Below are 55,394 nucleotides of genomic sequence, written 5' to 3'. Positions count from 1 at the left end.
AGCTGTGGCCCACCAGCACCACGCGCTCGAGCTCCTCGAACTGCAGCAGGTTGACGACGTCTTCCACGTGCGTGTCGAGGTTGACCTGCGGCGAGATCAGGTGGCGCCGCTCGCCGAGGCCGGTGAGCGTGGGCGTGTACACCGCGTGGCCGCGTTCGCGCAGCCGTGCCGCCACGCGCGACCAGCACCAGCCGCCATGCCAGGCGCCGTGCACGAGCACGAAGGTCGAGGGCTGCGCCGCGCGCGCCGGCTGCGCGAGGGCGGCCGATGCGAGCCCGGCGCCGGCGATGCCGGCCGCGCCCGAGAGGAGGTGTCGGCGTTTCATGCGCGGCCCCTCATTCGCTGCGCACGCCGGTGCGCTGGATCACGCCGCCCCACATCGCCGTGTCCTGGGCGATGGTGCGCGTCAGCGCCTCGGGCGCGGTGCCCAGCGCCTGCCAGCCCTGGTCGAACAGGCGCTGCCGCACCTCGGGCGCCTTCAGGATGCGCGCGATCTCTTCCGACAGCCGCTGCACCACCGGCGCCGGCAGGCTCGCGGGGCCGAAGATCGCGTTCCACGAGGCCACGTCGAAGGACTGGCCGGCCGCCAGCGCCGACCGCAGCGGCGGCAGGTCCGCGAAGGCCGGGAACGGCGCCGCGGTGCTGACGCCATAGAGCCGCAGCCGCCCGTTGCGCGCCTGCGGCACGGCGATCGACGGGATCATGAACGACAGGTCGATCTGCTGCCCCATCAACGCGGTCGCCACCTGCGGGAAGCCCGGAAACGGCACGTGCACCGCCTGGATGCCGCTCAGCGTCTTGAGCAGTTCCATCGCCAGGTGCGAGCCCGAGCCCGGCCCGACCGAGCCGTAGCTGAGCCGGTCGCCACGCGAGCGGGCATGGGCCAGAAGGCCGCGCAGGTCGGTGGCGGGGATGTCGGTGCTGCCGGCCAGCACGAAGGGGCTGCTGCCCACCAGCGAGATCGGCCGCAGGTCGCGCGCCACGTCGTAGGGCACGGCGGGGTTCAGCAGCTTGGCGGTGGTCAGCGGGCCGTTGCCGGTCAGGCCGATGGTGTGGCCATCGGTAGCCCGGGCCACCGCCGTCACGCCGATGGTGCCCGCGGCGCCGACCTTGTTCTCGACGATCACCGCCTGGCCCAGCGCCTGCGCCAGCGGATCGGCGACGGTGCGCGCCAGGGCGTCGGGCGAGGAGCCCGGCGGAAAGCCGACGACCAGGCGCACGGGCTTCTGCGGCCAGGGCGCCGCGGCCCGCGCCGGCCGCACCCAGGCGGGCACGACCGAGGCCGCGAGCGCGCCCTGCAGCAGGCGCCGCCGCGGCGGCGAGAAAGACGGGGGGTGATGCATGGATGCGGTCTCCTGTTCGGGCTCATGAGGTCCCGTGAGGCCTCATTCTTGACCCGCGATTCAACTCGGAACGTGATGTTTGATGATCGCTTTCATCACGTTCCGTGATTGAATCGAGGCCCCATGCCGACCCCGAACACCCCCGCCCCGCGCAGCCACACGGCCGACATCGACCTGCTGCGCGTGTTCGACACGCTGGTGCGCATCGGCAGCTTCACCACCGCGGCCAAGGCGCTGTCGCGCACGCAGTCGGCGGTCAGCATGCAGATGCGCCGGCTCGAGGAGCAGCTCGGCGTGCAGCTGGTGGAGCGCGGCAGCCGCAAGCTGGTACCCACCGCCGAGGGCCTGCAGCTGCTGCCGCTGGCGCGCCAGATGCTGCGGCTCAACGACCAGCTGTTTCGCGACGTCGATGCGCAGGAGGTCTCGGGCAGCGTGCGCCTGGGATCGATCGAGCACTACGCCACGCGCGTGCTGCCGGCGCTGATCGCCGAGTTCTGCCGGCTGCATCCGCGCATCCACGTCGAGCTGCAGCATGGCGTGTCGTCGCTGATGCATGCCGAGCTGGGCGCGCGCTACGACATGGTCATCGGCATCGGCCCGGTCGGCTCGGGCGAGGGGCTGCCGCTGTCGAAGTCGCGCATCGTCTGGGCCGCCGCGCCGGGCTCGTCGACGCACCTGCAGCGGCCGTTGCCGCTGGCGCTCAATCCCGAGGGCGCGATGCTGCGCGACTGGGCCACCCACGCGCTCGACCGCGCCGGCATCCCCTGGCGCATCGCCTACACCAGCACCACGGTCACCGGCCTCGAGGCCGCGGTGCGCGCCGGCATCGCGGTGGGCGTGTTCCGCGAGGCCACGATCTCCAAGCGGCTGCGCATCCTCGGCGCCAAGGAAGGCCTGCCCGCGCTGCCCGAGTCCGAGGCCTGGCTGGCCACCGCGCCGCTGCCGGGGCGCAAGGCGGCCGAATTGCTCGAGGCGTTCCTGATCCACCGATTGCGCAAGTCGCAGCGCTGAACGGCGCGCGTGGCGGACAGGCTCCCGTCCTGTCAGCGTCCGCCCTCGGCCGGGCCTGAAACCCGCTGACTTCCCGCCGGCACCGCGCCCCTCTATATTTGCCGGCAATTCCGCCCGGCGAGGCGGCGGCGACGGCGAGGCTGCGGCTCGCCCACGAAAGGCGCAGGCAATGGTGGACGGTTCCGGCAACACGCAGCGAACGGGCGACGAAGGAGAACGCACGCACCTGGCCTTCCTCGAGGGCGGCGGCGAGCTGGGCCGCCTGGTGCGCGACTTCCCCTGGGAGCGCACCTCGCTCGGGCCGATCGCCACCTGGCCGCAGAGCCTGCGGACCGCGACCAGCCTGCTGCTGCGCTCGCCGGTGCCGATCGTGATGCTGTGGGGCGAGCCCGGCTTCATGATCTACAACGACGCCTACTCGGTGTTCGCGGGCGGCCGCCATCCGCAGCTGCTGGGCTCCGAGGTGCGCCAGGGCTGGCCCGAGGTGGCGGACTTCAACGACCACGTGATGAAGGTCGGCCTGGCGGGCGGCACCCTGGCCTTCAAGGACCAAGAGCTGGTGCTGCACCGTCACGGCAAGCCCGAGCCGGTGTGGATGAACCTCGACTACTCGCCGGTGCTCGACGAGAGCGGCCGCCCCGCCGGCGTGCTGGCGATCGTCATCGAGACCACCGAGCGCATCCGCGCCGAAGCCGCGCTGCGCGAGAGCGAAGCGCGCGCCAGCGGCGTGCTCGAGGGCATGGCCGAGGGCTTCGTGCTGGTCGATGCCGGCTACCGCGTGCTGGCCATCAACGCCGAGGGCATGCGGCTGGAGACGCGCTCGCGCGAGGAGATCATCGGTCGCACCCTGTGGGAGGCCTGGCCCGGCACCTTCGAGAGCGCCTTCGGCCGGCTCTATCGCCAGGCGATGGGCGAGCGCCGGCGCGTCGAGATCGAGCACTTCTACACCTGGCCCAGCGGCCGCAGCGCCTGGATCGAGATGCGCGCCTACCCCTCGGGCGACGGGCTCGCGATCTTCTACCGCGACATCTCGGAGCGCAAATCGGTGGAGGAGCGCGAGCGCTTCCTGCTCAAGCTCAGCGACACGGTGCGCGACCTCGCCGACCCGGTGGCGGTGACAAGCGCCGCCGCCGAGCTGCTGGGCCGCCACCTCGCGGTGGGGCGCGCGGGTTATGGCGTGGTCGATGCCACGCAGAAGAACGTGACCGTGGCGCGCGACTGGAGCGCCGGCGCCCTGCCCAGCCTCGCGGGCGAATCGCGCGTGCTCGACGGCTTCGGCCCCGAGGTGGTGGCCGAGCTCAAGGCCGGGCGCACCCTCGTCATCGCGGACTTCCGCGCCGATGCGCGCGCGGGCGGCGCGTATGCCGACACCTGGGAGAGCATCGGCACGCGCGCGCTGGTCGTGGTGCCGCTGCTGCGCGCGGGCGCGCTGCGGGCTGTCTTCTACCTGCACGAAGCCGCGCCCAGGCCGTGGATGCCCAACGAGATCGAACTGGCCGAGTTGACCGCCGAGCGCACCTGGGACGCGGCCGAGCGCGCGCGCGTCGAGGCGCGGCTGCGCGACAGCCGCGACCGGCTCGCGATGGAGACCCAGACGCTGGAGATCATCAACGCCACCGGCGCGCAGATCGCGGCCGAGCTCGACCTGCAGAAGCTGGTGCAGCACGTGGTCGATGCGGGCGTGGAGCTCACGGGCGCGAGCTTCGGCGCCTTCTTCTACAACGTGCTCGACGAGGCCGGCGAGCGCTACATGCTCTATTCGCTCTCGGGCGCCGACCGCGCTGCCTTCGAGAACTTCGGCATGCCGCGCGCCACGCCCGTCTTCGCGCCCACCTTCCGCGGCGAGGGCGTGATCCGCTCGGACGACATCCTCGCGGACCCGCGCTATGCGCAGAACCCGCCCAACAAGGGCATGCCCCGCGGCCACCTGCCAGTGCGCAGCTACCTCGCGGTGCCGGTGGTCTCGCGCTCGGGCGAGGTCATCGGCGGGCTGTTCTTCGGCCATGTGCAGACCGGCATGTTCAGCGAGCGCTCGGAGCGCGTGATGGTCGGCCTGGCCGCGCAGGCCGCGATCGCGATCGACAACGCGCGGCTGTTCGATGCCGTGCAGCATGCCAACACCCAGCTCGAGGAGCGCGTGAAGGCGCGCACCGCCGAGCTCGAGCTCGCGCACGAGCGGCTGCACCAGTCGCAGAAGATGGAGGCCGTGGGCCAGCTCACCGGCGGCATCGCGCACGACTTCAACAACATGCTGGCCGTGGTCATGGGCTCGCTCGAGCTGCTCAAGCGCCGCATGGGCGACAGCGACCCGCGCGCCCAGCGCTACACCGAATCGGCCATGGACGGCGCGCGCCGCGCCGCCGTGCTGACGCAGCGGCTGCTCGCCTTCTCGCGCCAGCAGCCGCTGCGGCCCGAGGCCATCGACGCCAACAAGCTGGTGGCCGGCATGTCCGACCTGCTGCGCCGCGCGCTCGGCGCCGAGGTTCAGCTCGAGACCGTGCTGGCCGGCGGCCTGTGGCGCGCGCACGCCGACCCGAACCAGCTCGAGAACGTCATCCTCAACCTCGCGGTGAACGCGCGCGACGCCATGCCCGAGGGCGGCCGCCTCACCATCGAGACCCAGAACGCCCACCTCGACGGCCACTATGCGACCACCCACCTGGGCGTGCCCTCGGGGCAGTACGTGATGATCGCCGTGACCGACACCGGCATGGGCATGAGCGAGGAGGTCATCGCCAAGGCCTTCGACCCCTTCTTCACCACCAAGGGCGTCGGCAAGGGCACCGGCCTCGGCCTGAGCCAGGTCTACGGCTTCGTCAAGCAGACCGGCGGCCACGTCAAGATCTATTCGGAGGTGGGCCACGGCACCACCGTCAAGGTCTACCTGCCGCGCTTCGCCGGCGCCGGCGCGGACGATCCCGATGCCGAGCGCGCCGACGAGGTGCCGCTCGGCGAGATGCAGGAGGTGGTGCTGGTGGTGGAGGACGAGCCGGCCGTGCGGCAGTTCAGCGTCGACGCGCTGACCGAGCTCGGCTACCGCGTGCTCGAGGCCGACGGTGCCGCCGCCGCCCTGCGCCAGCTCGAGGCCCATCCCGAGATCGCGCTGCTGTTCACCGACGTCGTCATGCCCGAGGTCAACGGCGCCAGGCTCGCCGAGGAAGTGCGCCGCCGCTGGCCCGCGGTGAAGATCCTGTTCACCACCGGCTACACGCGCAACGCGGTGGTGCACAACGGGGTGCTCGACGCGGGGGTGGAGCTGATCGGCAAGCCGTTCACGCTGGAGGCGCTGGCGGTGAAGGTGCGGCAGGTGCTGGAGGGCTGAACCCGCCAGCACCCCGCTCGCGCTAGCGAGCGGCCGACAGCTGCTGGTCGCCCGGCGGCAGGAAGCAGAACGCCATCGGCGTGTCGTGCTCGTAGTCCAGCGGCACCCCGTAGCAGTCCTCGGTGTGGTCGATCTCGACGCCGATGCAGATGGGCACGTACGAGTCCGGATTCACGCTCGGCACGTCGGCGGGCGCGGCCTTGTTCTGGATGAAGAAGTAGCCGAGCTCCTCGGTCGACACCAGGCTCCAGAGCTGGCGGTCCCGTGCGGCGTCCTGGCGCGCCTGGACGATCAGCTTCGGCGCGACGCCGGTATCGCCGCCCGACAACGTCATGACGAAGCCCGTTCCCATCGCCGTCTCCAGGTACCACCAGTCCTTTTCGGTGGAGGGCACGAACTTCCAGAGCTGGTTCTTCACGCTCGGGTCCGTCATGGGTTTCCGGCTGTAGGCGATGACCTGCGCCCCGGACGCACTCGATGCGTCCTTGATGTCGAGCACGCGAACGATGTTGCCCTTGTGGCGGATGAAGAACTCCGTCTTCAGCGGATCGATGTGGCTGGCCTTCTGCGCCGCCGTCTTCGCGGGCGCCGACGAAGAGCGGCCCACGGCCGGGCCTGACGCCACCACGTCCCGCTTCCAGTAGGCATCGATCAGCGCCAGCGCGCCCGTGATGTCCACGCTGTTGCCATGGCGCTGCAGCAGCGAGAGCGCCTGGTCGTTGGTCGAGTTCTCGGGAATGAAGCACGGCAGCCTCGGATTGAGGTTCACGTAGCGGTCGCCCAGCAGCATCTTGGCGATGTTCGGCATGAGCTCCGTGGAAGTCCCGTTGAGGCTCATGTCCAGCACCGGCGACGCGCCCTTCTGGTTCATGAGGAAGGGCGTGATGTTGTCGAAGGGGTTGCCGTCGCCATTCATCCACTGCGAGGCGCCCCAGTCGTGGGTATCGCTCTGCAGCCAGTAGGGCATGTAGCCGGTTCCGATCGTGATCGCGGCGATCTGGTCGAGCGTATAGCCGTTGCGCACCGCGAGGGCGATCGCGGCGACCGTGGGGTCGTGGTTGAAGAAGGCGCCATCGACATTGCCGTTCATCGAGCCGAGCTGCCCCGGCATGGCGCCGCTCGAGGTCGCCGCATGCGCGATCAGGGTCTCGGCATTGCCCTCGAGGCCGTCGAGCCTGTCCCGCTCCGTGCCGAGCATGTTGGTGAACATCATCGGCTTCCACGGGGTGGGCATCATCTTGCCGTCATGCTGGTCCGGCTCGACGCCGCCGACATTGAACGAGACGAGCAGCACGTCGTGCCGCGCATTGGCGATCGGTGTCGTGCCATGGAGCTCCTCCTGGCTGGCCAGCACCTCGTCGATCGAGTAGGCGGGCTTTCTCGGATCGGGATTCATGGCGTTGTAGAAACTCAATTCCTTGCCGGTGAACAGCTTGATCAGATGCTCGGGCTTCTTGCCCGCCAGCAATTCGCTGCTGATGATCGCGCCGGTCGAGCAGCCCGCGAACATCTTGGTCTGGTCCAGCAGCGCCGTGTCGGCGTTGTACAGGCGCTGCAGGATGGTGGCCGAGAGCAGACCACGGATACCGCCACCGACAAACGAGATGATTGTGTAGAAGCCAGGTTTAGTCGACATCACGAATCTCCTTTGAGTTGACCCCAATTGGGGAATCGCAGTGTCGATTTCCGATATTGGATTTGCACCTTACTTTTTCTTGCAACGGCCCTTCGAATACCGCTGGCTCGCGCCTTCGATGAGGACAAACGTATAGCTACGGATTCCGGTGAAATTGCGTGCAATTGCCTCTGGCATTCGCACGCGAAATCTATTTCAGCGAGCTATCGGGTGTAAGAATTTTCTAATAGCCGCTCTTTCGGAAAGGGCCATCTCGTTCCCGATCTCCGTCACTCATCCGGGCGTCGCGGCGAGCAGAAATTCCGTGACCTCTTCCGAGAATGCCTTGCGCGTCCCGTCGATCAGCACCGTATCGGCACTGGCCGGATCGGGTTGCGCGGTCGGCATGCCATGCGCGACCAGGGCCTCGGCGCAACCCAGCCAATCGCCGCCCTCGACGGGCTGGTTGTACGAGGCCCATGACAGCGAGCCGATGGCGTTGTCGCCATAGCCGTGCTTCTCGGTCCAGCTCGCGCCGTGCTCGAGCAGAAAGCGCGCGAGCGCGGCATCGCCACGGAACACGGCCTGGTTCAGCGCCGAGGCATCCCAGTCGCCGCCGCGCGCGGCGATCGGCCAGCCGCAGCGCACCATGGTCCGCACCGCATCGCCGCAGCCTTCCTGCGCCGCGAGTTCGGACAGGAGGCGAAGCTGCGATTCCGACAGCGTGTCGACGAGGCCGGGATGCGCGGCCTGCAGCGCGCGGGCGGCCGGTTCGTCGGCGCGCGCGCAGGCCGCGATGAAAGCTTCCTGCGGCGCGTCCTGTGCCTCGCCACCGGTGCCTTCGAGCAGGCGCGCCACCTCCACCAGCCCGAAGCGCAACGCCAGCGTGCGCGCATCGATGCCCTCGCGCGTGCGCGCCGAGGTATCGGCACCCGCGGCCAGCAGGGCCTCGATGTGGGCCGGCGAACGGCGACGGCGAATCGCCCACAGCAACGGCGTGCCCCACTCATTGGTAGGCGCGCTGCCGGCGCTCTCATTGGGATCGCCGCCATGCGCGAGCAACAGCTTCAGCGCCTCGACATCGTCGAGGTCGAGCACGCGGTAGAGCGCGTTGGTGCCGGTCACGCGCGCGCCCGCCGCGAGCAGCAGCGCGGTGCAGGCGCGGTTCTCGAGCGAGTGGTAGAGCGACTCGTTGTCGTCGGGATCGGCGCCGGCATCGAGCAGCAGCCGCGTGGTTTGCGGATCGCGTTGCTGGCCGGCCGCGCCGTACAGCGCCGTGAGACGCTCGTCCTCGTTCGGCGCGGCCAGCGAGGCGGGCGGCCAGCGGTTGCCGATGGACTGGTCGGCATCCGCGCCGGCCTCGAGCAGCAGGCGCACGCAGGCGCGCATGCGTTCGCGGTAGGCCGGCAATTGCAGGAAGGCCGAGTGCGTGACGGCCACCAGCGGCGGCAGCTTCAGCGGCCCGCCCGCGCGATGCACCCACGAGGGATCGCGCGCGATCGCGGCGCGCAACGCGGCCTCGTCGCCGACGGCGCAGGCCAGCCAGGGATCGTCGCCGAGCAACCGCGGCGTCTCGGCGAGCAATCGCTCGGCCACCGCGGGCCGCGCTGCGTTGTTGCCGCCGGCCACGTCGCCCGCATAGACCAGGGCCAGCCAGTGCCGCAGCGCCCTCGCGGGATCGGCCACGGCGGCCTGGCGCGCGAGCACGAAGCCCTGCAGGTCGGTCCAGGAGACGAAGCCGTATTCGCGCGCGATGCACGACTGCGCGTCGTGCAATCGCAGGTCCATCGCGGCAATGGCCGCGTCGCTCCTCGCGGCCGCGGCCGGCAGGTGCGCGCGAAACCGCGCGATGGCCGCCGCGTCGCCCTGGCGGTAGGACGACAGCAGCGTCTTGGCTTGCTTCTTGAGATGGCCCAGGTCGGGCCGGGGGGGGATGCGCTTCACAGGAACCTCCGTGCATCGACGCCGAAGACCCGCAAATTCGGCTGCACAAAGGACTGCTGGTTGCTCAGCGTGCGAAGGCAAGTGGGTTCAACCCTTCCCGCGGGCCCGGGCGCGGCTTGCAACCGCGGGCCGCATGTTAGCGCATCGCTCAGGGCTCGATGCGAAGCCAAGGCCAGCGTGCGAGGTACGAGGCCGCCTTGCGCTCGAACAGTTCGCGGTGCGGCACCAGCGGATTGATCGTGAGCACGCCCTCGTACAGCAGTTCCAGGCCGTTCGGCGCATAGAGCTCGCCGGGCCGCACGCCGACGCAGGTGGCGGGCACGAGGAAGCGGTCGATGCCGTCGCGCGCGCTGTGCAATGCGTCGTAGCGCTCGCCGAAGTGCGACTCGTACCAGAGATGCACGCGCGCCTGGTTCGCCACCTCGACCTCGATGCCGAGGTCGCCGAGCAGCGCATCGGCACGCGCCTGCACGCGCGCCTCGCCGGCCTGGCTCAGGTCCTCGGCATCGAAGTAGAACAGGTCGTAGTCCTTGATCCGCGCTTCCGGCGCGTCGCCCGAGCGCAGGTTCCAGACGGTCTGGAACAGGCAACCCGCGACCAGCCAGCCGTCGGGCAAGGCCAACGCATCCCAGCGCTCGAGGATGGCGCGGTTGTTCGGGTTGCGGCGGATGTCGTCGAGGAAGCGGTCGTGCATGGAAAAGCAGGGAATCGGCTGAGATCGGAAGCCCGGCATTCTGCGCCGTCCTCGCGCCCCGTATCCGCGCGCGACCTCAATAGCTCGCGCGCAAGGTCAGCCGCACATTGCGTGGATCGCCATACACGCTGTAGAAGCGCGACGGCAGCCGCGCGTAGTAGACGCGATCGAACAGGTTGTGCACGTCGAGCGTCAGCGACAGGTTCCTGTTGAAGCGGTAGCCGACCTGCGCATCGGCCACGGCATAGCCGCCCTGCACGGCCGCCCCGCGGTCGGTCTTGCTGACGGCGCGCACGCCCAGGCCCACATGCAGGCCCGCGACCGAAGGCTGCTGGAACTCGTAGCGCGTCCAGAGCTTGACGGTGTGCTTGGGCTCCTCGCTCGAGAAGGGCTTGCCGGCGTTGCTCGGGTCGTCGGCATAGCGCGTGTCGAGCCGGGTGTAGCCCGCGTAGAGGTCCCAGCCGCGCGCGAGGCTGCCCGAGACCTCGGCCTCCCAGCCCTTGCTGCGGACTTTGCCCTCGGCGACGAAGAAGCCGGGGTTGTCGGGATCGGTGACGGCGCGGTTGCGGTCCTCGATGCGGAAGGCGGCCAGCGAGGCGTTGAGGCGGCCGTCCATGAAGCTGCCCTTGGTGCCGATCTCGAACTGCCGGCCCACGCGCGGCAGCAAGGCGGCATTGCCGACCGCGAGCTGGGTCTGCGGAATGAAGATGTCGCTGTAGCTGCCGTAGACCGAGATGTCGGGCCGCAGTTCGTAGACCAGGCCGCCATAGGGCGAGAACTTGTGATTCACGCCGCCGGCATCGCGTTTCCACGTGCCGGGCGTGGGCAGCAGCGTCTGGCTCTCGCTCTGGTAATGGCTCACGCGGCCGCCGAGCACCAGCGTGAGCGGGTCGGCGAGCCGCAGCCGCGTCTGGCCGTAGAGGCCGCTCTGCTCGCTGCGCGTGTTGCTGCCGAAGCGGAACGGGATCGGGCGGTCGGGGACGTAGAGGTTGTAGATGTCGACCTGCGGGATGCCGACCGAGCCCGAGAGCGAGGTCTCGTCGCGCTTCGAGTGGTTGGCGCCGATCAGCAGGTCGTGCTTGCGGCCCCACAGCCTGAAGCTGCCCGCGAGGTTCAGGTCCAGCCCCTGCCAGGTGGTCTCGCCGCTCTGGGCCTGCAGCGTGTAGGCCGCGCGGTTGTCGAGGCGCACCAGGCCGTTGATGTAGCCGTAGCGCGAGTCGCCGTCGATGCTGCGCCGGATGTAGGCGGCCTTCGCGACCCAGTCGTCGTCGAAGCGGTGCACGAACTCGGCATAGACCTCCTTGGCTGTGCCCGAGCTGCCGCTCCAGTCGGTGCCGAAGAAGGTCTTGCGCGGCGCATTGAGGAAGCTGCCGTTGGTGTAGGTGCCCGGGCCGTAGTCGATGCCGCGGTCGTGCTGCGGCTGCACGCTGCCCGACAGGCTCAGCGTCGAGCGCGGACCGAGGTCTGCCTCGACGATCGCATAGCCCAGCGTGTGGCGGCTCGTGCCCTGGGTGCGGAAGCTGTCGCCGCCCTCGGAGGACAGCAGCGCGCGGCCGCGCACCGTGCCGGCCTCGTTGAGCGGACGGCTGATGTCGATCTCGCCGCGGTGCTGGTTCCACGAGCCGGCCGACAGCAGGCCCGAGATCGCGGGCTCGGCCAGCGGCCGCTTGCGCACCAGGTTCACGGTGCCGGCCGGCGTGCCCGATCCCTGCAGCACGCCGGCAGGGCCGCGGAACACCTCGACGCGGTCGTACATCGAGAGGTCGAACTGGCGCAGGTACTGGATGCCGTTGTTGAACGGCAGGCCGTCGTACTGCACCTCGGAGGCATAGCCGCGCGACTGGAAATAGGCGGTGCCGTCGCCGTAGGGAATGGCGGTGACGCCGACGGTCTGGCGCAGCGCGTCCTCGACCGTGGTCATGTTCTGGTCGTCCATCTGCTGGCGCGTGATGACCGAGACCGAGTTCGGCACGTCCTTCCACGGCGTGGGCGTCTTGCCGGCCACGGTCACGGCGCGGGCGGCATAGGAGCCGCTGCCTTCGGTGAGCGCGCTGCGCTCGCCGCGCGCGGTCACCACCACGGGGGCGAGGCCGCCGTCGCCCGATGCCGCGGCGCCATCGGTGGCCGCCTTGCGCAGGCGGTAGTTGCCGGGCGCGACCGGCACCGCCTCGAGGCCGCTGCCGGCCAGCAGGCGCCGCAGGCCCTGCTCGATGCCCTGGCCGCCTTCGAGGCCGGGCGAGCGCAGGCCCTCGGTCAGCGCGGGATCGAAGGACAGCGTGATGCCGTTCGCGCTCGCGAAGCCGTAGAGCGCCTGGCTCAATGGCCCGGGCGCGATGGCCTGGGTGGATGGCGCGTCGGCGGCCCGGGCGATGGCGGGCGGCAGCGCGGCGGCGAGCGCCGCGGCGAAGGCGATGGCGGTGAAGCGATGGCGCGAAGCGAAGGAGGAAGGCATGGCAGGTCCGGTCGACAAGTCGGTGAAAAGGTGTTGCTTTCTGACTTGTCGAACGAGCGCAGAAAAAGGGACACGCAGCGCCGCGATGCGCGCGCGCCGCCCTTACCCCGGTGCGCGCGCCCCGACCGTGACCCAGTAGCGCGTGCGCGTTCGGACCTGCACCGGCAGCGTCTGCGCCAGGGTGGCGAGCACTTGGTCGGTGTCGGCGACCTGGAACACGCCCGAGATGCGCAGGTTCGCGACCTCGGGCGCGCAGTGCAGCACGCCGGAGCGGTAGCGCGAGAGCTCGGCGAGGAAGTCCTCGAGCCGTTGCCGGTCGGCCACCAGCGCGCCCTGCGACCAGGCATCGGCGCCGGCCGCGATGGCGCGCGGCGCGCCGGCGGCGTCGCGCGTGAAGTCGACCTCCTGGCCGGCGCGCACGACGACGCGGGTCGCGTCGGTTGCGCGCGGCGCGATCTCGACCGCGTGCTCGAGCACCCCGACACACGTGCGCTCGTCGCCGCCACGCACCGTGAAGCGCGTGCCGAGCGCGCGCACCCGGCCCTGCGCGGTCTGCACGAAGAACGGCCGCGCGGACAGCCCGGCGGCATGGCCGGTCTCGACCAGGATCCGGCCCGCGCGCAGCAGCACCAGCCGCTCGCGCTCGTCGAACACCACGTCGGCCGCGCTGCCGGTATCGAGCAGCAGCCGGGTACCGTCGGCCAGCACGAAGCCGCGCCGTTCGCCGACGGCCGTGCGGTACTCGGCGGCGAGCTCGACGCCCCAGGTGCGCCAGGCCAGCCAGGCGGCAGGACCGCCGGTGGCCAGCAGCACCGTGGAGCGCAGCAGCACGCGGCGGCGCAGGCGGCGCGCGCTCTCGAGCATGGGCACGCCGAGCCCCGTCGGCACGCGGCCGAAGGTGCGCGCCAGTTCGTCGGCGGCCTGCCAGGCGCGTTCGTGCTCGGGCGCCTGCGCGCGCCAGGCATGCAGGGCGCGGTGCCCGGCCTCGTCCATCTCGCCGGCATGCAGCTTCACGAGCCAGTCCGCGGCCTGCAGCACCACCGGGTCGGCGCTGCGCGGGCGCGTGGCGTTCAAAGCATCGAGGCGATGCATTGGGCAAAACCCGCGCGCATGTCGCGCTTGACGGTGCGCACCGACACCTCGAGGCGCTGCGCGATCTCCTCGTAGCCCAGGCCCTCGAGCTGCGACAGCAGGAACACGGTGCGCGTGCGCGCGGGCAGCGCGTCGAGCATGGCGTCGATGCGGTGCAGCGCCTCGATCACGAGCAGGCGGTCTTCGGGCGAGGGCGCCAGCGGCTCGGGCATGGCGGCCAGTTGCTCGAGGTAGGCCTGCTCGAGCGCGCGGCGGCGGAAGTGATCGACCAGCAGCCCGTGCGCGACGGTGCGCAGGTAGGCGCGCGGCTCGTGCAGCTGCTGCGCCTTCGAGGGCGCGGCGACCAGCGCGAGGAAGGTGTCGTGCGCCAGGTCGGCCGCATGGTGGATGTCGCCGAGCTTCCTGCGCAGCAGGGCCTGGAGCCAGCCGTGGTGGTCGGCATAGAAGGCCTCGACGGCTTGCATTGGAGTGGCGCGCGGGCGCATGGCGACGGTGTCTACACAAGAGAGGGCGCGAGGCCCTACGATGCAAATGAGAACTATTATTATAAACAGACACCTGACACCGGCGGCATCGAAGCGCGCGAGCGCCCGCTCACTTCAGCAACGGAAAGCTCTGCGGCAACACCGCGAGCCAATGCCGCGCGGCCACCGACAGCCGCGTGGTGCGGCGACGGATCAGCGAGATCCGGTGGCGGAAGCTCGCGAGGTCGGAGATCGCGATCCGCCGCATGCCCCACTGCTGCGCGATGTCGGCGGCATAGCCCGGCACGATCAGGAAGCCGGCGCCCTGCCGCGCGAAGCCCAGCGCCGCCGTGAGCGAACCGACCTCGATGTGGTTCTCGAAGCGCAGCTGCGTGCGCGCGAAGATCTGGTCGAGCGTGCGGCGGATGCTGTAGGAATCGCGCAGCGAGATGTAGTTGTAGGGCAGCAGCTCCGCGGCCCGGATCGAACGCCGGCGCGCGAGCGGATGCGCGTCGTCGACGATGGCATACATCGCGTCCTCGATCGCCACGGTGGCCTCGAGGCCGCTGATCTCGGAATCCGTGGCGCAGAAGCCGATGTCCACCACGCCCGAACGCACGCGGTCGAGCGTCTCGTCGGTCGAACATTCGTGGATCTCGAAGTCGATGCCGGGATAGCGCTGGCGGTAGCTCGCGATCGGCCCCGCGAGCAGGCCGTAGTGCATCAGCGGCGAGGCGGCCACGCTGACCTTGCCGCGCTCCAGCGTAATCAGCTCGGTGATGCTGCGCTTGGCGGTCGCCATGGTGGCCGTCACGTCCTGGGCGAACTCGAAGAACTCGCGCGCCGCATCGTTGGGCACCACGGTGCGCGTGGTGCGCTCGAACAGGGGCATGCCGAGCTGGTTCTCGAGCTCGGCGACCATCTTGCTCGCCGCGGACTGCGAGATGTGCAGGCCGTTCGCCGCCACGGTGAAGCTGCCGGCCTCGTAGACGGCGAGGAAGACCTGCAACTGGCGAAAGGAGATATTCATTCCATCTTCTACTGAATGCAGTAGAAAAATTCCATTGTGGCATGGGACTTCGCCGCGCAAGATGCGCCGGCTCACACAGACCAGAGACATCCCATGCATCCCTCCGACACCCGTCCCCAATGCCATGTCGCCCGCACCGCCGAAGGCGTCGTCACGGTCCGTTTCGACAACGGCCGCCTGAACCTCCTGACCGGGGACGCCGCCCACATCTACGCCGACACGCTGCAGGAACTGGCCGCCGACGAGACCACGAAGCTGCTCGTGATCCGCGGCGGCGACAGCGCCTTCCTCGGCGGTGCCGACATCAAGTTCCTGAAGGACGCCTCCAGGCGCGACATCGATGCCTACATTCGCAGCGTGTGGCGGCTGTGCGAGACCATCCGCGACATCCCCTTCGCCACGATGTCGGTGATCTCGGGCTACTGCCTGGGCGCCGGCATGGAGGTGGCCGCCGTCTGCGACATCAAACTGGCCGCGCGCGACGCCAGGTTCGGCATGCCCGAGGTCAAGCTCGGCGTGCCCTCGGTGATCCACGGCGCGATGCTGCCCGGCATGATCGGCGTCTCGCGCACGCGCGACCTGCTGCTCAGCGGACGCATCATCCCGGCCGCGCTGGCGCTCGACTGGGGCCTGATCACCGACGTCGCGGGCGAGGACGGCCTCGATGCCGCCCTCGCGCACTGGCAGGCCGAGATCGAGGCCAACGGCCCGCTCGCGATGCGCATCCAGAAGAAGCTGATCCGCGACTGGGAGCGCATGCCGCTGCAGGAAGCCATCAACGTCGGCATCGCCGGCCTGGTGAGCGCCTACGAGAGCGACGAGCCCAAGCGCTACATGGAAGCCTTCCTCGCGAACCGCAAGCGCCGCTGAGACGGCACCGGCGAGCCCACGAGACATCCAAGGAGACACCATGAAGTTCAAGCCCCTGCGCCGCGCCCTGTGCGCCCTGTTCGCGCTGCCCTTCGCCCTCGGCGCCGCGCATGCCGACGACTATCCCTCGCAACCGCTCACGCTGGTGGTGCCCTTCGCGGCCGGCGGCATGACCGACATCCTGGCCCGGCAGTTCGCGAAGACGGTGCAGGAGAAGCTGCGGCAGACCGCCATCGTCGACAACAAGCCCGGTGCCGGCGGCGTGATCGGCGCGTCCCGGGTCGCGCGCGCCAGGCCCGACCGCTACACGCTGCTGATCACCACCACGGCGCACGTGGTGAACCCCTCGATCACCAAGAACCTGCCCTACGACACCGAGAAGGACTTCGCGCCCATCGCCATGCTGGCGCGCACGCCCAACGTGCTGCTGGTGAACCCGTCGCTGCCGGTGGCGACGGTGCCCGAGCTGCTGGAGTACGCGCGCAAGAACAAGGGCGTCACCTACGGCTCCTCGGGCACGGGCGGCACCACGCACCTGTCGGGCGAGCTGCTCGCGAGCCGCACCGGCGCGCCGCTGATCCACGTGCCCTACAAGGGCACGGCGCTCGCGGTGAACGACCTGCTCGGCGGCCAGATCCAGGCCTCCTTCGTCGACGGCCTGAGCGCGCTGAAGTACGTGAAGGCCGGCAGCCTGCGCGCCATCGGCGTCTCGACGCGCGAACGCAATCCCGCGCTGGCCGAGGTGCCGACCATCGCCGAGCAGGGCGTGCCCGGCTACGAGACCGAGATCTGGATCGGGCTCTACGCGCCCGCGGGCACGTCGCCGGCCATCCTCGAGAAGCTCAATGCGCTGGCGCTGCAATCGATGGGCGAGCCCGCCTTCCGCAAGACGCTCGACGAGCAGGCGACCACGCCGGGCACCATGGACGTGGCCGCGACGCGGCGCTACGTGGCGAGCGAGATCCGCAAGTGGGGCGACATCGTCAAGAAAGCCGGCATCGAGGCCCAATGACGACCGCCGCGACGCGCAACGCCGGACTGCCGCTGTCCGGCATCCGGATCCTCGACCTCACCAGCGTGATCATGGGTCCGTTCGCGACCCAGATGCTGGCGGAGTACGGCGCCGACGTGGTCAAGCTCGAGCCGCCCGAGGGCGACATCATGCGCGAGATGGGCCCGCACCTCGAGCCGGGCATGGGGCCGGTCTACTTGAACCTCAACCGCGGCAAGCGCAGCGTCTGCCTGGACCTCAAGCAGCCCGAATCGCGCGAGGTGATCGCGCGTGCCGCGCAGGCCAGCGACGTGTTCGTCACCAACATGCGCAAGAAGGCGCTCGCCAAACTGGGGCTGGACTGGGACACCCTGCGCCGCCACAACCCGCGACTGGTCTACGTCTTCCTGGCCGGCTTCGCCGAGCACGGCCCCGACGCGGGCAGGCCGGCCTACGACGACCTGATCCAGGGCATGGTCGGACTGCCGGGCCTGGTGGCCCGCGCCGCGGACGGACGCCCGCGCTACCTGCCGCTCAACATCGCCGACAAGACGGTGGGCCTGTACGTGGTGCAGACGGTGCTCGCCGCGCTGCTGCAGCAGCGCCGGGCCGAGCAAGGCCAGTACATCGAGGTGCCGATGTACGAGACCATCGCCTCCTTCATGCTCAGCGACCACCTGGGCGCCGCCACCTTCGCGGCCAACGATGCCGCCCAGGCCGGCAACCCGCGCCTGCTGTCGGCCTACCGCCGGCCCTACCGGACGGTCGACGGCTGGATCTGCACCATCGTCTACACCGACCGCCACTGGGAGTCGTTCATGCGCCTGGTGGGCGACGGCGAACTCTGGGACCGCGATGCGCGCTTTCGCAGCATGGCGAACCGCACGAAGCACATCGATGCCGTGTATGCCTATGTGGAAAGCCGGCTCGCCACGCGCAGCACCGCAACCTGGCTGCAATTGCTGGCGGACGCGGACATTCCCGTGGCCGCCTGCCCCGAGCTCGGCGAATTGATCGATTCGCTGGAGAACGCCGAGCGCGGCGTCGTGCATCGTTACCAGGATGCCGCAGGCCGCTGGTACCGGGGCCTGTCGCCGACCGTGCGATGGACGCGCACCCCGCTGGCCGCCGGCGCGATGGCGCCGCGCCTGGGCGAACACACCGACGAGGTGTTGCGCGAGTGGATGGGCGTGCCGGCTCCGCTTTGATGCCGCCCTCTCCTTGAATTGGCGCGCGTCGTCGCGCCCATTCATTGCGCCATTGCAGCATCGCTGCGCGCAATTCATCGATCCCAATTGGCAACGCCCTTCGCGAATGCCAAACCCTCATGGCGCCATGCAAAAAAATCGACCCACGCCAAGGCCGATGCACGCCTGTACAGAGGGCCAGGGTAAGTAATCGGTAAGGAAGATTTCCAACACTGGTTTCGACATTGGCGATCGCGCCGATGTGCAGATCGGCCGCATCCGCGGACCGCAATAACACCTCATTGGAGACAGACCATGAACAAGCGCCATGCAGCGTTGGCTTCGTCACGCCCGTCGTTTTCGCATCCCTCTTCATCGCGACCGCGGCGCCATGCGCTGGCGGCCGTTGCCGTGGCCGCGTTGCTCGCCACGGCCTGCGGCGGCGGGGGTGGTGGCGGTGGCGGCTTCCTGCCGATCGTGGGCGGCGGCCCGGGCGGCGGCGATGGCGGCAACAACGAACCGCCCGTGAAGATCCAGGCACTGAGCACGCTGCAGGGCAGCACCAAGGACGTCGCGATCGAGTTCCACGAGGGCACCAACATGGCGGCCGCGCCCTCGCCCGACGGCCAGCGCGTGGCCTTCACCGCGCAGGGCGTGCTGTGGGTGGTGCCGATCGCCGGCGGCAAGGCCACGCGCATCACGGGCTGGGACATGGAGCCGACCTCGCCGGTGTGGTCGCCCGACGGCAGCAGCATCGCGTTCCAGAACTATGATGCCGAAGGCAATTTCCACATCTGGACCGTGCAGCCCAATGGCGCGGACCTCACGCGCATCACCAGCGGCCCGTTCGACGACCGCGAGCCGGCCTGGACGCCCGATGGCCGCACGCTGGTCTTCGCCTCCGACCGCAGCCAGGACCGCCAGTACAAGATCTGGCAGGTGGAGCTCGGCTCGCGCAAGTACTCGGCGCTCACGCAGGGCGCGGGCACCGAGAGCAATCCGGTGGTCTCGCCCGACGGCACGCAGCTCGCGTTCGTCAGCGCGCGGCGCATCTTCACGCAGCCGATGGGCAGCACCGAAGCACCGAAACTCGTCGGTGCCGGCGTGCTGCCGGTGTGGCTGCCCGACGGCTCGGGCCTGGCCTACCAGGGCACGACCAAGTCGATCGTGGTCGCCGGCAAGGAAGTGGTGGCGCCCAACGAGGACATGTTCGCCTTCCCCCCGCGCTGGCTGCCCGGCGGGCGCTTCCTCTACACGGCCGACGGCAAGATCAAGATCCGCAACGCGGGCGGCGACGGCCTCGCCGAAGTACCGTTCAGCGCCACGCTCGAGGTGCGCCGTCCGGTGTTCGCCAAGTCGCGCGAGCGCGGCTTCGGCGTGCTCGGCGACCAGCCGGTGCGCGGCATCAGCAGCCCGGTGATCTCGCCCGACGGCCGCCGCATCGCCTTCGTCGCGCTCAACGACATCTGGGTGATGCCGATCGGCGGCACGCCGGTGCGCCTGACCAACGACAAGGACCGCGACGGCAATCCGCAGTTCACGCCCGACAGTAGCGCGGTCTACTTCTCGACCGAGAAGGGCAACGGCGGCGCGCTCGCCATCGACCGCATCGACATCGCGAGCCGCGCGCGCACGCGGCTCGGCGCGCAGACCGGCAAGTCGATGGTGATGCCGAAGATGTCGCCCGCGGGCGACCGCATCGCCTACACCACGGGCTCGGGCACGCTCGAGGTCTGGGACATCGCCTCGAAGACCGCGCAGAAGGTGGTCGAGGCGGTGGGCTCGCAGATCAGCACGCCGCAGTGGACGCCCGACGGCAAGAAAATCGTGGTGGTCGACAACGACTCGGTCAGCAGCCGTTCCTTCGAGGGCTACAACAAGCTGCGCGTGATCGACCTCGGCACGAAGAGCGGCACCTTCTACCCGGTGGGCGACGCGCCGCGCCAGATCTCGGACCGCGAGGAAGGCGCGGCCGTGGTCTCGCCCGACGGCAGCAAGGTGGCCTTCGTGATGGACTCGGTGCTGCACGTGATGCCGCTGAAGGCCGACGGTTCGCCCGACGGCCCGGCCAAGGCCATCACCACCGAAGCCGCCGACCTGCCCTCGTGGGCCGGCGACTCGCGCACCCTGCTCTACAAGGCCGCCGACAAGCTCAAGACCATCGGCGCCGACGGCGCGGGCGCGACCGAGGTGCCCGTGAGCCTGACGTGGAAGCAGGCGGCGTCCCAGGGCACGACCGTGGTGCGCGCGGGCCAGCTGTGGAGCGGCAAGGACGGCCAGTTGCAGAACGACGTCGACATCGTCATCAAGGGCAACCGCATCACCGCGATCCAGCCGCACGACGAGGCGGTGGCCAAGGCCGCGGACAAGTACGTCGATGCCTCGGGCCTCACGGTGATGCCCGGCCTGTGGGATGCCCACTCGCATCCGCTGACGCTCTACCAGGGCGGCCAGTACGGCCAGGGCTCGGCCTCGATGCTGGCCTACGGCGTCACCTCGACGCAATCGGTCGGCGGTCCGCTGCACCAGAGCATCGAGATGCGCGAGGCGCTCGAGGCCGGGAACCTGCTGGGTCCGCGCCTGTTCGTCTCGCCGCCGCTGTGGGACGGCAACCGCATCACCTGGAGCTTCGCGCGCAGCGTGCGCACGCCCGAGGCGGCCGACCTCGAGATCGCGAAGGTGCGCACGCTCGGCGTGGACTACCTCAAGGCCTACATGCGCGCACCGATCCCGCTGATGCACAAGATCGCGCAGGCGGCGCTCGACATCGGCATCCCGAGCGGCACGCACAACCTGTCGCCGGGCGCGGCCTCGGGCCTGGCCGAGACCACGCACCTGTCGGCACCGCAGCGCCTGGGCTACGGCTGGTCGCGCTCGGCCGGCGGCACCACCTACCAGGACGCCTACGACCTGCACGGCAAGGGCGACTTCCGGCTGATCCACACCGCCCTGTTCGCCTATCCCTTCGTCGGCGCGGACCTGACCGGCGGCGACCGCTTCGAGCTGCTGACCTCGCCGAACTTCCTCGATGTGCTGCGCGGCAATCCGCAGCCGCCGACCGAGGCGGCCGTGGCCAGCGCGCGGCTGCAGGAGGACCAGGTGAGCAAGCTGCGCACGGCCGGCGCCATGATCGCCATCGGCACCGACTCGCCGCTGGTGCCGCCGGGCATCGCGCTGCACAACAACATGCGCGCCGCCGCGCTGACCAACTCGAACCTGCAGGTGCTGCAGGACGTGACGGTCAATGCCGCGCGCATGAGCCTGGTCGACAAGGACCTGGGCACGGTGGAGGTGGGCAAGCTGGCCGACCTGGCCATCGTGCGCGGCAACCCGCTGCAGGACTTGAAGGCCGCGGCCGACGTGCGCTACGTGGTGAAGAACGGCGTGAGCTACTCGCTCGCGGAGATCCTCGCGCCGTTCCGCACCCCGGCCGCGCTGGCCGAGCGGCGCAGGACGGTGCTGGCCTACCAGCGCCTGTGCCGGACCGCGCCGCACGAATGCGGCGAGGTCGCGAGCGGCTATGGGCATGACCACCACCACTGAGGTGGCACGCGGCCGGAGCGCGGGGCCGCGGCCCCGCGCTTCAGCCGCGGCGCAGCACCATGCCCGCGTGCGCGTCCATCAGCACGCCGTGCGCGACGGCCACGCGGCCGTTGACCAGCACGGCGTCGATGCCGGCGGGCGCGGCCAGCGGATCGTCGTAGCTCGCGCGGTCGGCGATGCGCGCGGCATCGAAGACCACGAGGTCGGCCGCGCAGCCCGCCGCGATGCGGCCGCGGCCCGCGAGGCCGAAGCGCGCGGCCGGCAGGCCGGTCATCTTGTGCACCGCGGTCTCGAGCGCGAACAGCTTCAGGTCGCGTGCATAGTGGCCCAGCACGCGCGGAAAGGCGCCCCACAGCCGCGGGTGCGGCTGCACGTCGTTCGGCAGCCCGTCCGATCCGACCATGGTGCCGGGCGCCGCGAGGATGCGCTGCACGTCGGCCTCGTCCATCGAGAAGTAGACCGCGCCGGCCGGGCAGAGGCGCTGCGCGGCCTCCTCGAGGCCCAGGCCCATCTCGGCGGCGATGTCCGCGAGCTCGCGCCCGGTGTGCTGCGGCATCGGCTCGGACCAGGTGATGCGCACGCGCGCCGACTGGCCCACGCGCGCGGGAATCAGCAGGGTCGAGGAGGCGGCATAGGGATAGCAGTCGATGCACACCGGTTGCCCCTGAGCGGCCCGCGCGAGCAGGTGCAGCGTGGCCGCGGAACGCCCGTGGTTCGCCAGGCCCGTGAGCTTGTGGTGCGAGATCACGAGCGGCACGCCGAGCGCGCGGCCCACGCCGAGCGCCTCGTGCAGCGCTTCGTCGATCGCATCGGACTCGTCGCGGATGTGCATCGCGATCAGGCCGCCGTGCGCGCGCAGCGGCGCGCCCACCGCCGTCATCTCGTGCGCCGTGGCGGCGCGCGCGGGCGCATAGAAGACGCCGGTCGACAGGCCGATCGCGCCCGCCTCGAGCGCCTCCTCGACCTCGCGCGCCATGGCCGCGGTCTCGTCGGGCGTGGCGGCGCGATCCAGGTCCCGCACATGCTGCGCACGCAGCGTGGTGTGTCCGACCAGGAACGCGGCATTGGTCGCGGGACCGATCCCGCGCACCGCCGCGAGGTAGTCGCCGAAGCGCGCGAAGCGGCGGTCGTCGCGCCCGATGAATTCGCGCAGCGGCGGCGGCACCCGCTCGAAGGGAATACGCAGCGGCGCCAGGCTCCAGCCGCAGTTGCCGGCCACCACGGTGGTCACGCCCTGCATCAGCTTCGGATGGCGATCGGCGGGCGGCTCGAGCAGCAGCCGGTCGTCGTGCGCATGCGCATCGATGAAGCCGGGTGCGACGATGCGGCCGCGCGCATCGATGCGCCGGTGCGCGGGCACGGCGCGCAGGTCGCCCAGGCGCTCGATCACGCCATCGCGCACGCCCACGTCCTGCCGCACGCGCGGCGCCGCGCTGCCATCGATGACGTCGCCGCCCTCGATGACCAGGTCGAGCGGCGGCATCAGTCGACGCGGGCGTTCGCGCGCCGGATCACCGCGGCCCACACCGGCGTCTCGCGCCGCGCCAGCTCGAACAGCCGCTCGGGCGGCCCGCTCGCGGTCTCGAGCGACAGCCGCGCGAGCCGCTCGCGCACCTCGGCGTCGTTCATCATCGCGTTGAACTCGGCATTGAGCCGCGCCACCACCTCGGCGGGCGCGCCCGCCGGCACCACCACGCCGCCCCAGGCCACGCTCTCGTATCCCGGCACGCCGGCCTCCTGCACCGTCGGCAGCGCCGGAAAGAGCGGCGAGCGATGAGCCCCCGTGACCGCCAGCGCGCGCACCCGGCCCGAGGCGATGAAGGGGCTGATCGAGGACAGGTTGTCGAACATCACGTCGACCCCGCCGCCGATCAGGTCCTGGATCGCCGCCAGGCTGCCGCGGTAGGGCACGTGCAGCATGAAGGTGCCGGTCATGCTCTTGAACAGCTCGCCACCCAGGTGGCTGGTGGTGCCGTTGCCGGCCGAGGCCAGGGTCAGCCGGCCGGGATGCGCGCGCAGGTGGGCGATCAGTTCCGCCACGGTCTTCACCGGCAGCTCGTTGCGCACCACCAGCGCGTTCTGCACGAAGCCGGTCATCGCGACCGGCGCGAGCTGGCGATCGGGGTCGTAGGGCAGCCTCGCGTAGAGCGACTTGTTGATCGCGAGCGTGCCCACGTTGGCATAGCCGATCGTGTAGCCGTCGGGCGCCGCGCGCGCCACCTCGGAGATGCCGACGATGCCGCCCGCGCCCGGCCGGTTCTCGATCACCACCGCCTGCCCGAGCCCCTTGGCCAGCGCCGCGCCCATCACGCGGCACAGCAGGTCGGGCGCGCCACCGGCCCCACCGGGCACGACGAAGCGCAGCGGCCGCTCGGGGTAGGCGGCGGCGCGCGCGCTGCGCCAAGGCCCGGCCGCCAGCGCGGCCGCCGACAGCAGCGCGCGGCGCCGGCCGCGATCGATCCCGGTCTCCAACATGGCCTGCATCCTTCCAGAAAGCACGATGCCCGAGGATCGACGCCCGCGGCGAGCGCCACAATCGAAAATAACTCCTGCTCGCATGCAAAAAGCTGATGCCGCTTCGCCTCCCCTCCACCATCGCGCTGCAATGCCTGGAAGCCAGTGAAAGGCTGGGCAGCTTCACGCGCGCCGCCAAGGCGCTCAACCTCACGCAGGGCGCCATCAGCCGCCAGGTCATCGGCCTCGAGCAGCGGCTCGGCGCGCAACTGCTCGAGCGCCGGCGCGAATCGCTGGTGGCCACGCCCGCGGGGCAAGCCTACCTGGCCGAGGTCCGGCCCCTGCTGCTGCGGCTCGAGCGCGCCACCACCGACATCGCGCTGCACCAGGGCCGCGGCGGCCGCCTGCAGCTCTCCGCCCCTTCCTCGTTCTGCAACTACTGGCTCGCGCCGCGGCTGTCGGGTTTCGTGAACGCGCATCCGCACATCACGCTCGACCTCTCGACCTACCTCGGTCCGGTCGATTTCACCGCGAGCCGGATCGACGCGGCCATCATGGTGGTGGGCGCGCCGGTGCCGGGCCTGCATGCCATCCCCGTGCTCGACCTGACCGTGCGGCCCTATGCCAGTCCTGGCCTGCCGGCGCGCTGGAGCGGCGACGATTTCGCCACCGTGCTGCGGCACGCGCCGCCCGACCTCACGCTGATCCACAACAGCTCGCTGCCCGGTGCGTGGGCGCTGTGGCTGCGGCAGGCCGCGGGTGCCGACGAGGTCCTGCCCGAGCTGCATGCCGGTCCGAGCTACGACCTGCTGTCGATGTCGCTGCATGCGGCGATCGCGGGCATCGGGGTGGCGTTGCTGCCGGCCTTCATGGTTCGGGCGGCGCTCGATGGGGGGCAGTTGGTGCCGTTGTCGGCCATCGAATCGGCGACGGGGCGGTCGTATCAGCTGTGCTATCCGGAGCACAGCGCGGGCTTGCCGGCGCTTGCGCAGTTCACCGACTGGCTGCGTCAGGCGGATTGAGCCGGCGTGCTACGACAGTGCGTCGAGCGCCGCGCGCTCGCGCGCCAGTTCCTCCTCGAACCAGCGGCAGAAACACTGGCGCAGGCGCTGCTCGCTGGCGCCGAACTGCGCCCGCGCCCGGTCGATGCGCTGCGAACGCAGCGGGCCGGCCGGGCTCGCCACGGCCTGTAGCCGGTAGGCCGTGCCCAGCGTCAGTTCGAGCGTGGGTGCCAGCAGGGGCAGCGGCTGGAGCGAGAGCGCGGTGCCGGTGCGCTGCAGTGCAGCGATGGCGGCATCGAGCCGCGCCGTGTCGGGCACGCCCGTGTCGGCGCGCAGCGACTGCTCGAGCACGTCGACCATCGCGCGCTGCCGATCGAGGTTCGTGCGCAGCAGGCAGAGGCGATCGCCCTCGACGCCATGGATCTGCCATTGGCCACGCGAGGTTTCGAGCCCGCGGTAAGTGACCTCGGGCAGGCCGATGCCCCGGTTCGCGGGCAAGGCGATGAGCTCGGCCTGGCGGTCGAAGCCCTGGCGCAGCAACGCTATCGCCTGCAGGCCCTCCTCGCCGCGCACGAGGGTCGCGAGGTCGTAGAGCATCTTCGTCAGGGCCTGCAGATCGGCCTGCTGGATCTCCGGCGTCGCGCTCGCATCTGCCGCCGCGCGCTGGCTCGCGACCTGCGCCCTCAAGGTGGCGCCATCGCGCTCCAACAGCGCGAGCTGCGCCACCAGCTGGCGATGAAAGCGCTCCATCGAGCGCAGCCCCTCGCCCTGCTCGACCGTGCCCGCCGAGCGCAGCAGTTCGCTCGACCGCGCCACCGTCTCGCGCAACAGCGCGCGTCCGGCCTCGCCGCCGAGGCCGTCGGCCTCTCGGTGCGCGGCGGCCACGAGCGTCGCCCGCAGGCTCAGTTGCGAAGGACTGCTTCGGTTGGTATCGGGCGGCAAGGACTTCGCGTACTGCCGGCGCGCGGCCGCATGCAGCTCGAGATCGCGCGCGTAGGTCGCGAGCAGCAGCTGCGCGAACCATGTGACGCGGTACATGCTTTCTTCGGACGGCGTCTGCTGGAAGTAATCGATCGCGCGCCGGAGATAGGCCGGGTCGGCCTCGGCGGCGCCGATGCGCAGCTCCAGCAAGGCCTTCGCCATCGGGAGCGTGGGAACGCCCGGCGGGAGTATGCCGCGCTGCAGGTCCTCGAGGCCGCGGCGCGAGATCTCGTCGCGCATGGGCGCGCAGACGGCACGGACCGGCTCCGCCGCCTTGCCCCCGATCCTGAACGGGGCCTCCTGCGCGCCCGCGGGTCCGCACAGGGCCAGGCCCATGGCAATCGGCAGGGTGGCACGCCGCGCGGCCGCAGCCCACGTCGCCAGGGCCGGAAGTCTCGATCTCGTCATGCAGCCGATATACCCGAGCACCGCGTCAAGCCCATGAATGCCCGCCGACGAACCGGCGCGAGGCGCGCTACATTCGGCAGTCATGCACAGAAAAATCAACGTGCTCTTCGTCTCCCGACGAAACACGCTGCGCAGCGTCATGGCGCAGGCCTGCCTCACCCACATCGCCGAGAAACGCTTCCACGCCCGCTCCTGCGGCCAGCCCCTGCGCGTCGGCGCGGCGGTGGATCCGGCGGCCGTGTCGGCGCTGCGCACCGCGGGTATTCCCTTACCCGAGATCAAGCCGCGAGGCTGGAACGAGTTCGTGCCCGCGCGCGGCTTCGAGGCCGAGTTCGTGATCGCGCTCGACGCCGACATCGACCGCCTGCAGCCGGCCTGGCCCGGCCAGCCGCACACCGCGCTGTGGGCCTATCCCGACACCGCCGTCATCGCCGATCCCGAGGAGGCGGCGCACAAGGCGCTGCAGATCCTCTATTCGCTGCGGCGGCGCCTCGAGCTGCTGGCCAGCCTGCCGCTGTACGGCTCCGACCGCGAGTCGGTGCGCGCGGACATCCGGGACCTCGGGTACATGAATTGAGCGGCGAGGCTACAGCTTGAACGTCTTCGCCATCTCCACCACCGCCTGCCTGTCGAAGGCATTGACCTCGTCGATCAGCTCGTTGGTGAACAGCCGGTTCGGGTCGCCGAGTTCGTCGGCCAGCTTCGGGTTTCGGCTGCCGTCCACGGCCATCTCGATGTTGGACTTCCACTCGGCCAGCGACGAGGCACCGATGCGCTGATCGGGATCGTCGGGCCGGCGCATCCAGCTGTTGCGGCGGTCCTTGAGGATGAAGGCCAGCTCCTTGCGCGCCTCGTCCTCGCTGCGCCCCTTGGGCCGGCTCTCGGGATACACGGCCCAGTGCAGGTCGATGCCGGCCTCGAGGTTGTGGTGCGCGAACAGGGTGGACTTGGCCATGCCACGGAACAGGCCCACCAAGGCCTTGCGTTCCTTCTTCAGCAGTTCGCGCGGCACGCACAGCCAGCCCGAGCCGAACTGCGCGAACTTCGGCGTGAGCGGCACATAGCGCAGCCTGGTGCCGACGAGTTCGACGCGCGCGGCCGCGGTGTCGAAGGCCACCATCGCATCGACGCGGTCGTTGTCGATCGCCGCGCCGGCCGGCGCGCCGTCGCCGATGGCGATGTACTCGCATCGGTCGTCCTTCAGGCCCAGCTCGGCCAGCATGGTGCGGGTGACGACGATGCCGGTGTCGCCCTGGCTGCGCACGCCGATACGCTTGCCCGCGAGATCGGCCACCGAGCGGATCGGGCTGCCGGGCTTCACGACGACGACGTTGGCATTGCGCGGCAGCCACTTGTAGACGCTCACGAGGTCGAGCCCCGGGTCCTTGGCCATCGCGGGCAGCAGGATGCCGGGCACGGCCGGACCGTAGTCGACGTGGCCGGCGCGCAGGCTCTGCAGGGCCTGCGTCATGCTCGACATGTTGACGTACTCGACGTCCACGCCCTCGGGCTTGTAGAAGTTCAGCCGCGGATGCTGGCCCGAGGTCACGAAGCACTGCTGCGGGTCGTTGACGCCGGCGGTGTTCGCCACCTTCATCACGCGCAGCTTCTGCGCCAGGGCCGGCAGGCTGCCCATCAATCCCAGGGCACCGAGGCCCAGGCCGAAATCGCGTCGTGTCCACATGGTTCGCTCCTCGCCGGCGTCGCGGCTGAAATGTCTCGGGGGAAAAGAATCAGACGTTGACCGTGCGCTGCGAAGCATCGGCCGGCATCCAGTGCAGCACGCGTTGCTGCACGCGGCGCAAGGCAGTGGTCAGCGCGATGCCGATCACCGAGAGCACGACGCAGACGGCGAAGCTGCCGCCGCTGTCGGCCTGGGCTTCCATCTGCAGGATCAGCACGCCGAGCCCGGCCTGGGCACCGACGAACTCGCCCACCACGGCGCCGACCACGCTGAAGGCCGCGGCCATGTTGAGGCCCGCGAAGATGTAGGGCAGCGCGCTCGGGAACTTGGCCTTGCGGAAGATCTGCCACGGCGTGGCCGACAGCGAGCGCAGCAGGTCGATGCGGTCCGGGTCCACGGCCTTGAAGCCCGCGATGCTGGTCACCAGCACCGGGAAAAAGGTCAGCAGGCAGATGATCATCACCTTGGAGCTGATGCCGAAGCCCAGCCAGACCACGATGATCGGCGCCACCGCCACCTTGGGCACACTCTGCAACGCGGCCACGTAGGGCTCGAGCAGGCGCTCGAGCCGCGGCATCTGCGAGACCACGATGCCGATCGCCAGCCCGATGCCGCCGCCGACGAAGAAGCCCAGCAGGATCTCGGCCAGCGTGATGCCGCCGTGGTACCAGAAGCCGTCCTTCGCGAACGGCCCGGTGGCGAGGCCGCGCCACAGCGCGATCGCGATGTCGCTGACCGGCGGCACCAGGTGCCTGGGCACCTTGAACAGGCGCACGGCCCCTTCCCACGAACCGAGCAGCGTGATCAGCAAGAGGATCGACTGCACGCGCGGCGACGCCAGCGGGTTGGTGCGGCGCGGGCGCGGTGGCTTGGCCGCCAGCGGCGCGGCCTCGGAACTCAACAGGGCGGTGGTCATGGCGTCGGCCTTTCTCTCAATCGAAGGAAGCGGCATGCGAGAAGCGCTCGCGGATCGAGGCGGCCGCGGCCGCGAAGGCCGGGTGCGACATCGCCTCCATGCCGCGGGGGCGCGGCAGGTCGATGGGCAGCACGCGTTCGAGCATGCCGGGGCGCGGCGACATCACGAACACGCGGTCGCCGAGGAACACGGCCTCGGGAATGGAGTGCGTGATCAACACCACGGTCTTGCCGCTCTCCATCCAGATGCGCTGCAGCTCGAGGTTCATGCGCTCGCGCGTCATCGCGTCGAGCGCGCCGAAGGGCTCGTCCATCAGCAGGATCTTGGGGTCGTGCAGCAGCGCCCGCGCGATCGAGGCACGCTGCTGCATGCCGCCGCTGAGCTGGCGCGGCAGCTTGTGCTCGAAGCCCTCGAGCCGCACCATCGCGAGCAGCTGCATCGCGCGCTCGCGCGCCTTCGCCTTGTCGAGGCCCAGCACCTCGGCCGGCAGCATCACGTTCTCGAGGATGCTGCGCCAGGGCAGCAGGATCGAGCTCTGGAACACCACGCCCACGTCGCGCCGCGTGCCGCGGATCGGCTGGCCGTCGAGCAGCACGGTGCCGACCTCGTAGTCGAGCAGGCCGGCCAGGATGCGCAGCAGCGTGCTCTTGCCGCAGCCGCTCGGTCCGACGATGGTGACGAAGGAGCCCTGGCGGATGCCGAAGTCGATCTGCTTCAGTGCGAGCACGCCCTCGCTGCCGCCGCCGAAGGTCTTCGACAGGCCGTCGACGCGGATGTAGTCCTCCTTGCCGGCGGGCGCGGCGAGGACGGTCTCGGGTTCCAGAACGGCATTCATGCGTGGACTCCTTCGGGGTTCAGGAAACGGACCATGTGGCGCGCGAGCACCTCGGGCGCCTGCATCGCGGTCACGTGGCCGATGGCGGGCAGCAGCACGGCATCGGCGCCGCGGATGCGGCCGGCCATCGCGAGCGTCACGGTCGGCGGCACCACGCGGTCGAGCTCGCCGGCGAGCACCAGCGTCGGCGCGACGATGTCGGCCACGCCCTGCGGCAAGGTGGTGGCGACGGTCGCCATGCGTCGCGCCGAGCGTGCGGTCTCGGGCCGCGCGGCGGCGAACACGCGGCGCAGCTCGGGGCGCTGCGCGAGAAAGGCCTCGGGAAAGAACCAGGTCGCGAGCTCCTCGGCCGTGCCCGGAAGGCCGCGGCGCAGCTCGGCCAGGCGGCGCGCATCGGGGCACAACTCCTCGTAGGGCCGTGGCAGCGGCCAGGTGCTGCCGAGCACGAGCCGGTCGACCGCGCGCGGATGCAGCAGCGCCAGCGCCTGCGCCACGCGGCCGCCGAAAGAGGAGCCGAACACATGCGCGCGCTTGAGGCCCAGCGCCTTCACGAGCTGCTGCGCGTCGTTCGCGAGGTCCGCGAGCGTGACGGCGCGCTCGGGCGCCTCGGTCTCGCCGCAGTCGCGCTGGTCGTAGGCGATCACGGTGAACTGCTTCGCCAGATGCGGCACCAGCGCGGCGAACATCTGGCGCGAGGCTTCCGCGCCATGCATCAGCAGCAGCGCCGGCCCCTGGCCCGCGCGGTCGAAGGCGATGCGGACCTCGCCGGCCTGCACGAACTCGGTCATGCCGCGTCCTCCCACGGTTCTTCCTCGCAGTCCAGCCAGAAGGTCATCTCGATCTTCAGTCCACGCGGGTCGTGCAGAAAGAGCTGGTGGATGTCCCAGCCCGGGATCGGCGCCTCGGCAAAGGACACGCCGAGCGCGCGCAGGTGCGCTCGCATCTCGCGCAGGCCGTGGGCGCGGAACGAGATGTGGTCGACATGGCCCGTGGGCGGCTGCGGCGGCACGTCGGCCGTCGCGAGATGGGCGAACAGGTGCACGATGGGCTGGCCTTCGGCATAGAGCCAGGCGCCGGGCGCGGGAATCTCGGGCCGGGCGCCGGCTTCCAGGCGCAGCACGCGCGTGTAGAAGTCCAGCAGCGGCGGCAGCTCCGCGGGCGTGCAGCGGATCGTGAAGTGGTGCAGCGCGGTGACGGGCATGGCGTCAGTCCAGCAGCTTCGACAGCACGGCCGACAGCTCGGCGGCCGGATCCGTCGGCGTCCATGGCATGCGGAAAGCGACGTGGCCGTCGGGCCGTACCAGCACCGCGCCGTGCTGGCCCAGCAGCAGGCCGTCCTTCTCGTGCGCGTCCTCGAGCTGGCGCGCCTGTACCACGCGGCCGTTGCGGCCCGACACCTGGCGCGCCGCCTCCATCCAGGCATCGGCGCGCGGACCGGCCACGAGCACGAACTCGCGGTCGAACCAGTCGAGCGTGGTGTGGCGCCGCGCGAGGTCCAGCCACAGGTGCGGAAAGCGCATGCCGGGCTTGTCGGCCGGCTCGTACCAGCGCGCGCGCATCACGTGGCGGCCGGTGCCGTCGGGGATCACGGCGCCGTCCTCGTAGCAGAAGCCCAGCGACTGGCCGATGCTGTGGATGTGGTTGTCGCTGTCGCGGATCCAGAACTCGATGCGCTCGCGGTTGCCCGAGCGCAGCGCCTCGTCGCAGTGGTTGAAGCGCATCGCGTTGTGCAGGCTGAAATCGGCGTTCGATTCGGCGATCGGCCGGCGCTCGCTCTCGTAGCTGTCGAGCAGCCGCGCGCTGGCGCGGCCGCTGAGCACGAAGGCCAGCTTCCAGGCCAGGTTGTGCGCGTCCTGGATGCCCGAGTTCATGCCGTAGCCGCCATTGGGCGGAAAGCGGTGCGCCGAATCGCCGACCAGCAGCACGCGGCCGCGCCGGAAGTTCGCGGCCACCTGGCGGCTCATGCGCCACACCGAGCGGTTGATGACCTTCACCTCGAGGTTGGGCACGCCCGACACGGTGCGCGCGAGCTGCACCACCTCGGCGTCGCTGCGCGCGCCGGTGCGCTCGTCGGTCTCGCGGCCCACGGGCAGCAGGTTGAGCCAGCGGTCCTTTCCGTTGGTGTTGAGCACGGTGGTGATCGGGTACGGCGAGTCTTTGGCATAGACGCGCCAGCCGGCGCAGGTGGCCGAGTCGCGCACCTGCGAGAGATCGGCCTGCCAGAACTCGTTGGCCATCACGGCCAGCGTGGCCGGCCCGCGCATCTCGATGTCGGCCTGGCGCCGCACCGAGCTCGCGGCGCCGTCGGCCGCGATCAGGTAGCGGGCCTGCCAGGTCAGGGTCTCGCCGGTGTCGAGCCGGCGCCCCGTCACGGCAATGCCTTCGGCGCTCTCGGCGTAGTGCAGGAACTCGTGGCCGAACAGGAAGCGGCCGACCTCGCTCTTTCTGGCATGGGCGAGCAGCTCCTGCTCCACCGTGTCCTGCGACTGGATGATCTTCCAGCACGGCGAGTGCCCGAGGTTCGGTTCGGGGGTGGTGCGGCCCCATTCGTGGCCGGTCATCGATTCGCAGAAGGCGAAGAAGTCGGCGCCGTCGGGCAACGCATGGCGCTTCATCAGGCCGTCGATGCCCCACTGCCTAAAAATCTCCATCGTGCGCGTGTAGGTGCCGCGCGCCTTCGGATGGTCGGTAGTGGTCGGGCTGCGCTCGAGCAGCACGAAGTCGACGCCGAAGCGCTGCAGCAGGATCGCCATCGACAGGCCCACGGGGCCGCCACCGACGATCACGACGAGGTTCTGGGATTGCATGGTCAGGCCTTCACTTCAGGAGAGAGAGCGGGGAGATCGATCGGCACCGCGTCGGTGGCGAAGCGGTAGGCGAGGCCCGGCGCGACCGGCACCCAGCGCGCGGCGGCCAGCGCCAGCAGGCGGATACCGAGCAACTCGTCGGGCTGCCAGCGCTCGCGGATACCGAACACGTTGAAGGTGGCGAAGCACAGCGCGCCTTGCAGCAGCGGCACGTTGACCACGCTGCACAGGCCCGCGGGCCGCATCTGCTCGAAGTCGTCGAAGTGGCGCGCCAGCACTTGCGCGCCCTCGCCCACGAACACGCGGCCCTCGCGGAACAGGCGATCGGTCCAGCTCGTATGCGTCTTGCGCTTGGCGCCGTTGACCGGGTAGCGGTGCGCCTCCGACGAATAGAAACGGCGCAGCCGGATCTCGCCGGCCGGGTCGTCTTCGGTCGTCACGTTCTGCTGGATGCTGAAGATGCTGCCGGGCACGAGCTCGCGCCGGCAGCGATCGATCCGGCGCAGCGCCTCGTCGGCATCGCGCGCTGTGTCGAGCGCGTCGAGGAGATCGGCCAAGGTGGCCATGAGCGTCGTGGCGGTGGCTGCGGGCATGGAGAAAAGTCTAGGCCTCGCGATTCACCAAAGTGGACTAAATTCTGATCGGGCGATAACCTGACGGTTATGGCCTCCCCGACCGCCCGCGACCCCGCCGCCGACCTGCAGCACGCGCTGCTCTCGCGCCTCAAGCTGCGCCAGCTCTCGCTGCTGCAGGCCATCGACCGGCACCGCACGCTGGGCCGCGTGGCCGCCGAGATGCGGCTGAGCCAGCCCGCGATCACCAAGGCGCTGCGCGAAACCGAGGACATCTTCGGCAACCGGCTGTTCGAGCGCAGCAGCCGCGGCCTGGTGCCCACCGCGGCCGGCGAGGCGGTGCTGCACTACGCGCGGCGCTGGCTCGCCGAGCTCGAGTCCACCACGCGCGTGCTGACCTCGCTCGAGGCGGGCCGCGGCGGCCGGCTGCGCCTGGGCCTCACGCAGCAGGTGCCGCAGCAACTGCTGTCGGCCGCGCTCGCGCACCTGCTCGACCGCACGCCGCGCATGGCGGTGATGACGCGCGAGGGCACCACCGACGAACTGGTGGCCGGCCTGCTCGCGCGCGAGCTCGACTGCGCGATCGGCCGTTCGTACGACGGCGACGCCACCGGCCTGGTGCAGGAGGCGATCCACCAGCAGGAGCCCTGCCTGGTGGTGTCGGCCAAGAGCGCGAAGCGGCTCTCGCGCGGGCCGCTCGACTGGGCCCGGCTCGCGCAGCTCGACTGGATCCTGCCGCCGCCGAACACGCCGATGCGCCGCACCTACAACGCGATCTTCGTCGGCGCCGGCGTGCAGCCGCCGGTGCCGATGCTCGAGACCACCGCCATCCGCAGCATGGAAACCGTGCTGCGCACCGAGCCCAACGCCATCGCCATCCTCGCGCGCGACGTGGTGGCCGAGATGGAACAGGCCGGCCACTGGGCCGCGCTGCCCTACCGGCTGAGCTGGAACCTGCCGCCGGTGAGCTTCTTCACGCTGAAGGAACTGGAGGGGCAGCCGATGGTGCAGTCGCTGCGTGCGGTGGTGGTGGAGACGGCGCGCAAGATGCAGCGCAAGACGGGCTGACACGGCCGCTCCCTATAATTTCGGCTCCCTCTCCCGCGCCACGGATCAGCCGCCGCCACATCTCAGCCAAGACGGGAGTTCCCTGTTTCCACACCGGCTGAGGTGTACCGTGCTCGAGCGCTACCACAGAGAATTGCTGCGCTATTTCACCCGCAAGGCCGGCGATGGCGACACCGCCGCCGACCTCGTGCAGGAAACCTACGCACGCGTGCTCGGCCACCAGGACGCGGGCGGCCTGGTGCTCGAACCGCGCGCGCTGCTCTACCAGACCGGCCGCAACCTGCTCGCCACCCAGGCCGCGCGCCGCGCCGCCGAACTGCGCATGCTCGACACGCTGGCGCTGGTCGCGCCCGACAGCGCGCCCTCGGTGGAACGCCACGTGGCGGCGCGGCAGCAGCTGCAACGGCTGGTCGCGCTGCTCGAGTCCATGCCGCGCAAGCGCCGCCATGCCTTCATCCTCGTTCGCATCCACGGCCTCAGCTATGCGCAGACCGCGGCCCACATGGAGATCAGCGAGAAGGCGGTCGAGCACCACATGACGCGCGCCCTGCTCGACTGCGCGGGCTACGGCGGAGGAACGGACTGACCATGGCCGCGCGCGCACAGCCCCTGCTCGGCGCCGACGAACGGCGCGCGCCGCGCGCGCTGGTCGAGCATGCGCTGACGCTGATCGGCCGCATCCACCGCGGCAGCCCCGAGGCCGCCGACGCCGCGCAGGCCGAGCTGAGCCGCTGGCGCGCGCTGTCGCCCGCCAACGCCGATGCCGCGGCAACCGCGCACCGCATCTGGAACGCGGTCGACGACGGCGCGCTGCGCGGCCAGTTGCCGATGCCGCCGAGCGCCGCGCAGGAACGGCGCGCGCGGCGCCGCACGATCGGCCTGCTGGGCGTGGCCGGCCTGGCGGCGCTGGCCGGCGCCGGCGGGCGCTGGTACCGGCAGCGGCCGGTCTACGAGGCCGCCCCAAGCACCGGCCAGGCGCAGACCCTGGCCCATGCGCTGCCCGACGGCAGCACGCTCGATCTCGCAGCCAACACGGCGCTGCATGTCCTGCTCTACCGCGACCGCCGCACGGTGCACCTGGCGCGCGGCGAGGCGCGCTTCGCGGTCGCGCGCGATGCCGAGCGCCCCTTCACCGTGAGCACCGACTGGGGCCGCGTGCGCGTGCTCGGCACGGTGTTCACGGTGTCGGTGCGCGAGGGCCGCATGCGCCTCGCGGTGGCCGAGGGCCGGGTCGCGGTCTGGGGGGCCGGGCAGGATGAGGCGGACGCCCCCAGCACCGTGCTGCAGGCCGGCGAGGCCATCGAGGCCGATGCGCGCGGGCTGGGCCCGCGCAGCAGCGTCGACGTCGGCGAGGTGGCCGACTGGCAGCAGGGCTGGCTGGTGTTCCGCAACACGCGCCTGCCCGAGGCCGTGGCGCGCTGGAACGACTACCTGCGCCAGCCGCTGCAGCTGGCCGACGACCCCGCGCTGCGCGAGCTGCGCCTGACCGGCAGCTACCGGCTGCGCGATCCGCAGGCCTTCGTGGGCGCGCTGCCGGTGATGCTGCCGGTGCGCACGCAGCGCCTGGCCGACGGCGGCACGCGGATCGTGGGCCATGCCGCCGGCACGGCGCGGCGGCCCTGAAAAAAAGTTTTGATTATTTTTGGGGGGTACGCGGCGTCTCGCTGGTCTTCTGTAGCAAACCAGCTCCAGGACCTTCGGACATGAACCAGCAGACCCCGCGGCGCCCCCGCATCGATTCCCTCCAGGCCGCGGCCCTCGCCTGCGCCATCGCCTCGGCCCTGCTCGCGATGGGCGGCCCCGCGCATGCGCAGGGCGCGCCGGCGGCATCGTCCGCCACCTTGCAGCTCGCACTGCCGGCCCAGCCGCTGGCCCAGAGCCTGGGCGTGCTGTCGCGCCAGTACGGCATCGCCATCGGCGGCGAGAGCTCGCTGCTCGAGGGCCGCACCGCGCCCGCGGTGCGCGGCGCCGTCACGCTGCAGCAGGCGCTCGAGCGCGTGCTCGCGGGCAGCGGCCTGGGCTACGTGCGCAACGGCGACACGGCCTTCACCGTGGTGCGCGCCTCGGCCGGCGACACCGGCGCACTGCCGCCGATCGTGGTCACGGCCGGCACCGAGGAGACCGCCACCGGCCACCTGCCGGGCTACATCGCGCGACGCGCCACCGCCGGCAGCAAGACCGACACGCCGATCATCGAGACGCCGCAATCGATCTCGGTGGTCACCTCCGACTTCATCGAGGCCACGGGCGCCACCCGGCTCAAGGAATCGCTGGCCTACACGCCCGGCATCAACGTCTCGCCCTGGGGCGCCGACTCGCGTTTCGACTGGACCATCCTGCGCGGCTTCGACGCGCAGGCGCCCGGCTACTACCTCGACGGCCTGCAGCTGCGCAACAACAACGGCTGGGCCATCTGGCAGACCGAGAGCTACGGCACCGAGCGCGTGGAGGTGCTGCGCGGCCCGAGCTCGGTGCTCTACGGGCAGAACGGCCCGGGCGGCATGATCAACGTGGTCAGCAAGCGCCCCACCGCGCAGCCGCTGCGCGAGCTGCAGCTGCAGTTCGGCGACAACGCGCGGCGCCAGATCGCGGGCGATTTCTCGGGTCCGCTCGATGCCGAAGGCAAGCTGCTCTACCGCCTCACGGGCCTGCTGCGCGATGCCAGCCTGCCGGCCAGCGGCCTGCCGAACGACCGCAGCTTCATCGCGCCCTCGCTGACCTGGAAGCCCTCGGGCGACACCTCGCTGACCCTGCTGTCGCACTACCTGCGCATCCGCGACGGCAGTTCCTACGGCAGCTTCCCCGAGGTCGGCACCCTGCTGCCCAATCCCAACGGCCAGTTCTCGCGCAAGACCTACGTCGGCGATCCGAACTTCGACCGCTTCAACCAGGACCAGTGGATGGTCGGCTACCTGTTCGAGCATCGCCTGAACGACACGCTGAGCTTTCGCCAGAACGCGCGCTACGGCTCGATCAAGGTCGACTACGGGCAGGTCTACAACCAGCCCAGCTTCGTCACCGTCGATGCCGACAACCCGGCCAGCCCCGCCAACTACCGCGTGCTGAGCCGCTTCCCGTTCGCGAGCAAGGAGGCCGCGCGCATCGCCTCGATCGACAACCAGCTGCAGGCGAAGCTGCGCTGGGGCGACTGGCAGCACATGCTGCTGGTCGGCCTCGACTACCAGCGCTCGCGCAACGACCAGCGCACTTCCAACAGCGGCACCGTGAGCGACATCGACGGCTACCTGCCGGTGAGCACCGGCCTCACCACCACCGCCGACCCGTGGTTCGATGCCCGCACCACGCTGTCGCAGACCGGCTTCTACCTGCAGGACCAGATCAAGTGGGGCAACTGGGTGGCCACGCTGGGCGGCCGCTACGACAGCGCGCGCGCCGTGTCCTTCAGCCACATCGACGGCTCGACCACGCGCATCGACGACCACAAGTTCACCAGCCGCGCGGGCCTGGTCTACCTGCATCCGAGCGGCTGGGCGCCCTACTTCAGCTACTCGGAGTCGTTCTCGCCTACGGTCACGGTCGACCCGCAGACCAACCAGCCCCTGAAGCCCGAGACCGGCCGCCAGTACGAGGTGGGCGTGCGCTACCAGCCCGCGGGCCGCAAGGACAAGTACAGCGCCGCCGTGTTCGACCTGCGGCGCCAGAACTACATCACCTACGACGCCGACTACACGCCGCGCCAGACCGGCGAGATCCTGGTGCGCGGCCTCGAGCTCGAGGCCTCGTTCGAGCCCCTGCCGCGCATGAACGTGACGGTCGCCTACACCTACACGCCCAAGGCCGAGGTCACGGCCAGCAGCACGCCCAGCGAGATCGGCAAGCAGATGCAGGCGGTATCGCGCAACCAGCTCTCGGTGTGGGCCGACTACCGCTTCGCCAACGGCGTGAAGCTCGGCCTGGGCGCACGCTTCATGGGCTCGAACCGCGGCTACCAGCAGAGCACGCCGGTGCCCGTGCCCTCGTACACCGTGTTCGACGCGCTGCTGGGCTACGACTTCGAGCGCTGGAGCCTCGCGCTGAACTTGCGAAACCTCGGCAACCGCAACTACGTGGCGAACTGCAGTTCGGGCAGCTGCTATTACGGGGAGCCGCGCAAGGTGCTGGCGGCGGCGACGTATCGCTGGTAGGTCGCGCCCTTCGCGGCGTTGACGGCACGATGCGGATCACTCAGCCAAGAACCCAGACCGCGAACGCCGCATCCGCCACCGCGAACGCCAGGTCGACGAAGAAGATGAGCCGCATCGGCCCACGCAGCACCACCCAGCTGCCGGGCCGGCCGCGGCGATGCTGACCCAGCATGTGGGCATTGACCGCGAACTGCCCCGCATGCACCAGCGCGAGCACGGCGGCCATCGAAGCGCGTTGCGCCGGCGTCTCGAACAGGCCGTGTCCCGCCAGCAGCATGAGGCACAACGCCAGCCAGGCCAGGTTCATCGCGCCGAGAAAACGCACGGCGCCGGCGATCGCGGGCAGCAGCGGCGATGCACGGTCCGTCTTCGCCACGAGCAGCCGCGCGGCACGCTGCGAGTCGAGGCAGAAGAAGCGCGCGCCCAGCGCGAACCAGGCGGCATTGAGCAGCAGAAGAACTGTCCAGACCGTGGATTGCACCGCAACGCCTTTGAGCTTGTTCGCGAAGCCGCGAATTTAGGTCAATAATGTTGACATGACAAATCCACCCGCATCGGCCCCTTCCTCGCCCGCCAAGGGCCTCGACGTCCTGCAAGCCATGATGGACGGACGCATCGAGCGCTCGGGCATCGCCCACACCATGCCGATGCAGCTCTCGGCGATCGAGGCCGGCAAGGTCAGCATGCGCGTCACGCCCGACGAGCGGCATCTCAATCCCGCGGGCATGGTGCACGGTGGCTTCGCGGCCACCTGCCTCGACGGCGCCGCGGCGCTCGCGCTGTATTCGGCACTCGACGCGGGCACGGCCTATTCCACCGGCGACCTCAGCGTGAAATACCTGCGGCCGCTGGCACCGCACACCGAGTACCTGGCCAGCGCCACGCTGGTCGAGCGCACGCGCTCGCTGGGCATCTGCAATGCCGAGCTGCGCGGTGCGGACGGCAAGCTGCATGCGATGGCTTCCGCCACGCTGATGGTGAAGGGCTGAACGCGACGGCCAGGCGGCACGACGCGCCCCGCGATCCATCGGAATTCACAATGCAATCGCATCGAAGACTCGCGCGTTCGCCGCGCGAGGTCCGCTGTAAGCTGGACCTGGCCGATGGGAGAGATCCCATCGCTTCGAACAGCCATCGCGTGTCAAGGAACCCAGTGCCATGCCGTCCGTCTCCCACCGCCGCCGTTTCCTGGTCGGTCTGACTTCACTTCTCGCCGGCGCTGCCGGCAACGGCTTCGCCGCCGACGCCTCCGCGCCCCTCAAGCTGATCGTGCCCACGCCGCCCGGCTCCGCGGCCGATGCGCTGGCACGCGCGTTGTCGGTGTCACTGGGGCGCCAGAGCGGCCGTGGCGTCGTCGTCGAGAACATCGCCGGCGCGGGCTCACTGGTCGGCACGCAGCAGCTCGCGCGCGCGCCGAAGGACGGGCTGGTGCTCGGGGTCGTCAGCTCCAACCACACGATCATTCCCGGCATCTTCAAGAACGCTCCTTTCGATGCGATCGCCGACTTCGAGCCGATCACGATGATCGGCAGCCTGCCCATGATGCTGGTCGCGTCGAGGAACGTCGAAGCATCGACGGCGGCGGAGCTGGTGAAACTCGCGAAATCCCGCTCCACGACCCTGGCGGAGGGACTGGTGACCGGCAGCGTGTACCAGATCGCCAGCGAGGTCTTCAAGGAACAGGCGGGCATTGCCACCAACCGCATCTTCTACAAAGGCTCGGCACAGATCACGAACGACCTGCTCGCCGGCATCCTGGACATCGCGTTCGTCTCCGCGCAGGGCGCGGCGCCGCACATCGCCGCGGGCAAGCTCAAGGCCATCGCGGTGAACACGCCCACGCGCACGGAGATCGCGCCGCAGGTGCCGACGCTCGCGGAAAGCGGGTTCCCGAAGTTCGATGTCGATGCCTGGCTCGCGATCGTCAGCCCCGCAGGCATTCCGGCGGACAGCGCGGCGGCGCGGCGCCGGGACATCGAAGCCGCGCTGGCACAGCCCGAGATGAAGAAGGCGCTGCAGATGCAGGGGATTCAACTGCGGCGCATGACGCCTGCGCAGATGGTCGATTTCATGAAGGCCGAGGTGGTCCGCAACGAGCAGGTGATCCAGCGCGTGGGCGTCAAGGTCGACTGAGGACGTGCACGCGCGGACTCGCGTTCGCTGCCACCGCAACAACATCCGGCGAGGCGGAGCGCAGCCTTCGAGACGCGCGCTCGAACACGCGCAGCACGATCGGGTCGGCCTCGTCGCGGCGGCGCACGGCGTGGAGCTCCAGCGCGTGAGGCGCGGCCTCGATGTCCAGGCGCCGCAGCACGCCACGTGCCAGGTCCTCGCCCACCAGATGTTCGGGCAGCATGCCGATGCCGGCCCCCGCCCGAACGATGTCGATCATCGCCTGCACGTGGTTGCAGGCATTGATGCCCGATGGGGGCAGGCCGGCCTCGCGCAGCATGCCGGCCGTCAACAGATGGTGGTGCGAGGGACGCGGCAAGGCCCAGATCGGGCCATCGTGCAGCGACACCCGGTCCTGCCTTGCGGCGAAGTAGGTGGCGCTCGCCATCCAGGCCAGCCCGGTCCGGCCGATCGGCTGGGCGACCAGTTCCTGCGCATCGAGGGGGCCGCTGACGATGCCCATGTCGAGCACGCCATCGGCGATCTTCTGTCGCAGCGCCGCGCCGGCATCGACGATCAGGTCCCAGTTCAGATGCGGCATGTCCGCGGCGACGTCGTGCACGAAGCCGAACACGCGCGGCGCCGCGGCGATCTCGTCGAGACCGAGCCGCACGGTGCCGGTCGCGTAGGCCTCGTCGGTCACCGACAGCAGCACGCCGTTCACCTGTTGCAGCAAGGGCTCGCAGCGCCGCACCAGGTCCCGGCCTCGCAGCGTGAGCAGCATGCGACGACCTTCCTTCTGGAAGACGCGCGTCTTCAGCCGCGCTTCCAGCTCGCGCACGCGGCTCGAGATGCCCGACTGGGTGGTGTTCAGGCGTTCCGCCGCGGCCGCGAACGAGCCGAGCCGATCGATCCAGAACAGCGTCTCGAGGTGGTGCAGGCCGAGGCGAAACATGGCCACGCTCCCTCAGGGCCGCGTGCGCGTGGCCGGGGACAGCTTCTTCCACGTCAGCGCCCCGGGATCGGAGGGGAACATTCCCTTCGCGTGCGCGATCACGACATCGGTTTCGGGCTGCTCGGTCAGCGGCTCGAAGTCCGCGCGGAAGTGGTGCGAACTCTTGACGACGACGATCTTCATCGCCTCCGGTGCGATGTCGACCATGCGAAAGAGCTCGCGATCCTGTGTGCCGATGCGCCCGCTGGAGACCACGATGAGCACGCCTTCGATCTCCAGGCAGGCGGTGGGACCGAGCCCGGCCTGGAACCCGGTCATCTTCGGGCCCTTGAAGGTGACGGCGCCATCGGAAAGCGAACGGACCTCGAACCTGCCCTGCAGCGGCGGCTCGCTCTGGCCGATGGGCGTGGCCAGCGACTCCCCGACGGCGCAGTCGATCGTCTGGCCGATGCCGGCACGATGCGCCAGCGCTGCCGCCGCGGGGTCGTAGAGCACGCCCAGCGCCACCCGGCCCGGAAAGCGGCGCCCCGCGCCGGCCGCGAGCAGCGCGTGGAGCATGCCGGTGGTGGACGCGGTGCCGCCGACGCCGGGGTTGTCCTGCAGGTCCGCGACCACCACGGTGCGCGGGCTCCGGTCGGCGCGCTGCAAGGCGGCATCCACGGCCTCCTTGGCGTCCAGTGCCTTCAACCGCCACTGGCCGGGCTCGGCGACATGCGCATGGAGCAGGCCCACGGCCTCGCGCGCACGCTCGCCATGGGACCAGACGGTCGGCCCGCACTCCTCGAAGTCCGAGGCCGGGAAAGCCATGCAGAAGCTGGAGACCGTGCCCAGTCGCCGGTCGATGTCCTCGAGCAGTTCGTAGCAGCCTCGGGCGGGTTCGGCCGATGTGCTTTGCATGCTCACCGAGATGAGGAAGGGAAGGCGTTCGCAATGCCAAGGCTCGCGCCCGCCATGGCGCGTCAATCGATCGAGCAGATCCGCCGCGCGCTCGCCCGTCTTCACATAGTCGATGTGCGGATAGGTGCGGAACGCCACCAGCGCATCGGCATGCGCGAGCATCGCGCGGGTGACGTTGGCATGCAGGTCCAGGCTCGCCACGAGCGGCACGTTCTTGCCGACGGCCCTTCGGATGCGCGCGAGCAGTTCGCCTTCGGCATCGTCGAACGACTCGCTCATGGCGGCGCCATGCAGCTCGAGGTAGACGGCGTCGTATGCGAGCGTCTCCACGTCGCGCAGGATGGTGTCGCAGATGCGCTCGAAGGCATCGTCGGTGATGTATGACGAGGGAACGGCGCCAGCCCACAGGCTCGGAACCAGCGTCCAGCCGTGGCGCTTCGCGACGCTGGCGAAACCGCTGGCGGAGACGTCCACCTTCGAGATCATCTCCAGCATCGTGTCGCCGTGCGTGGGTTTCGGAAAGCTCTCGCCACGCTCGAAGGCGGCCCAATCGGCACGGTTCGAGGCAAAGGTGTTCGTCTCGTGCTTGAACCCGGCCACCAGTACGCGCATATCGACTCCACATCAGTTTTGTTGAGGCCATTCTTCGCGCCGACCCAGCAACCAGCAATGGATTTATAGTGCTTATGCCTCAATGAAACTAATGATTCCGAGCACCACGCCCTCGCTGTCCCCCTCGCTGCTGGCGTGGCTGCGCTGCTTCGACGCAGCCGCGCGCTGTTGCAGCTTCACCAAGGCGGCCGCAGAACTGCATGTCTCGCAGGGCGCAGTGAGCCAGCAGGTCAAGCGACTGGAGGACCGGCTCGGACACGTGCTGCTGCTGCGCACGCCCGCGGGACTGGCGCTGACGCCGCAGGGGGAGCAGCTCTACGCGGCAACGCGCGAGTCGTTCCGCAACCTCGCAAGCACCGTGCACCGGTTGCAGCTCGCGCATGTGGGCGAGCCTGTCAACATCAGTTGCTCGCCGTCGCTCGCCATGCTGTGGCTCACGCTGCGGCTGGGCAGCCTCTACCGCGCCAATCCGGACATGGCGTTCCGGGTGGTCGGAGAGTCCGACCGCGTCGATCCCTCGCGCATGTCGCGCGAAGGCATCGCCGCGGCGGTGCGGCTGGGTGCCGCGGGCAGCGAGGATGCGAAAGCGGTCGACCTGCTCGACGAATGGCTGGTGCCGGTGGCTGCGCCTAGCTTCATGCAGGCCCATCCCGAGTTGCGCAAGGCGAGCAAGCTCAAGGGTTCGCAGCTGCTGCATGCCGCGGACCCGGGGGAAGGCGGCGAACCGACGGAGGAGTGGGCGCAGTGGCTCGGCGCCGTGGGCGTGGACCTGGCGCCCTCGGCGCTGCGGCAGGGGACCCAGTTCAACCTGTCGCTGTTGGCGGTACAGGCGGCACTGGGAGGCCAAGGCATCGCCATGGGGCGGCTGGCGCTCGTGCTGCACTACCTCACGTCGGGACGGCTGGTGCTCGCGTTCCGCCAGCGGGTGCTTTCCAACGCGACGTACCGCTTCATCGGCAGCCCTTCCCATCCCGCCACGCCGACCGTGCTGGCATGGCTGCTCGACGAGGCGGCGCGTTTCCGCCAGCAGCGCGATGCCTACTTCGAGAGCGCGGGCGTCTCGGCGGCCTAGATCTGCCGCGCCAATTCGAGCATGACCGTGCGCCAGGCCTGGCGTTCGCTTTCGCCGACCGACTTCAGCGCGCGCTCCATCGCCGCCGCCTCGTGCGCGGAAGCCTGGCGCTCGATGCGCGCGCCCTCGCGCGTGAGCCGCAGCAGCTTGCTGCGATGCTCGTGCGGGCTGCGCTCGGCCAGCACCAGCCCCTGTTCCTGCAGATGCTTGAGCGGCCGGTGCATCGCCTGCTTCGACACGCCCAGCAGCGCGATCAGCTGGCCGACCGCGATGCCGTCGGTGCGCGCGATCGCATAGAGCATGCGGTGATGGACGCGCGACAGGCCATGGCCGGCCAGGAACAGGTCGGCCTTCGCGACCAGGCCGCGGAACGCGAAATGCATCAGCAGCAGCGCGCCGTCGTCGGCGCGCGCTTCCTTCAGGCCGGCTTGCGCCACCTGCAGCAGATCGAAGATGTTCTCGGGGCGGGGTGCTGCCATGGGCGGGGCGATCGAAACGAAGAGACGACGCCCGCCAGTCTAACAACGCCTCACTCGCGCAGCACCAGCCGCTCGAGCTTCGGATCGGCCGCGATCTCCGCCTCGGTGAACGGCGGCGTCACGAGCTGCTTGCGCGAGAACAGCGGCAGCTGGTCGTCGTGGTGCGGCGAGGCCGGGTCGGTGGACTGGCCGGCCGCCATCATCAGCCTGGCCACCAGCCGGCCCTGGTCCCAGGTCACGAGGTGCACGTAGGAGGTGCCGGCGATGATGTCGCCGAAGCCCTCGCGACCGAGCGGCGCGCCGTCGAGCGCGTTGAGCACGCCCTGCTCGCCCGAACCGCCGTGCAGCGGCACGCGGCCTTGCGGCGTGGGGCGCGCGAGCATGTCGCCCCAGCGTTCGTCGCCACGCAGGCCCAGTGCCGCGAGCGCCTGCGCCGTGTCGCGCACCGCGCCGACGATGGCCGCGCTCACGGCCGGCGCGGTGGAGACCGGCCGCACGCGGTAGGGCCGCGCGCTGTCGTAGGGCTCGGCGTAGAGACCGGGCACGGATGCAAGCCGCGGGCCCAGCTCATGGAACAGCAGCGTGCCGCGGCTGTCCACGTCGTGCCGCCGGTCCCAGGCCGAGAGGATGCCGCAGGCCGCCTGCACCTGCGCATCGCCCTTCGCGCCCGCGCAGGCCGCGAGCACCGCATCGAGCGTGGTTTCCGCCAGGTAGTTGCGGTTGTCGAACACCAAGCCGAGCGCCTCGGCGCTGTCGATGCGGCCGTCGCGCAGGCCGTCCTGGATCTGGCGCTGCGACATCAGCGTGCGCATGCCGGGCGGTGCCTTCGGGCTGCCGAACAGCAGCGAATAGCCGTCGAGCTGCTGCCCCACCAGCGACAGGCTGTAGCTGTCGTTCGCGTTCTGCACGATGCCGCGCGTGGCGAGCGCCGGAATGCGGCTGGCGGGCGCGAGCTTCGGCCGGCCCTGCGCATCGCGCACGGCACAGGCGCCGCGGCGGCCATCGAGCGCGACCGGCACCGTCATGTCGTCGGGCGGCGGCACGGTGGCGCAGTCGCGCAGCGCGGCGTCGGCGATGTCCAGCAGCGGCCCCGACTCGATGTACATCGCGCGGCCCTGGCTGTCGCCCGCGATCAGGTGCGCGGTGATGCCGCGGTTGCCGGCCACCGCCTGCTCGAAGCCGGCGATGTCGCGCGCTTTCGCGACCGCGAGGATCTGGTCGAGCGCGCGTGCGTTCGCGACGCCGGGATCGGTGATCGCATACCAGCCCGCGGCGCGGTCGCCATCGGCCGGCAGCCGGTACAGCGGGCCGAGGTGCGACACGGGCAGGTCGTGCTGCCGCGTGGTCACGCTGCCGTCGGACTGGCGCACGCGCAGCGCCACGCGCTTCGCGGCGAGTTCGCGCCGCTGGCCGTCGACCGTGTACGAGGGCTTGTCGCCATCGCGCACGTCGAGCGCGATCAGCAGCGGATAGGTCACGGTCGACGGCGCCTCGATGCTCCACGCCAGGTGCTGCGTGAAGCCCGACAGCGGCAGCGGCAGGCCGAGGAAGTCGGCGCCCATCACGTCGATCTCGCCGGGGATGCTCAGGTGCATCTGGTGCATCAGCAACCAGTGGCCCTGCCACAGCGTGTGCGGGTTCGCGACCATGATCGATGCGCCCGTGCCCGTGGCCTCGGAGCCGTAGGCCCAGGCATTGCTCGCCATGCGCTGCGCGGGCGGGCGGTCTTCGGCGGCCTTGGCGACGGCCGGGGCGCCCAGCTGGTCCCAGGTCGAGGCGGCGGCATAGGGCGCGACGGCCAGCGCCTTCCACAGCGAGTTGACCTGCATGGTGGCACGCACCATGTCGCTGGCCCGCATCTGCGGCGGCGCCGCGCCCTGGCAGGCGGTAGCGGCGGCCTCGGCGCCGAGGTCGCGCAGCCGGCGGTTGAAGCCCGCCGCATAGCCCTCGGCCAGGCCGCGCGCGTCGGCCGAGAGATCGCGCCATGCCGCTTCGACCTCCTCGTCGGACAGCTGCACGCGGTAGAACAGGTCGCTGTTCAAGTTCGAGGTCTGCAGGAACGCGACCAGCGATGCCCCGTCAGGCCCGAAGCGTTCGGACCGCTCGCCGCGCAACGTCACCACGCGGTCGGCCAGCAGGCACAGGTGGTCGCGCGCCACCGCATAGCCGTAGCCATAGCCGAGCCCCGTGTAGTCGGCGGCCTTCACATGCGGCAGGCCGTACTGCGTCCAGCGGACTTCCGCGTTGTACCTGTCCGGCGTTGCGGGCGGATTGCCGCCGACGGGGCCGGGCAGAAAACCGCCGCCGCCCCCATCGCCACCGCAGGCCGCGATCGCGCCTGCCACCACGGCACCGCACGCCAGCGCGCGCAGCAGCGTCCCCTTCATTGCGCGCCTCCGCCGGCGCCGTGGCTCTTGCGCGCGATCACCTGCATCTCGACCCAGGCCTTAGGCACCGCGATGCCGGCCAGCATCGCGGTACCGGTGGGCTTGGTCGGCAGCACCTCGGACAACGTACGCACCACCGCGCCCAGGTGCTCGGCGCCCGCGATGATCAAGGTGTAGTTGACGATCTGGTCGAGCCGTCCGCCGCAGGCCGCTAGATAGCGCTCGATGTTGCGCATCATCAGCCGGGTCTGGTCCTCGGCGCTCTCGGCGAGCTGCTGCGTGTCGTAGTCCATGCCGATGGTGCCCGAGACGAAGATCCAGTCGTCGTCGAACATCGCGCGGCTGTACGGTGCATTGACGAAGGGCAGCGGGAACTCGGCGGTCTGCATACGGTGTCTCTCTTTCTGGCGATGGAATGAACGGAGGGAAGGAAAAAAATCAGGCGCGCAGCATCTCGCGCACGATGGCGCGCGCATGGATCTCGGTCGCATCGAAGATCGGTGCGCGGCAGCGCAACCAGGGCCTGGCGTAGCTCAGTTCGGAGCAGCCCAGTACCACGCCCTCGGCGCCGCGCGCCACCAGCGCGTTGCACAGGGTCGAGACCATCAGGCCCTCGTCGCGTCCGGCCTCGCCGCGCGCCAGTGGTCCGAAGATCGCGGCATCGAGGGTGCGCCGCTGGGCGGCGTCGGGCAGCACCAGTTCGAAGCCCGCGCCCTCGCCGAGCAGGCGGCCGAAGAAGGGCGCGTCGAGCGCGAAGCTGGTGGCCAGCACGCCCAGGCGGCGCAGGCCCGGTCGCTCGGCGGCGACGGCATCGCCGGTCTCGCGCGCCACGTGCACCAGCGGCACGCCGGCCGCGGCCTGTACCTCGTCGGCCGCGAAATGGCCGGTGTTGGCGAGGATCGCGATCAGCTCGGCGCCCGCGGCGCGCGCCTGCCGCGCGGCCGTCTCCATCTGCGCGCGCGCATCGGCCGGCCGGCCCGCGGCCATGGCCGCGTGGATGCAGGCGAAGTCCAGGCTCACGATCACGCAGCGCGCCGAGTGCAGGCCGCCGAGTTCGCGCTGCACGCCTTCGTTGAGCAGCTTGTAGTAGCCGAGCGTGGAGGGCCACGCGACGCCTCCGATCAGGCCCGCGACTTTCATGATGGGAAGGCCCTCAGTCGAGCTTGAAGCCGAGCCGGCGGATCACCGGCGCATAGCGCGCGAGGTCGGCGTCGATGCGCGTCGCGAGCGCCTGCGGCCCGGTCTGGGCCGCGGGCTCGAAGCCGAACACCAGCAGCTTCTCGACCACGTCGGGCTGGTGCAGCGCCCAGTCCACGCCTTCGCTCACTCGCGCCACGATCTCGGGCGGCAGGCCCCTGGGCCCGACGATGCCGAACCAGACCGAGAAGTCCACGCCCTTGTAGCCCAGCTCCTCGAGCGTGGGCACCTCGGGCTGGCCCGAGAAGCGCCGCGACGACGCGAAGGCCAGGATCTTCGCGCGGCCCGCCTTCGCGAACTGCACGTAGGGTGCGATGCCGTCGAAGGCCGCGTCGATGTCGCCCGCGACCGTGGCCTGCGCAACCTCGGCGCTGCCCTTGTAGGGCACGCGCGTGCTCTGGATGCCGGCGCTGCGGTTGAACTCCTCGAGCGCCATCTGCGACAGGATCGCCGCCGCGCCGATGTTGACCCTGCCGGGCTCCGCCCGGGCGCGCTTCACGAGCTCGTGCACGTCGGCCATCGCGCCCGGCGCGCCGGCGCGCACGATCACCGCGTTGGGCGAGGTGATCGCGAGCGCCACCGGCGCGAAGTCCTTGCGCGGGTCGTAGGGCAGACGGTTGTAGAGCGAGGGGTTGAGCACGAAGGTCTGGTCGATCGACCACAGCAGCGTGTAGCCGTCGGGCTGGGCCTTCATCAGCTCCTGCGCGCCGATCAGCGTGTTGCCGCCGGGCTTGTTGTCGATCACGATCTGCTGGCCGAGCCGCTCCTGCAACTTCGCTGCGATGAGCCGCGCCGTCACGTCGGCGCCGCCACCCGCCACGAAGGGCACCACCAGCCGGATCGGCCGCGCGGGCCAGGCGGCCTGGGCCGCCGACAACGCCGGCAGCACCAGTGCCAGGGAGGCCGCCGCAAGCCCCAGAAACCGGCAGACACGTCGCACATTCATACCTAAACTCCGCGCTCGATCAAAGTGTTGCAACGCTAACGCCGCAAGGCAGGGTTTTCTATGCCGATCCGCTCGCAGACTGTGCCGATCCCGTCGCTGCTCCCGGCCATGCCCCCGGGCGCGCTGCCCGAGGACGACTTCAACGCCACCCTGGTCCGGCTGCCGGTCGAGCGGCCGCTCGCGCTCGCGGGCCTGCACGACGGCGCGAGCCGCGAGGTGCGCTGGCCGCGCGACGGCGGTCGCATCCTGCGGCTGCGCACCATGCCCTGGGAGGGCGCGAGCGCGCTGTACTTCGACTTCCGCCTCAACGACGACCTGCACGTGCAGCTGCCACCCGGCGACGAGTTGCTCGTCACCTTCTTCCTGGCCGGCCACGTCACGGGCCAGATCGGCAGCGCGCAGGGCCGCGCGCTCGACTTCCGCGTCGACCGCGCGCTGCTGCGCACGCCCAACCGCGACGGCGGCTACCTGATCCACATCCCGGGTGCCTGCCGCAACAACTTCGTGCAGTTCCGGCTGCGCCGCGCACTGCTGCCGCGCTGGCTGCAGGCGTTGGGCGTGCAACTGCCGGCGCGGCAGATGGCCGAGCTGGTGGACCGCGACGACGGCCGCGTGCTGTGCAACGCGGCGCTCACGCCGCGTGTGCGCGACTGCCTCGCGCGCATCCGCGACGAACCCGCCGACCAGCCGGCCTTCGTGCCGCTGTTCCATGCGCGAGCGACGGAGTTGCTGACCTGCGTGCTGCTCGACCTGCACCAGTTGCTGCGTCCCGCGCGCTCGGGCGCCGAGGAAGGCGCCGACGACGCCGAGGCCACGGTGCGCCGGCTGCGCGCGCTGGTCGGCGAGGCGCCGGCACGCGCCTGGTCGGTCGACGAACTCGCGCGGCGCGTCGGCCTGCGCACGACCCGGCTGCAGGCGCAGGTGCGCGCGGCCGCGGGGCTTTCAGTGCATGGCCTGCTCGTCGACGAACGGCTCGCGATCGCGGCGCGGCTGCTGCGCGACACGCAACTCGGCGTGCAGGCAGTGGCGGCCGAGGCCGGGTGGGAATGCCACGGGCGCTTCACGGCCGCGTTCCGGCGCCGGCACGGCATGACGCCGCGCGACTACCGGTTGCGTCATGCTGCGCCGCGAACGCACTGAGTGCGTCCAGCGACCAGCCTCAGATCTTGAACGACCGCAGCGCCTTCAAAGGCTGCGACTTCAAGGGCACGGCCTTCACCGCCCGCGCCTTGAACGGCAGCACCTTCGAAGGCAGCGCCTGGAGCGCTTGCCAACGCGAGGGCGGCGAGCGGCGCGCATAGACCAGCGCCGCGATCAGGCCCAGGCCCGTGAGCGCAGCACCACCCCAGGCCACGGCCGGGCTGTGCAGCGCGCGGCCGAGGGCCGAGCGCTGGCGCTCGGGCTTCGCCGACGTGCCCGAGGCGGCGCGTTCCAGCGGGGTGATAGCGCGTGCAGTGTTGGGGTTTTCCTCGCCTTCCAAGACAGCTTGAGAGATCTCCAGCGGCGTGAGCGCATCGCCATTCGGTTCATTCGAAGCCTGGGTGGTGTGCGGTTGGATGGTCATGGGAAATCCTTTGCTTGTTCGATGATGGAGGAATCTGCTCCGAAACAAGACTCGCCCCTTCCCATCCATGCCGCGTACAGCGACGGCCCGACATTGGCGTAGGCCAAACGCCCGCCCGACGCCAGACCGTTCCGACGAGCGTCGAGATGCTTGGAAGTATTTCCTGGAAAAACCTGGACCTCGGGCTCATGCACCCCTGAAGATCTCTGCCCGACGCTGCCAGAGCCTCGTGGATGCCAAGCTCGATGCGCAACACCTACAAGAATGGCATTTGGCACTCTTTAATCCGGTCAAGGATCAGGAAAATGGCATTTGGCCTGGCGCTCGCCACTGAGATCCTCCAAGCCCTGGGCCAGCGCATCCGTGCTCAGCGGCTTGCTCAAGAACTCCCCCAGCTTGAGCTGGCGCAGATGGCGGGGCTTTCGCTGGGCGCGCTGCGCAAGCTGGAAAGCAGCGGCCAGTCTTCATTGGAGACCCTGGTTCGCACGGTGTACGCGCTCGGGCTGGTGGACGAACTCGAAGATCTTTTCGTTCTCAAGCGCCAAACCATTGCGCAGATGGCGCAGGCGGAAGCGCTCGGCCAACGACGGCGTGCAACACGCCGAAGGCGGGGAAGCTCATGAAACATCCGACCATTCGCTACTGTGGCTGGAATGAGCGCTGATGACTGGCCCCGTTGGCCGCGGTGCCCGCACACTCAACCCGCTTCCAACCCCGCCAGCAACAACTGAAGACTCGCCTGGAATTCATCCTCCGCCGTGCTCCGCATCGCGGCGGAAGCCACGCCGATCAGTTGTGGAAAGCGATCGGCCGGTAGCGCGCGGAAGCGCGCAATGGTGTCCTCGGCCGATTCCGCCGCCTGCAGCGACAGCGGACCCGCCAGCTCGGCCTGCGCCATGCCCGTAACCAGCGCGGAGATCGCCCGGAAGGCCACCAGCAACCGCGTGTCCGAACGGCCGCTGCGCGCCAACGCGGCCAGCAGCGCCTCGGCCACCTCGAAGGCCGCCGGTGCTCGGCTGCGGCGGGTCAGGATCAGCGGAATCGCGTGGGGATGCGCACGCACCGCGCGCCACAGCGCGGTGGCGATGGCGCGCACCTCGTCGGCCCATGCGGCGTACGGCCCGCGATCCCAGGCCACCTCGGCGAGCACCGCCTCGATCACCAGCAGATCGATCGCCTCGCGCTGCGGCACGTAGTTGTAGAGCGTCATCGCACCCGTGCCCAGTTCGGCCGCGAGCGAGCGCATCGAGAGACCGGCGAGGCCCTCCCTGTCTAGCAAGCGCAGGGCGGCAGCCTGCAATTGCGCATGCGTGAATCTGGCGGGTCGGCCCATCGCTGCTCCATTGACTTTCTTCGGACGGGACGATTATAGTCGTTTACGTACATCGTACGTATTTGAATCTTTCACCGCCTTCCAGCAAGGAATCACATGAAGCTCACCCCGGGTTCCATCGCGCCGGCACTCGTTGCCCGGACGATCCTCGGCCAGTCCGTCCGCATCCCGAGCGACGGCGCGCCCTACCTGCACCTGCAGTTCCGCCGCTTCGCCGGCTGCCCGGTGTGCAACTTCCACCTGCGCACGATGAGCCTGCGCCAGCCGGAGATCGCCGCGGCCGGCGTGCGGCAGATCGTTTTCTTCCATTCGTCGCCCGAGGAGATGCTCGAGTACCAGGCCCAGCTTCCCTTCGACTGCATCGCGGATCCGACGAAGCGGTACTACCGCGCCTATGGCGTCGAGACCTCGTGGCGCGCGGTGCTGCATCCCGGGGTGTTCTGGAGCGGGCTGCGCTGGGTGCTGTCCACCGGCCGCTTCTACCGCAAGGCCGAGAACGGCATCCAGGGCCTGCCGGCGGACTTCCTGATCGACGCACGGGGCCGCGTGGTGGCCTGCAAGTACGGCCAGCATGCGGACGATCACTGGGAAGTGGACGACCTGCTGAAGCGGGTCGGCGATGCCGTGGCCCCGCCGGCGTCCGGCGCGCCGCGCCCGGGCACCGTCGGCTGAGCATCGCCCGGAGCGCGGCTCAGGCGTCGCGCGCGCAAGCCAGCATCAGCTCGCGCAGCCACTCGTGCGCCGGCGAGTGGTCGGTGCGCGGATGCCAGACCATGCGCACGTCGAACAGCGGCAGGTCCAGCGGCAGGTCGAAAGCCTCCACCTCGGCCATGCGCGACATGCGGCGCGCGAGCCGCGCCGGCACGCTGGCCACCATGTCGGAGGTCTCGAGCACGAAGGGCAGTGCGAGGAAGCTCGGCTTGATCATCTGCACGCGCCGGCGCAGGCCGTGCGGCTCGAGCGCGGCATCGATCTGCACGTTGTAGATCTGCGAGGCATCGGGCTCGATCGTCACGTGCGGCAGCGCGCAGAACGAAGGCACGTCGAGCGCCGCGCCATGCACGGGGTGCGAGCGCGCGGCCAGGCCCAGGAAGCGGTCGGAGAACAGCTTGCGGCCCTTGACGTAGGTGGGCGCGTTCGGGAAGTAGGTCAGCGCCAGGTCGAGCTCGCCGGCCGCCATCATCTCGCCGAAGTGGTGCGGGTTGGTCTGCAGCATGTGCACCCGCACGCCCGGCGCCTCCTGGCGGATGCGGCGCATGACCGAGGGCATCATCAGCAGGTCGATGTAGTCGATGACGATGAGCCGGAACACCTGCGTGGAGGTCGCGGGGTCGAAGCGCACGGGCTCGGTCAGGCGCTCGAGCGCGGCGATCGCCTCCTGCACGCGCGGCCACAGCACGAGCGCGAGTTCGGTCGGCATCCAGCCGGTGCCGGCGCGCATCAGCAGCTCGTCGCCCAGCAGGTCGCGCAGCTTGGCGAGCGACACGCTCATCGAAGACTGGCTCATCTCGAGCCGCTCGCCCGCGCGCGTGACGTGCCGCTCACGCATCAGCGCATCGAAGGCACGCAGCAGGTTCAGGTCGAGGTCTTGCAGCTTCATCGGGGGCGATAGCGGGGCGCGGGCGGGTAAACCCGCATGGATCATCACGAACGCGATGCCGGGCATCGGCGGCTTCGATGGACCACGCGGCCGCGGCCTCGAATACTGGCGGCCATTATTCACTCCGCCAGAAAGATCGCCATGGCCATTCCCCAGATCCGTGTCACCCGCGAAGAGATGCGCCAGCGCGTCGCCTACTTCAAGGACCTCAAGGGTTTCGACGGCGGGCTGCCCGACAGCCGCCATCCGAGCGCCGAGCGCAAGCTCTACAACGCGGTGGGCTTCCAGCCGCCGCGCGGCAAGGGCGGCGACGAGGTGGTCTCGCCGGTCGGCGCGCAGGCGGCCGAGAACGCCGCCATCCGCATCAGCGAGGGTTTCAACCTCGGCTTCTGCGAAGCGAAGCCCGGCAAGGGCCCGATGATGCACAACCACGACACCAACGAGACCTTCATGCCGCTCACGGGCCGCTGGCGCTGTTCGTGGGAGCTCGACGGCCGCGAGGAGTACTTCGACGTCGGGCCGTGGGACATCTTCTCGTTTCCGGCCGGCGTCAACCGCCGCTTCGAGAACATCACGCACGAGGAGCCGGGCAAGACGCACTTCCTGATGTTCGTGATCGGCGGCAACGCGCCCGAGGCGGATTTCACCGAAGACGCAAAGAAGACGCTGCGCGAAGAAGGCCTGCTGGCCTGATGCACGCGACGGCCCACCGCATGACAACGATCGCCGAAGACCCGCCCGCGATGCCCGAGGCCCTGTGCCGCTTCGTCGCGGCACAGCCCCTGCACCGCTTCACCGACACGCGGGGTTTGGCCTGGTCGCTGCGCGACACCGGCGCGCGCGGCGACACGGCCACCGCCGAGCCGCCACCGCTGGTCCTGCTGCCAGGCGCGCTGGGCAACGGCGACAGCGCCTGGCGCATCGCGCAGGCCTTCGCCGCCGAGCGCCGCGTGCTGAGCATCACCTACCCGGGCGGCGTCGCGCCCGAGCCGCTCGCGCTCGGGCTCGAGGAGCTGCTGCGCGAACGGCGCACCGGCGCGGTCGCGCTCTGGGCCTCGTCGTACGGCGCCTGGTGGGCGCAGGCCTTCGCGTTGCGATTCCCTGATCAGGTGGCGGCGCTGTGGCTCGGCAACACCTTCGTCGACGGGCGCGACGTGGCGCAGCATCCGCTGTTCGATGCGCTCTGGCTCGCGGCCAGCGACAGCGCCACCGTGATCGCACGCTGGGACCAGGCGCTGCGCGCGCGGCCCGACGACCTGCTGCGCGCGGTGCAGCTGCACATGCTGCATGCCGGCCTGCCCGCTTCGGACTTCCACGGGCGGCTGCGCCAGGTGGCAGGCGCGGCCGAGCTGCCGGCACCGCAGGCGACCGCCAACACCGTGGTCTTCGAATGCGAGGACGACGCGATCATCGCGCCCGCGACCCGTGCCCGCGTGCGGGCGCGCTATCCCAAGGCTCGCCATCTCGCGCAGGCGCAGGGCGGCCACTACCCGCACATCGTCAAGGCCGAGCTGCTGGTCGAGCGCATGCGCGACTGGCTGCAATGACCACCCCCCTTCACACCTGCATCGCCCCACGCTGAGGAGTTCCCCATGCCCGTCTCTCGTTCCCGGCGCCTCGCGCTCCAGCGCCTGGGCCTCGCGGCCCTGGCCGCCACCACGGGCCGCGCGGCCTTCGCGCAGGCCGGCTGGCCCGCCAAGCCGATCAAGCTCGTCGTGCCGTTCTCGGCCGGCGTGTCGCCCGACGTGGTGGCGCGCATCCTCAGCGAGCCGCTGGGCCAGGCGCTCGGACAGCCGATCGTCATCGACAAC

The 55,394-nt window shown here is 70.4% G+C and carries 51 protein-coding genes (2 of these 51 cut by a window edge); 21 read left to right on the top strand and 30 right to left on the bottom strand.

The genetic code is table 11. The annotated features are described in order from the left end of the window. Both ACODT0_RS00775 and ACODT0_RS00770 read right to left on the bottom strand, forming a co-directional pair. A protein-coding gene (locus ACODT0_RS00775) for an alpha/beta fold hydrolase (protein ID WP_489040251.1) crosses the window boundary here: on the bottom strand, positions 1-325 show its start. It extends 503 nt beyond the left edge of the window; 325 of the gene's 828 nt are visible here — the first part of the coding sequence; the start codon lies at positions 323-325; the stop codon falls past the left edge of the window. 10 nt (positions 326-335) lie between these two features. Further along, positions 336-1,343 carry a Bug family tripartite tricarboxylate transporter substrate binding protein gene (locus tag ACODT0_RS00770; protein ID WP_489040250.1) on the bottom strand — a complete coding sequence of 336 codons (1,008 nt, stop codon included), beginning with the start codon at positions 1,341-1,343 and terminating at the stop codon, positions 336-338. 123 nt (positions 1,344-1,466) lie between these two features. On the opposite strand from ACODT0_RS00770, the gene ACODT0_RS00765 reads away from it, so the two are divergent. Both ACODT0_RS00765 and ACODT0_RS00760 read left to right on the top strand, forming a co-directional pair. Beyond that, positions 1,467-2,354 (top strand): LysR substrate-binding domain-containing protein, encoded by an 888-nt coding sequence (locus ACODT0_RS00765; RefSeq protein ID WP_057589983.1) that lies wholly within the window; start codon positions 1,467-1,469, stop codon positions 2,352-2,354. 169 nt (positions 2,355-2,523) lie between these two features. Next, positions 2,524-5,676, top strand: a complete 3,153-nt coding sequence (locus ACODT0_RS00760; RefSeq protein WP_489040248.1) for a PAS domain-containing protein — start codon at positions 2,524-2,526, stop codon at positions 5,674-5,676. A gap of 22 nt (positions 5,677-5,698) precedes the next feature. On the opposite strand, the gene ACODT0_RS00755 is transcribed toward ACODT0_RS00760, so the two are convergent. The 7 genes from ACODT0_RS00755 to ACODT0_RS00725 form a co-directional block, all read right to left on the bottom strand. After that, positions 5,699-7,312 (bottom strand): patatin-like phospholipase family protein, encoded by a 1,614-nt coding sequence (locus ACODT0_RS00755; RefSeq protein WP_064262136.1) that lies wholly within the window; start codon positions 7,310-7,312, stop codon positions 5,699-5,701. A 273-nt stretch (positions 7,313-7,585) separates the two neighbouring features. After that, complete coding sequence (locus tag ACODT0_RS00750; RefSeq protein ID WP_489040247.1) at positions 7,586-9,235, bottom strand: ankyrin repeat domain-containing protein; 1,650 nt, start codon at positions 9,233-9,235, stop codon at positions 7,586-7,588. A 148-nt stretch (positions 9,236-9,383) separates the two neighbouring features. Beyond that, positions 9,384-9,929 (bottom strand): nucleotidyltransferase family protein, encoded by a 546-nt coding sequence (locus tag ACODT0_RS00745; RefSeq protein ID WP_479669607.1) that lies wholly within the window; start codon positions 9,927-9,929, stop codon positions 9,384-9,386. A gap of 76 nt (positions 9,930-10,005) precedes the next feature. Continuing rightward, complete coding sequence (locus ACODT0_RS00740; protein WP_489040246.1) at positions 10,006-12,381, bottom strand: TonB-dependent siderophore receptor; 2,376 nt, start codon at positions 12,379-12,381, stop codon at positions 10,006-10,008. 102 nt (positions 12,382-12,483) lie between these two features. Continuing rightward, the gene (locus tag ACODT0_RS00735; protein ID WP_489040245.1) at positions 12,484-13,473 is read right to left on the bottom strand and encodes a FecR domain-containing protein; all 990 of its coding nucleotides are present in this window, start codon (positions 13,471-13,473) and stop codon (positions 12,484-12,486) included. Next, entirely contained in the window at positions 13,452-13,937 is a 486-nt protein-coding gene (locus ACODT0_RS00730; RefSeq protein WP_261206237.1) for a sigma-70 family RNA polymerase sigma factor, read from the bottom strand. The genes ACODT0_RS00735 and ACODT0_RS00730 overlap by 22 nt, the downstream gene beginning before the upstream one ends. A 130-nt stretch (positions 13,938-14,067) precedes the next feature. Continuing rightward, entirely contained in the window at positions 14,068-14,967 is a 900-nt protein-coding gene (locus ACODT0_RS00725; protein WP_057589988.1) for a LysR family transcriptional regulator, read from the bottom strand. Between the two features lie 93 nt (positions 14,968-15,060). Between ACODT0_RS00725 and ACODT0_RS00720 the strand changes: the two genes are divergently transcribed. From ACODT0_RS00720 to ACODT0_RS00705, 4 genes are all read left to right on the top strand, one after another. Next, on the top strand, positions 15,061-15,837 hold the full coding sequence (locus ACODT0_RS00720) for an enoyl-CoA hydratase-related protein (RefSeq protein ID WP_489040244.1): 777 nt from the start codon (positions 15,061-15,063) through the stop codon (positions 15,835-15,837). 40 nt (positions 15,838-15,877) lie between these two features. Beyond that, positions 15,878-16,849 carry a Bug family tripartite tricarboxylate transporter substrate binding protein gene (locus ACODT0_RS00715; RefSeq protein WP_489040243.1) on the top strand — a complete coding sequence of 324 codons (972 nt, stop codon included), beginning with the start codon at positions 15,878-15,880 and terminating at the stop codon, positions 16,847-16,849. Then, positions 16,846-18,036 carry a CaiB/BaiF CoA transferase family protein gene (locus tag ACODT0_RS00710; protein WP_489040242.1) on the top strand — a complete coding sequence of 397 codons (1,191 nt, stop codon included), beginning with the start codon at positions 16,846-16,848 and terminating at the stop codon, positions 18,034-18,036. Before ACODT0_RS00715 ends, ACODT0_RS00710 begins: the two co-directional genes overlap by 4 nt. Positions 18,037-18,330: 294 nt before the next feature. Beyond that, complete coding sequence (locus tag ACODT0_RS00705) at positions 18,331-21,558, top strand: amidohydrolase family protein (RefSeq protein WP_489040241.1); 3,228 nt, start codon at positions 18,331-18,333, stop codon at positions 21,556-21,558. Between the two features lie 40 nt (positions 21,559-21,598). Here the strand turns inward: ACODT0_RS00705 and ACODT0_RS00700 are convergent, their stop codons facing one another. Both ACODT0_RS00700 and ACODT0_RS00695 read right to left on the bottom strand, forming a co-directional pair. Continuing rightward, positions 21,599-23,041, bottom strand: coding sequence for an N-acyl-D-amino-acid deacylase family protein (locus tag ACODT0_RS00700; RefSeq protein ID WP_489040240.1), 1,443 nt, complete (start codon positions 23,039-23,041; stop codon positions 21,599-21,601). Then, the gene (locus ACODT0_RS00695) at positions 23,041-24,033 is read right to left on the bottom strand and encodes a Bug family tripartite tricarboxylate transporter substrate binding protein (RefSeq protein WP_489040239.1); all 993 of its coding nucleotides are present in this window, start codon (positions 24,031-24,033) and stop codon (positions 23,041-23,043) included. The genes ACODT0_RS00700 and ACODT0_RS00695 overlap by 1 nt, the downstream gene beginning before the upstream one ends. Before the next feature lie 95 nt (positions 24,034-24,128). Between ACODT0_RS00695 and ACODT0_RS00690 the strand changes: the two genes are divergently transcribed. Continuing rightward, positions 24,129-25,034 (top strand): LysR substrate-binding domain-containing protein, encoded by a 906-nt coding sequence (locus ACODT0_RS00690; RefSeq protein WP_489040238.1) that lies wholly within the window; start codon positions 24,129-24,131, stop codon positions 25,032-25,034. 9 nt (positions 25,035-25,043) lie between these two features. Here ACODT0_RS00690 and ACODT0_RS00685 read toward each other — a convergent pair whose 3' ends face one another. Then, complete coding sequence (locus ACODT0_RS00685) at positions 25,044-26,234, bottom strand: hypothetical protein (RefSeq protein WP_489040237.1); 1,191 nt, start codon at positions 26,232-26,234, stop codon at positions 25,044-25,046. A 250-nt stretch (positions 26,235-26,484) separates the two neighbouring features. On the opposite strand from ACODT0_RS00685, the gene ACODT0_RS00680 reads away from it, so the two are divergent. Then, complete coding sequence (locus ACODT0_RS00680; RefSeq protein WP_489040236.1) at positions 26,485-26,979, top strand: arsenate-mycothiol transferase ArsC; 495 nt, start codon at positions 26,485-26,487, stop codon at positions 26,977-26,979. Between the two features lie 9 nt (positions 26,980-26,988). Here ACODT0_RS00680 and ACODT0_RS00675 read toward each other — a convergent pair whose 3' ends face one another. Genes ACODT0_RS00675 through ACODT0_RS00645 form a run of 7 tightly spaced genes read right to left on the bottom strand, consistent with a single transcriptional unit; the run spans position 26,989 to position 33,237 of the window. Next, on the bottom strand, positions 26,989-28,086 hold the full coding sequence (locus ACODT0_RS00675; protein WP_489040235.1) for an ABC transporter substrate-binding protein: 1,098 nt from the start codon (positions 28,084-28,086) through the stop codon (positions 26,989-26,991). Positions 28,087-28,135: 49 nt separating this feature from the next. Further along, entirely contained in the window at positions 28,136-29,002 is an 867-nt protein-coding gene (locus tag ACODT0_RS00670) for an ABC transporter permease (RefSeq protein ID WP_296740850.1), read from the bottom strand. Between the two features lie 16 nt (positions 29,003-29,018). Then, the gene (locus ACODT0_RS00665; RefSeq protein WP_489040234.1) at positions 29,019-29,837 is read right to left on the bottom strand and encodes an ABC transporter ATP-binding protein; all 819 of its coding nucleotides are present in this window, start codon (positions 29,835-29,837) and stop codon (positions 29,019-29,021) included. Then, positions 29,834-30,625: an alpha/beta fold hydrolase gene (locus ACODT0_RS00660; RefSeq protein WP_489040233.1), complete on the bottom strand. Its 792-nt coding sequence runs from the start codon at positions 30,623-30,625 to the stop codon at positions 29,834-29,836. The genes ACODT0_RS00665 and ACODT0_RS00660 overlap by 4 nt, the downstream gene beginning before the upstream one ends. Further along, on the bottom strand, positions 30,622-31,038 hold the full coding sequence (locus ACODT0_RS00655) for a VOC family protein (protein WP_489040232.1): 417 nt from the start codon (positions 31,036-31,038) through the stop codon (positions 30,622-30,624). The genes ACODT0_RS00660 and ACODT0_RS00655 overlap by 4 nt, the downstream gene beginning before the upstream one ends. A gap of 4 nt (positions 31,039-31,042) precedes the next feature. Further along, a complete protein-coding gene (locus tag ACODT0_RS00650) occupies positions 31,043-32,644 on the bottom strand; it encodes an FAD-dependent monooxygenase (RefSeq protein ID WP_489040231.1) in 1,602 nt (533 codons plus the stop codon). Positions 32,645-32,646: 2 nt separating this feature from the next. Next, positions 32,647-33,237, bottom strand: a complete 591-nt coding sequence (locus ACODT0_RS00645; protein ID WP_489040230.1) for a GAF domain-containing protein — start codon at positions 33,235-33,237, stop codon at positions 32,647-32,649. A 69-nt stretch (positions 33,238-33,306) separates the two neighbouring features. Here ACODT0_RS00645 and ACODT0_RS00640 point away from each other — a divergent pair, with 69 nt between their 5' ends. The 4 genes from ACODT0_RS00640 (at position 33,307) to ACODT0_RS00625 (ending at position 38,429) form a co-directional block, all read left to right on the top strand. Next, positions 33,307-34,284 (top strand): LysR family transcriptional regulator, encoded by a 978-nt coding sequence (locus tag ACODT0_RS00640; RefSeq protein ID WP_422098682.1) that lies wholly within the window; start codon positions 33,307-33,309, stop codon positions 34,282-34,284. Positions 34,285-34,393: 109 nt separating this feature from the next. Then, complete coding sequence (locus tag ACODT0_RS00635) at positions 34,394-34,870, top strand: RNA polymerase sigma factor (protein ID WP_489040229.1); 477 nt, start codon at positions 34,394-34,396, stop codon at positions 34,868-34,870. 2 nt (positions 34,871-34,872) lie between these two features. Beyond that, positions 34,873-35,907 (top strand): FecR family protein, encoded by a 1,035-nt coding sequence (locus ACODT0_RS00630; protein WP_489040228.1) that lies wholly within the window; start codon positions 34,873-34,875, stop codon positions 35,905-35,907. An 80-nt stretch (positions 35,908-35,987) separates the two neighbouring features. Beyond that, a complete protein-coding gene (locus ACODT0_RS00625) occupies positions 35,988-38,429 on the top strand; it encodes a TonB-dependent siderophore receptor (RefSeq protein WP_489040227.1) in 2,442 nt (813 codons plus the stop codon). 40 nt (positions 38,430-38,469) lie between these two features. Here the strand turns inward: ACODT0_RS00625 and ACODT0_RS00620 are convergent, their stop codons facing one another. Then, on the bottom strand, positions 38,470-38,910 hold the full coding sequence (locus tag ACODT0_RS00620; protein WP_489040226.1) for a hypothetical protein: 441 nt from the start codon (positions 38,908-38,910) through the stop codon (positions 38,470-38,472). A 55-nt stretch (positions 38,911-38,965) separates the two neighbouring features. Between ACODT0_RS00620 and ACODT0_RS00615 the strand changes: the two genes are divergently transcribed. Both ACODT0_RS00615 and ACODT0_RS00610 read left to right on the top strand, forming a co-directional pair. Then, positions 38,966-39,418: a PaaI family thioesterase gene (locus tag ACODT0_RS00615; RefSeq protein WP_489040225.1), complete on the top strand. Its 453-nt coding sequence runs from the start codon at positions 38,966-38,968 to the stop codon at positions 39,416-39,418. Between the two features lie 169 nt (positions 39,419-39,587). Further along, entirely contained in the window at positions 39,588-40,562 is a 975-nt protein-coding gene (locus tag ACODT0_RS00610; protein WP_489040224.1) for a tripartite tricarboxylate transporter substrate-binding protein, read from the top strand. On the opposite strand, the gene ACODT0_RS00605 is transcribed toward ACODT0_RS00610, so the two are convergent. Continuing rightward, complete coding sequence (locus ACODT0_RS00605; protein ID WP_489040223.1) at positions 40,549-41,496, bottom strand: LysR family transcriptional regulator; 948 nt, start codon at positions 41,494-41,496, stop codon at positions 40,549-40,551. The two genes, ACODT0_RS00610 and ACODT0_RS00605, sit on opposite strands and share 14 nt — an antisense overlap. A 12-nt stretch (positions 41,497-41,508) precedes the next feature. Then, on the bottom strand, positions 41,509-43,005 hold the full coding sequence (locus ACODT0_RS00600) for a M81 family metallopeptidase (protein ID WP_489040222.1): 1,497 nt from the start codon (positions 43,003-43,005) through the stop codon (positions 41,509-41,511). A gap of 82 nt (positions 43,006-43,087) precedes the next feature. Here ACODT0_RS00600 and ACODT0_RS00595 point away from each other — a divergent pair, with 82 nt between their 5' ends. Then, positions 43,088-44,077 (top strand): LysR family transcriptional regulator, encoded by a 990-nt coding sequence (locus ACODT0_RS00595; protein WP_489040221.1) that lies wholly within the window; start codon positions 43,088-43,090, stop codon positions 44,075-44,077. Here the strand turns inward: ACODT0_RS00595 and ACODT0_RS00590 are convergent. From ACODT0_RS00590 to ACODT0_RS00570, 5 genes are read right to left on the bottom strand one after another with little or no spacing between them, the layout of a single operon-like run. Further along, on the bottom strand, positions 44,074-44,556 hold the full coding sequence (locus tag ACODT0_RS00590; protein ID WP_093346223.1) for a MarR family winged helix-turn-helix transcriptional regulator: 483 nt from the start codon (positions 44,554-44,556) through the stop codon (positions 44,074-44,076). The two genes, ACODT0_RS00595 and ACODT0_RS00590, sit on opposite strands and share 4 nt — an antisense overlap. A gap of 50 nt (positions 44,557-44,606) precedes the next feature. Continuing rightward, entirely contained in the window at positions 44,607-46,943 is a 2,337-nt protein-coding gene (locus ACODT0_RS00585; RefSeq protein WP_489040220.1) for a penicillin acylase family protein, read from the bottom strand. Further along, a complete protein-coding gene (locus ACODT0_RS00580; RefSeq protein WP_489040219.1) occupies positions 46,940-47,332 on the bottom strand; it encodes a Rid family hydrolase in 393 nt (130 codons plus the stop codon). The genes ACODT0_RS00585 and ACODT0_RS00580 overlap by 4 nt, the downstream gene beginning before the upstream one ends. Before the next feature lie 49 nt (positions 47,333-47,381). Then, entirely contained in the window at positions 47,382-48,083 is a 702-nt protein-coding gene (locus tag ACODT0_RS00575; RefSeq protein ID WP_489040218.1) for an aspartate/glutamate racemase family protein, read from the bottom strand. A gap of 13 nt (positions 48,084-48,096) precedes the next feature. After that, positions 48,097-49,086: a Bug family tripartite tricarboxylate transporter substrate binding protein gene (locus ACODT0_RS00570; protein WP_489040217.1), complete on the bottom strand. Its 990-nt coding sequence runs from the start codon at positions 49,084-49,086 to the stop codon at positions 48,097-48,099. 60 nt (positions 49,087-49,146) lie between these two features. Here ACODT0_RS00570 and ACODT0_RS00565 point away from each other — a divergent pair, with 60 nt between their 5' ends. Continuing rightward, the gene (locus tag ACODT0_RS00565) at positions 49,147-50,226 is read left to right on the top strand and encodes a helix-turn-helix transcriptional regulator (protein ID WP_489040216.1); all 1,080 of its coding nucleotides are present in this window, start codon (positions 49,147-49,149) and stop codon (positions 50,224-50,226) included. A gap of 19 nt (positions 50,227-50,245) precedes the next feature. Here the strand turns inward: ACODT0_RS00565 and ACODT0_RS00560 are convergent, their stop codons facing one another. Beyond that, the gene (locus ACODT0_RS00560; protein WP_261206297.1) at positions 50,246-50,650 is read right to left on the bottom strand and encodes a hypothetical protein; all 405 of its coding nucleotides are present in this window, start codon (positions 50,648-50,650) and stop codon (positions 50,246-50,248) included. Between the two features lie 245 nt (positions 50,651-50,895). On the opposite strand from ACODT0_RS00560, the gene ACODT0_RS00555 reads away from it, so the two are divergent. Further along, positions 50,896-51,273, top strand: a complete 378-nt coding sequence (locus ACODT0_RS00555) for a helix-turn-helix domain-containing protein (protein WP_479669632.1) — start codon at positions 50,896-50,898, stop codon at positions 51,271-51,273. A 74-nt stretch (positions 51,274-51,347) separates the two neighbouring features. On the opposite strand, the gene ACODT0_RS00550 is transcribed toward ACODT0_RS00555, so the two are convergent. Further along, entirely contained in the window at positions 51,348-51,983 is a 636-nt protein-coding gene (locus tag ACODT0_RS00550) for a TetR/AcrR family transcriptional regulator (protein WP_057590036.1), read from the bottom strand. Positions 51,984-52,079: 96 nt separating this feature from the next. Here ACODT0_RS00550 and ACODT0_RS00545 point away from each other — a divergent pair, with 96 nt between their 5' ends. After that, on the top strand, positions 52,080-52,655 hold the full coding sequence (locus ACODT0_RS00545; protein WP_489040215.1) for a peroxiredoxin-like family protein: 576 nt from the start codon (positions 52,080-52,082) through the stop codon (positions 52,653-52,655). A gap of 19 nt (positions 52,656-52,674) precedes the next feature. Here ACODT0_RS00545 and ACODT0_RS00540 read toward each other — a convergent pair whose 3' ends face one another. Further along, positions 52,675-53,583 carry a LysR family transcriptional regulator gene (locus tag ACODT0_RS00540; RefSeq protein ID WP_208512720.1) on the bottom strand — a complete coding sequence of 303 codons (909 nt, stop codon included), beginning with the start codon at positions 53,581-53,583 and terminating at the stop codon, positions 52,675-52,677. Between the two features lie 141 nt (positions 53,584-53,724). Here ACODT0_RS00540 and ACODT0_RS00535 point away from each other — a divergent pair, with 141 nt between their 5' ends. The 3 genes in view from ACODT0_RS00535 to ACODT0_RS00525 are tightly spaced (at most 45 nt apart) and all read left to right on the top strand, a layout consistent with a single transcriptional unit that may run on beyond the window. Beyond that, positions 53,725-54,276, top strand: coding sequence for a cupin domain-containing protein (locus ACODT0_RS00535; protein ID WP_208512719.1), 552 nt, complete (start codon positions 53,725-53,727; stop codon positions 54,274-54,276). Between the two features lie 20 nt (positions 54,277-54,296). Continuing rightward, the gene (locus ACODT0_RS00530) at positions 54,297-55,130 is read left to right on the top strand and encodes an alpha/beta fold hydrolase (RefSeq protein ID WP_489040214.1); all 834 of its coding nucleotides are present in this window, start codon (positions 54,297-54,299) and stop codon (positions 55,128-55,130) included. A 45-nt stretch (positions 55,131-55,175) separates the two neighbouring features. Beyond that, positions 55,176-55,394, top strand: partial view of a Bug family tripartite tricarboxylate transporter substrate binding protein gene (locus tag ACODT0_RS00525; RefSeq protein ID WP_489040213.1) — the 5' portion only. The gene runs 768 nt beyond the window's last position; only the first 219 of its 987 coding nucleotides appear in the window; the start codon lies at positions 55,176-55,178; its stop codon lies off the right edge, out of view.

It is taken from the genome of Variovorax sp. FG153 (genome assembly GCF_057809595.1).
This window is presented reverse-complemented; position numbering and strand designations above follow the sequence as displayed.

Bases quoted from the DNA above. Each gene is read 5' to 3' on its own strand.
- ACODT0_RS00770 (WP_489040250.1), bottom strand. From the start codon at position 1,343: ATGCATCACCCCCCGTCTTTCTCGCCGCCGCGGCGGCGCCTGCTGCAG.
- ACODT0_RS00765 (WP_057589983.1), top strand. From the start codon at position 1,467: ATGCCGACCCCGAACACCCCCGCCCCGCGCAGCCACACGGCCGACATC.
- ACODT0_RS00760 (WP_489040248.1), top strand. From the start codon at position 2,524: ATGGTGGACGGTTCCGGCAACACGCAGCGAACGGGCGACGAAGGAGAA.
- ACODT0_RS00755 (WP_064262136.1), bottom strand. From the start codon at position 7,312: ATGTCGACTAAACCTGGCTTCTACACAATCATCTCGTTTGTCGGTGGC.
- ACODT0_RS00745 (WP_479669607.1), bottom strand. From the start codon at position 9,929: ATGCACGACCGCTTCCTCGACGACATCCGCCGCAACCCGAACAACCGC.
- ACODT0_RS00740 (WP_489040246.1), bottom strand. From the start codon at position 12,381: ATGCCTTCCTCCTTCGCTTCGCGCCATCGCTTCACCGCCATCGCCTTC.
- ACODT0_RS00735 (WP_489040245.1), bottom strand. From the start codon at position 13,473: ATGCATCGCCTCGATGCTTTGAACGCCACGCGCCCGCGCAGCGCCGAC.
- ACODT0_RS00730 (WP_261206237.1), bottom strand. From the start codon at position 13,937: ATGCAAGCCGTCGAGGCCTTCTATGCCGACCACCACGGCTGGCTCCAG.
- ACODT0_RS00725 (WP_057589988.1), bottom strand. From the start codon at position 14,967: ATGAATATCTCCTTTCGCCAGTTGCAGGTCTTCCTCGCCGTCTACGAG.
- ACODT0_RS00720 (WP_489040244.1), top strand. From the start codon at position 15,061: ATGCATCCCTCCGACACCCGTCCCCAATGCCATGTCGCCCGCACCGCC.
- ACODT0_RS00715 (WP_489040243.1), top strand. From the start codon at position 15,878: ATGAAGTTCAAGCCCCTGCGCCGCGCCCTGTGCGCCCTGTTCGCGCTG.
- ACODT0_RS00710 (WP_489040242.1), top strand. From the start codon at position 16,846: ATGACGACCGCCGCGACGCGCAACGCCGGACTGCCGCTGTCCGGCATC.
- ACODT0_RS00705 (WP_489040241.1), top strand. From the start codon at position 18,331: ATGAACAAGCGCCATGCAGCGTTGGCTTCGTCACGCCCGTCGTTTTCG.
- ACODT0_RS00700 (WP_489040240.1), bottom strand. From the start codon at position 23,041: ATGCCGCCGCTCGACCTGGTCATCGAGGGCGGCGACGTCATCGATGGC.
- ACODT0_RS00695 (WP_489040239.1), bottom strand. From the start codon at position 24,033: ATGTTGGAGACCGGGATCGATCGCGGCCGGCGCCGCGCGCTGCTGTCG.
- ACODT0_RS00690 (WP_489040238.1), top strand. From the start codon at position 24,129: ATGCCGCTTCGCCTCCCCTCCACCATCGCGCTGCAATGCCTGGAAGCC.
- ACODT0_RS00685 (WP_489040237.1), bottom strand. From the start codon at position 26,234: ATGCGCGACGAGATCTCGCGCCGCGGCCTCGAGGACCTGCAGCGCGGC.
- ACODT0_RS00680 (WP_489040236.1), top strand. From the start codon at position 26,485: ATGCACAGAAAAATCAACGTGCTCTTCGTCTCCCGACGAAACACGCTG.
- ACODT0_RS00675 (WP_489040235.1), bottom strand. From the start codon at position 28,086: ATGTGGACACGACGCGATTTCGGCCTGGGCCTCGGTGCCCTGGGATTG.
- ACODT0_RS00670 (WP_296740850.1), bottom strand. From the start codon at position 29,002: ATGACCACCGCCCTGTTGAGTTCCGAGGCCGCGCCGCTGGCGGCCAAG.
- ACODT0_RS00665 (WP_489040234.1), bottom strand. From the start codon at position 29,837: ATGAATGCCGTTCTGGAACCCGAGACCGTCCTCGCCGCGCCCGCCGGC.
- ACODT0_RS00660 (WP_489040233.1), bottom strand. From the start codon at position 30,625: ATGACCGAGTTCGTGCAGGCCGGCGAGGTCCGCATCGCCTTCGACCGC.
- ACODT0_RS00655 (WP_489040232.1), bottom strand. From the start codon at position 31,038: ATGCCCGTCACCGCGCTGCACCACTTCACGATCCGCTGCACGCCCGCG.
- ACODT0_RS00650 (WP_489040231.1), bottom strand. From the start codon at position 32,644: ATGCAATCCCAGAACCTCGTCGTGATCGTCGGTGGCGGCCCCGTGGGC.
- ACODT0_RS00645 (WP_489040230.1), bottom strand. From the start codon at position 33,237: ATGCCCGCAGCCACCGCCACGACGCTCATGGCCACCTTGGCCGATCTC.
- ACODT0_RS00640 (WP_422098682.1), top strand. From the start codon at position 33,307: ATGGCCTCCCCGACCGCCCGCGACCCCGCCGCCGACCTGCAGCACGCG.
- ACODT0_RS00630 (WP_489040228.1), top strand. From the start codon at position 34,873: ATGGCCGCGCGCGCACAGCCCCTGCTCGGCGCCGACGAACGGCGCGCG.
- ACODT0_RS00625 (WP_489040227.1), top strand. From the start codon at position 35,988: ATGAACCAGCAGACCCCGCGGCGCCCCCGCATCGATTCCCTCCAGGCC.
- ACODT0_RS00615 (WP_489040225.1), top strand. From the start codon at position 38,966: ATGACAAATCCACCCGCATCGGCCCCTTCCTCGCCCGCCAAGGGCCTC.
- ACODT0_RS00610 (WP_489040224.1), top strand. From the start codon at position 39,588: ATGCCGTCCGTCTCCCACCGCCGCCGTTTCCTGGTCGGTCTGACTTCA.
- ACODT0_RS00605 (WP_489040223.1), bottom strand. From the start codon at position 41,496: ATGTTTCGCCTCGGCCTGCACCACCTCGAGACGCTGTTCTGGATCGAT.
- ACODT0_RS00600 (WP_489040222.1), bottom strand. From the start codon at position 43,005: ATGCGCGTACTGGTGGCCGGGTTCAAGCACGAGACGAACACCTTTGCC.
- ACODT0_RS00595 (WP_489040221.1), top strand. From the start codon at position 43,088: ATGAAACTAATGATTCCGAGCACCACGCCCTCGCTGTCCCCCTCGCTG.
- ACODT0_RS00590 (WP_093346223.1), bottom strand. From the start codon at position 44,556: ATGGCAGCACCCCGCCCCGAGAACATCTTCGATCTGCTGCAGGTGGCG.
- ACODT0_RS00585 (WP_489040220.1), bottom strand. From the start codon at position 46,943: ATGAAGGGGACGCTGCTGCGCGCGCTGGCGTGCGGTGCCGTGGTGGCA.
- ACODT0_RS00580 (WP_489040219.1), bottom strand. From the start codon at position 47,332: ATGCAGACCGCCGAGTTCCCGCTGCCCTTCGTCAATGCACCGTACAGC.
- ACODT0_RS00575 (WP_489040218.1), bottom strand. From the start codon at position 48,083: ATGAAAGTCGCGGGCCTGATCGGAGGCGTCGCGTGGCCCTCCACGCTC.
- ACODT0_RS00570 (WP_489040217.1), bottom strand. From the start codon at position 49,086: ATGAATGTGCGACGTGTCTGCCGGTTTCTGGGGCTTGCGGCGGCCTCC.
- ACODT0_RS00565 (WP_489040216.1), top strand. From the start codon at position 49,147: ATGCCGATCCGCTCGCAGACTGTGCCGATCCCGTCGCTGCTCCCGGCC.
- ACODT0_RS00560 (WP_261206297.1), bottom strand. From the start codon at position 50,650: ATGACCATCCAACCGCACACCACCCAGGCTTCGAATGAACCGAATGGC.
- ACODT0_RS00555 (WP_479669632.1), top strand. From the start codon at position 50,896: ATGCGCAACACCTACAAGAATGGCATTTGGCACTCTTTAATCCGGTCA.
- ACODT0_RS00550 (WP_057590036.1), bottom strand. From the start codon at position 51,983: ATGGGCCGACCCGCCAGATTCACGCATGCGCAATTGCAGGCTGCCGCC.
- ACODT0_RS00545 (WP_489040215.1), top strand. From the start codon at position 52,080: ATGAAGCTCACCCCGGGTTCCATCGCGCCGGCACTCGTTGCCCGGACG.
- ACODT0_RS00540 (WP_208512720.1), bottom strand. From the start codon at position 53,583: ATGAAGCTGCAAGACCTCGACCTGAACCTGCTGCGTGCCTTCGATGCG.
- ACODT0_RS00535 (WP_208512719.1), top strand. From the start codon at position 53,725: ATGGCCATTCCCCAGATCCGTGTCACCCGCGAAGAGATGCGCCAGCGC.
- ACODT0_RS00530 (WP_489040214.1), top strand. From the start codon at position 54,297: ATGACAACGATCGCCGAAGACCCGCCCGCGATGCCCGAGGCCCTGTGC.